The organism is Novosphingobium sp. (assembly GCF_025351285.1).
GTDB lineage: Bacteria > Pseudomonadota > Alphaproteobacteria > Sphingomonadales > Sphingomonadaceae > Novosphingobium.
The window spans coordinates 56,839-103,678 of the sequence record NZ_JANXWG010000105.1 but is presented as its reverse complement, the minus strand read 5'-3'; the positions used below and the strand labels follow the sequence as shown (position 1 = coordinate 103,678).

Genomic DNA, 46,840 nt, shown 5'->3' with positions numbered 1-46,840 from the left:
TCTACGGCGAGAAGCGCGTGACCGCGGCGCAGTTGGCCGCGCGCGCCGGTAAATTGCGCGATGGCGCCATCGCGACGCTCGATATCGCAAAGGGCGATGTCGCGGCGATAGTCGCGCGCAATTGCAGCGAATTCGTCGAGGTCGTCGCCGGCCTGCCCGATGCCGGCGCGGCGATTGCGACGATCAATCCGCGGCTTGCGCCCGGCGAAGTGCGCCAGACGCTCGACGATTGCGGCGCGCGCTTGGTGTTCGTCGATACCCCCTCGCGCGCATTGGTCGAGGAGGCGCTCGGTCCGGATATCGCGCACTACCGGCTCGTCGAGTTTGGCGCCGACTACGAAGCGCTGCTCGCCGACGCGCCGGCACCGCCCGTGCGTCCGCGCATCGACGAATGGGACGCCTGGACGATCCCCTACACCTCGGGCACCACCGGCCAGCCCAAGGGCGTGATCCTCTCGCACCGTTCACGGATGCTCGTGGGGCTGATTTGCGCAGCCGAGTTCGGCTGTTTCGGACCCGACGACCGCTTTCTGGCGATGACCCCGATGAACCACGGGGGCGGGCTGGGCTTTCCCACCGGGATCCTGGCTGCGGGGGGATCGATCGAGATCCTCGACAAGTTCGATGCCGAGACCGTGCTCGAACGGCTCAAGTTCGGCGGAATCACCGGGCTGTTCATGGTGCCCACGCACTTCCAGATGATCTTCGCGCTGCCGCCCGAAGTGCTCGACCGTTACAGCCGCCCGCCGATCCGCTCGATCCTCGCCAATGCCGCGCCGCTGCCGCAGGCGTTGAAGGAGAAGATCATCCCCTACTTCGGTGAAACCGTGCTGCATGAGCTTTACGCCGCGACCGAAACCGGGCTGGTCTGCAATCTCCGCCCCGCCGACCAATTGCGCAAGCAGCGCTGCGTGGGCACGCCGTTCCCGCATTGCGAAGCGCAAGTGCGCCGCGAGGACGGTTCGATCTGCGATCCGGACGAAGTGGGCGAGCTGTGGGCGCGATCGCCGCTGCTGTTCAACGGCTACTGGAACCGGCCCGACGAGGACGCGCGCGCCATCCGCGATGGCTGGGTCTCGGTCGGCGATATGGCCCAGCGCGACAACGAGGGTTTCCTCTATATCGTCGATCGCAAAAAGGACATGGTCATCTCGGGCGGGGTCAACATCTACCCTCGCGAGATCGAGGAAGTGCTGTTCACCCACCCGGCGGTGGCCGACGTGGCGGTGATCGGCTTGCCCGACGACGTGTGGGGCGAGCGATTGCACGCGGTGCTCGTGCTGCGCGAAGGGCACCACCTGACCGCGTCCGAGCTAGCCGGCTTCTGCCGTGACCGCATCGCCAGCTACAAGATCCCGCGCAGCCTGGGGCTGGTCGACGTGCTGCCGCGCAACGCCAATGGCAAAGTGCTGAAGACCGAACTGCGCGCCCGCCCCGCTGTGCCGATGGCCGAAATCAGCGGCTGATGCCCGACACCGCTCCAACCGGCGCCGAGCGCTCCGACGCCTACGCCTGGTACGTCGTCGGGGTTCTGATGCTGGCCTATACGCTGTCCTACGTCGACCGGACGATCCTGTCGCTGATGGTCGCGCCGATCCGCGCATCGTTGCACATCAGCGACGTCCAGTTGAGCCTGCTCCACGGCCTCGCTTTTGCGCTGTTCTACACGTTTCTCGGCATTCCGATCGGGCGGCTGGTCGATCGCCGGCGGAGGACGTCGATCGTCGCCGTCGGTGTCGCAACATGGAGCGTGATGACCGCGCTGTGCGGTGCCGCGCAATCGTTCGGCCAGATGTTCGCGGCGCGGGTGGGCGTGGGCGTGGGCGAAGCGGCGCTGTCGCCGGCGGCGTTCTCGATGCTGGGTGACTGGTTCACCGGCAAGCGGCTGACGCGCGCACTCAGCCTCTACTCGGCCGCGATCTACCTTGGCGGCGGGATCGCGACGATGGCCGGCGGGGCGCTGATCGACGCCGTCGGCCATGTCGAGACGCGCTACACCGGCGTGATCGAGCCATGGCGGATGGTGTTCATGCTGGTCGGGCTGCCGGGGCTGTTCGTCGGCTTGCTGGTTGCCACCCTGCGTGAACCCGAGCGGCGTGGCGCCGTTACGCAAGAGGTGCCGAGCTTCCCCGAAGTGATCGCCTATCTGCGTGCTCGCGCGCGGGCCTACGGCTTGCTGATCGGTGGCCTGGCGCTAGCAAGCACGATGTGGAACGGCGTCTCGGCCTGGATTCCGGCCCATTTTGCCCGCAATTACGGGTGGACGTCCGGCGCTATCGGCTTGCGCTACGGGGCGGCGGTATTCGTATTCAGCAGCGCCGGAATCCTCTTCGGCGGTTGGCTGGCGGGCCGGATGCGCGACCGTGGCCGGGGCGACTCGAATATTCGCGTAGGGGTAATCTCGTCGCTGGCGGCACTGCCTTTCGGCGTGGTCGCGACCCTGATGCCGACCGGCTGGAGCTGCCTCGGCGTACTTGGTTTCTACCTTTTCGCCGGTGCGATGCCTTACGGCGCAGCGGCAGCGGCATTCCAGGAGATCACCCCAAACCGCATGCGTGGGCAGGTTTCGGCGATTTATCTTTTCGCGCTCAATCTGGCCGGCATAGGCTTGGGTCCGACGATCGTCGCGTTGCTGACGCAGCATGTGTTCGGTGGCGACGCATCGGTCCGCTATGCAATCGCCACCGTGGTCGCGGTGGCTGCGCCGCTGTCCGCGATCATGCTGGCCGCAGCGTGCAAACCTTACGCCGCGGAACTGGCGAGCCAACGCGCGGCAAGCGCGACGGCGTAATCGGCCGGGTCGGCAACGACCACGAAGGGCGCATCGGGCCGACTCGCGGCGAGCGCGGCATCGTAAGCCGAGAGCGGTCGGCCGCGATCCTGCAACAGCAGCAGCGGAGGCCCGATTTCTTGCAGCGCCGCTGCCGCATCGTGTGCCAGCGCGGCATGGATCAGGTGGTGATAGCTGGTCCGCGCGCGCATCACGTCCATCGTCCAGCGGTGCAGCGGCCTTGCGGAAAAGTCGGCATCGATCCGGCGCAGCGTGTTCTGCCGGCGGTCGAACCATGGCCAATAGACCTGCCAGTCGCGCAGCATCAGCCAGGTGCGGTACCAGTGTGCCCCATCGGGCTCGATGCCGATTTCAGGCGCGATCCGCGCCACGAGCTCGGCCCGTTCGGCAACATCGGGCCACGCCAGCCCGCATAGCGCGAGCGCATCGACCCGGTTCGGCGCACGACGCGCCAATTCGACCGCGATCGAACTGCCGAACCCGATGCCCAGCACGCGTGCCGATCCGAGATCCAAAGTGTCGAGCAAAGCCAGCAGGTCGGCAACGTAGTCGTGGACGGTGGGTTGGGTGGCGAACCGATCGGACTCGCCGCAACCGGGCAAGTCTGGCGCGATGGCGAAATTCGCCTTGCCCAGTTCCTCGATCAGCGGCGCGATCTGTTCGGAAGAACCCGGTGCGTCGTGCAGCACCAGCAACGGCGGGGCATTGCGTTGGCCTGCCCAGCGCAAGTGGAGATTACCGGCGGTGCCGCGCACGAATTGGCGCGCCAGCCCGGCGCTCGATCCGATCACCGGCGTAGTTAAGGGAGCCGGTCCGGCTGCACCGTAGCGCGCGAAGCTGTCCGCGATCAGTTCGCGCTTGCGTTCGTAGGAAGAAGCGATCGGCTCGATCGACTGGCTCGGCTTCAGCGCGGGCAGGCGTTCGAGGTGCGGGTAAAGCATGTCGGTCTCGGTCGCGGTATAGACTGTGGGCAGGGTCAGCGCGCTCGCCGCGACCACGGCCTTCTCGCCATAGTAACTCGCCGCCCGGTAGGCCGGGGTGTAGTGGTCTGCCGCCTCGAAATACATCGAGACCCACAGATGCGTGCTGTGCGGCGGGCCGAGATCGTAAGGGTTGAGGTGCGCCGGAACGCGCACGCTCCACGGAAACCAGATCGATTGATCGCGAAACCGGGTCCATGTCGCCGAATACTGGCTGCCCAAATCATCGAGCGGCAGCGATCGGAAATAGTCACCGAAGAACCGCTGGCATTCGTCGTCGGTGAACACCGGCACGCCGTCGAGCACCAGCCCGGTCGCCCTAGCCGGATGTCGCACGCCGAATTCCAGCGCGATCGCAGCGCCGGTGTGCGTGCCGAAAATCGGGCAGGCCGGCATCCCCAGCGCTTCGAGTGTCTCGGCCAGCGCATCGGCCAGATCGGCGACTTCGAGCACGGTCCCCGGCAGCGGATCGGATAAGCCGAAGCCAGGGGTGTCGAATGCAAACACCGTGAACTGGCGGCACAATCGCTCGATTTCTTTTTCGAGCAGCCACACATTCGCCGGGGAGGAATGGATCAGCACCACCGGCGGTCCGTCGCCCGAACGCAGGAAGTGAACCTGCCTGCCGGGCAGATGGAGAAAGTGCCGTGTGATCATGGCTGGTTCACTTGCTCCAGCAATGTCATGACTTCATGCGCGGTGACCACTTGGGCATATTTCGCCTGGAGATCGAACAGGTTGGCATTGTGCGGCCCATCGGCGCGGTCGCCACAACCGTCGCTCACCACGAAGGGTGCGAAACCGTGTTGCAATGCGTCGAGCGCCGAGGCGCGCACGCAGCCCGAGGTGGAAAAGCCGGTGATCACCACGGTATCGCGCTCCATCGCGGTCAGCGTAGCGGCCAGCGAGGTGCCGAAAAACGCCGAGGCGTATTGCTTGGTTACCACCACGTCGTTCGTTTGGTGCCCCAGGTCGGGGTGAAAATCGCCTAGCGGATTGCCATCGAGGTAAGCCGCCAGCGCCGGAACCTTGCGATAGAACAGCCCCCCGTCCAGCCCGCCTGCCTGGTAAGAAACCCGCGTGAAAATCACCGGCACTTGCGCCGCACGCGCTGCCGTCACCAGCGCGACATTTGTGGCAAGCACCGCTTCCCCCGCCGCGTAAAGCGGCGATGCCGGATCGAGGTAGGCCATGCACACATCAACGATCAGCAGCGCCGGGCGTCGGCCGAAGGGCAAGTGCCCGCCGAACCCGGCGCGCGCATAGTCCTCGTTCAGCACGGTTTGGTTCACTCGGCGGCCTCGGCGAAAGGCGCGACGGTGCGGTGCCAGACCGGTTGTTGCGGGGCGGGAAGGCCGGTTTCAGCGATAGAGTTGCGACGCAGCGTTTCGATTGTGGGGCCGTAGTTGAACGCGCCGGTGGCAGGGGCTGGTTCGGCGGCGAGTTTCGCGCGCAGCGCATCGGTAGCGCTCGCGTCCACGGCGCCATCGGCGATCACCACGCCATAAGCGCGCGCGCCGGCCAACGACACCAGCCCTTGCTGCACTTCCTTCGCCACCAGCGCGGGATCACGCGCCAGCGGATCGCCCCAGCCGCCGCCGCCCCAGGTGATGAAGTCGAGTTCGTCACCGGCTTCGACCGCGATATCCTCCTGCTTGTTGCCGACGACGCGTTCGGTGCCATCGGCCTTGCGCAGGATCTTGCGCGCGCGGGCGCCGGGCTGGCCGCCGTTGACGCCCCAGGGATGCGTGAACCAGCGATCGTCGTGGATCGCGATCTGGCCGGGTTCGAGGAAGCAATACGTCATCAGGATGCCGTTGCCACCGCGATGGAGGCCGGCGCCGCCGCTGTCGGGCACGGTTTCATAGCGTTCGATCCGCAGCGGGAAGTAGCGTTCGAGGAACTCGTTGGGTACGTTGGTGAAATTGGGCCACAGCGAGTGACCGTCGGGCCCGTCGCCCAGCGGCCGGCCGGGAATGCCGCCGAAGCCGATCTGGAACAACTGGAAGTAGGCGCCTTGCGCATCGGTGCCCGAATAGAACAAGTGTGGCGATGACGAGAAGCCCGCCGCGCACAGGAACTCGGGCGTCTTCTGGCCGAGCAACCCGCCCAGGATGTCGAACAGCCGGCCCAGCGCGTGGGTGCGCCCCGACAGCGCGGCGGGGAACTTGGGCTTGAGCAGCGAGCCTTCGGGGATGCGCACGTCGATCAGGTCGTAATAGCCGTCGTTAAACAGGATCTGCGGATCGAACACCATGATCATGTAGATGCCGAAGAACATCCGCATCATGTTTTCGTTGAGCAGGAAATTGATCGAGCCCGACGATTGCGGATCGGTGCCGGCGAAATCGAGCACCACTTTTCCGTTCTCGCGCCACATCGTGCACTTGATCTTGTAGGGACCGTAGCCCAGCCCGTCATCGCAGATGTAGTCCTCGAAGCTGACCGGCGCCTCGCCGATCGCGGTGTCGATCAGGCTCTTCATCGCGCGGTGGTTGCGTTCGAGCAGATCCTCGCAAGCCGACACGAACACGTCGTCACCGAAGCGCTCGGCCATCTCGACCACGCGCCGCGCCGCCACCCGGCACGCGGCGATCAGCGCGTTGAGATCGGCCTTGCACCATTCGGGCGTGCGCGTCTGGTGCATGATCAGCTTGATCAGGTCTTCGTTGTAGACGCCCTGCTTCCAGATCTTGACCGGCGGGATGCGCACGCCTTCCTGGAAGATCGACGTCGCGTCGATCGGCATCGATCCCGCCACTTTGCCGCCGATGTCGGACATGTGCCCGAACATCGAAGTGTAGGCGATCAACCGTCCCTGTTTGAACACCGGCAGCAGCACCAGCCAGTCGTTCGAGTGGCTGATCGCGCCGCCAACCGAATAGGGATCGGACAGGAAGATCATGTCGCCTTCTTCGAGCGTGCCCGAATAGCCGTCGAGGAACGGCCCGATGTAGCTGCCGAACTGCCCGACGATCATGCGCCCCAGGTGATCGGCGATTAGCGGAAACGCGTCGCCCTGTTCGCGGATGCCGGGCGACATCGCGGTGCGCACCAGCGTGGTGTCCATCTCGATCCGCGCATTGCGCAGCGCGTTCTCGATGATGTCGAGCGTGACCGGGTCGATGCTGACCTTGTTGAACGGGGTCGGGTTGGTCTGGATGATCTGGGTCTGCATCACTTGCTCTCCGCAGGCGTGATCAGGATGTTGCCGAAGGCGTCGACGGTGCCGATGTGGCGGGTTTCGATCAGCGTGGTGGAATCCATCTCGACCACGATCGCCGGCCCCGGAATCACGTCGCCCGCCTCCAGCAGCGCGCGATCATAGATCACCGCAGCCTGCGCAGCCCCGTCCATCCACAGGCTGTGATCGCGCAGTTTCGCCTGCGCCGGATCGCCATCGCCTTGCGCCAACCGGTGCGCCGGCAGTTCAAGAGCGCGACCGACCGCCACCGCGCGCAAATTGACCAGTTCGTGCTCGGTATCCATGTTGAACGTGAACAGGCGCAAGTGTTCGGCGTCGAAGCGATCGGTCAGCACGGCCAGCCCATCACGCTCGATATCGGCGAGCGCCACGCGCATCGGCACCTCGAACGCCTGCCCCGAATAGCGTACGTCGACCTCGAACTCGGTTTCGATCTCGGCCGCCGCGATCCCGTCGGCCACGAGTTCGGCGCGGACTTGCGCGTCCATCTCGGCAAACATCGCCAGCACCGCAGCGGCGCCGGTTTCGCTCAGCCGCTTCGACAGCGATCGCGCCGCCTCGGTGCGCATCCGCGTCGTCGCATCGCCCAGCGCGCACAACACGCCGGGTGAGACCGGTGATACCGCCGGAAAACTGCCCATCAGCCGCGCCACCGCGTTGACATGGAGCGGGCCTGCGCCGCCGAAGCCCATCAGCGCAAAATCGCGCGGATCGTAGCCTTGCTGGACCGAGATCATCCGCAGCGCGCCGAACATGTTCTCGTTCACGATGTCGATGATCCCGCGCGCGGCTTCCATCAGCCCGATGCCCAGGCCATCGGCGATCGTCTGGACTGCGGCTTCGGCGGCCGGCCGGTCGAGCTTGAAGGTGCCGCCGAGCAGGTTCTCGGGCAAGTAGCCGAGCACGACATTGGCGTCGGTCACGGTCGGCAGTGTGCCGCCCTTGCCGTAAGCCGCCGGTCCGGGCACCGCGCCCGCCGACTGCGGACCGACGCGCAACGCCTGGGTCAGTTCGGGCACGTATGCGATCGATCCGCCGCCCGCGCCCACCGTCTTCACGTCGAGCGAACTTGCACGCACCGACAAGTGGCCCACTTCGGTTGTCCGCACGCGGCGCGGTTCGCCATGCTCGATCAGCGCGACATCGGTCGAGGTGCCGCCGACGTCGAGCGTGAGGATGTTCTTGAGGCCGGCGTTCTTCGCCACCCACAGCGCGCCGGTCACGCCGCCCGCCGGGCCCGACATCAGCAGCGAAACCGGGTGCTCCTCCGATTTCTGCGACGACATCAGCCCGCCATCGGATCGCAGCAGCGATAAGTTGCCGCGCATCTCGACCTGCTCAAGCCGGCCACGCAAGTTGCGCACATAGCGCCCCACCAGCGGCCGCACCGCTGCATTGGCGACGGTGGTCAGCGTGCGTTCGTATTCCTGCATCTCGGGCAGCACGACGTGGCTCATCGACAGCGGCACATCGGGCAGCACTTCGGCGGCGATTGCAGCCACCCGGCGTTCGTGATCGCCGTTGAGATAGGCGTTGATCAGCGAGATGGTCAGCGCCTCGATGCCCTGGCCCTTCAGCTTCTCAAGCGCGGCGCGGATCTCGGCGTCGTCGACGGGCCGGACTTCGTGCCCTCGCGCGTCCATCCGGCCCTTGATCTCGACCGTGTCTTCCAGCCGCGCCAGCGGCTCGGGCTTGGGCCACACGATCCAGCCCGCAAGGCCACCGGGCACGAAGCTGCGCGCGATCTGCATGATCTGGCGGTAACCCTCGGTGGTCACCAGCCCGACCCGCGCGCCCTTGCCTTCGAGCATCGCGTTGGTCGCAACCGTGGTGCCGTGGAGGAAGTAGTCAATCTCGTCGGGCCGCACGTCGGCGGTCCCACACAGCGCGGTCACGCCATTGAGAATGCCTTCGGAACTGTCATGCGGTGTCGATGGCGTCTTGTGCCGCCAGAACGCCCCGCTCGCATCGTCGAACAACAGCAGATCGGTGAACGTGCCCCCCACGTCCACACCCAGACGATAGCCCATGCGTTATTCCTTGACCGCGCCGATGAAGCTGATGGGGGGCAATTGGCCCTTGAGGTAAACCGGATCGCGTGTGCCGCGGAACACCGCCTCGCGCGCAAAGCCGCCGTCGACGAACGCCTGTTCGAAATCGAGCGCCTTGAACCCGGCCGAAAACGGTTCGTTGGCGTTGACCCCGAACCAGCTCGTCATCAGGTTCTCGAACGGATCGTGCGACGCGACCAGGCCGCCGTCGTGGACGGTCACACCGCCGGGTGCGAGCAACCGGTGCGCTTCGGCGAACAGCCCGCGGATTACCGGTTGCGGGCATTCGTGCGTGACCAGCATCGAGACCACGATGTCGAAGAAGCCGTCCTCGAAATCGGTCGCGCTGGCGTCCTGCTGGCTGAAGTGGATCGGGTAGCCCATCGCTTCGGCGCGGCCGTGCGCATAGCGGACTTGCGGCGCGCCGACGTCGATGCCGTAGACTTCGGCATCGGGATAGGCGTCCTTCCACGGCAGCGTGGTGAAGCCGGGGCCGCAGCCCATGTCGAGGATGCGGCGTGGCTTGAGATCGGGAAAGCGCTCCTTGACGAAGGCGGCGTGCGCCACCCCCAGCCCGTCGTTGCGCGGACCCAGACCACCAAACGAGAACACATGGACACCGCGGTCGTAAAGCGCGCCAGCGAACACGTCGTCCTCGCCCAGTTCGGTGTGGAAATTGCCCGGCATCACGTGAATGTCGACCGCATCGATGTAACGCGGCACCTGGAAAGCGGGATCGATGGTCAGCGTCCCGAGTTCGCCCAGCTTGGGCTTGGCAGCAGCATTGAGCGTATCGAGTTGCCGCTCGATGCTCTCGCCCACGGTGTCCCATAGCAATTCCTGCGCGGCGCGGCCGATCACGTTGGAGCCACGATAATAAAAGCTGCGTTCCATCAGCTTCGACACTTCGCGCTGGTCGGCGGGCGGCTGGCCGTGCCTGGCCACATGGCGCGGCAGCAGCTCTTCCTGGTAAACCCGCCGCGTGCCGGGGAACAGTTCGGTCGTGAACATCTTGCGCAAGCTGGACACGAAATCCTGCCGGGCGCTCTCATCATGCGTGGCTTCGGGAAGAAGCGCGTGCCGTTCCTGGATCATGCGAATATCCTATACCTGGGCCGACAGGCCGACGGATTCGATGGCCTTGACGATGATCGCTTCGTCGACGTCGGGAAGCCCTCCCGAAACCGCTGCTGCACCGACGATCGCACCGCCAGAATCGCGCACGATCACCCCGCCGCCGAGCGGCACGAACCGCCCGCCGGTCGCCGCCGCGATCGCCGCGACCGCGCAAGGGTCGGTGAAAATCTTGCTCAGTGCCAGCGAACTGCGGTTGAAGCCGAGCGCGGTGCGAGCCTTACCGATGGCGGTGTCCACACCGAACAGCCCCTGCCCGTCGGCGCGCATGGCCAACCGCACTTCGCCGCCCGGATCGGTGACGACGACAGTCATGTTGACGACGCCTTGCGCTGCGCCCTCGGCAAAGGCGACCTGTGCCAATTGCAGCGCGGTGGCGAGCGGAATGGTCATGCCGACTCTCCGTCGGGCGCAGTTTCCTCGGTCACCACGCGCAACACGCGCTTGAGCATCGCGTGGCGGCCCTCCTCGCGCCGCGCCAGTCGTTCGGGTGACAGCACCGCCGCTTCGATCGCCTCGCCGGTCGCAACCATGCCCGCGTCCGCCAGCAGCTCGTGCGTGTCGAGCCGGTCGCGCAGCGCGGACACTTCGGCCATCAGCGCCACGAACATGATCGCCAGCCGGTCGATGTCCTGCGGTGCCAGATAGCGCGGACGGGCCTGGCCGCGCGCGACACGGCGGCGTGGTTGGCGAACTGAAGAAGCATCCGTGGTCGAGGTTGTTGCCATGCGATGACCCTATTGTGCGGACCGTGCGGCGCAATCGACGCGCGCCGGCCAACCGGTATCCGGGGGGCTATCGAGCGGTTCGACCGGGCATGACCCGCACCCAGCTCGACAAGGCATTGGGATCACCCGTGCCGCTGTAAAGCGCGGTGGCGGGGTAAGGAAAATGCGGCCGGTCGAACCGTACTTTCGTCGGATCGAGCGGCCACACCGGGGCCGTGGTCGGCGGGCTGCCCCAATCGAAGTTGTGCCCGATCAGCACATCGGGCGCGGTGTCGTTTTCGACCCAGTTTTCCAGCGCGCTGAGGAAATCGATGTTGTCGGCACCGTCGCCATCGGCCGAACAGTGCCGCATGCCGGGCACCATATAGAACTTGAAGAAGCGGTCGGTCGCTTGCTGCCCGCCCATCGTGCGGGTCATCGTATCGACGTAATCGACGGTGCCCATCGGCACGATCGAGGTATCGCTCCACCCCTGGAAACCGATGAACTTCCCGCCGGCGTTACGGAACAGCCGCAAGTCGGGATTGTCGGCGCGGTACAGCGCCTCGTTGATCTGCAACCGCGCCGGATCGCGGTCGAAGTCGAGATCGGCCAGCGTCCAGTCGGGACCGGGGCCGGGGTTGAAGCCGACATAGCGGAACACGTTGGCGATGAACTTGCGGTACTGCGCGGGTCGCCCGGGACCATCGATGTAGTCACCGATCCAGTTGATCTCGGATCCGGGCATGACCCCGCCCTGGAAGCCGATCGCGCGGCCCTTGCTGTCGTGCGGCCCGGCGTAGAACTTGCGCGCGGCATCGACTTGCTCGGCAGAAAGGCATCTGCCACGCGCGTCGTCTGATACCCGACATTGCAGCTTGGCGGGATCGAAACGGCACTGGCGGGCATCACCGATCAGCCCATCCTTCAACCCGTCGTTCTTGTCGCATAAAGCGAGCACGGCGCGGTGCAGCAGCCCGGCTTCGGGCACACCAAGGATCTCGCTGCCATCGGCGCGCAAGTTCGCCTTCACCGTCCAGGCCAGTTGCACCGCCGATCCGGTTTCGTTGAGCGGGGGCGATCCGCCGACGATCCCCGCAAAGTCGCCCGGGTAGAATTCGGCTTCGTGGTACGCCTGCCGCCCGCCGGTCGAGCAGCCCCAGTAATAGCTGAGCTTTGCCGCCTTGCCATAGAACGCCGCGACCACCGCCTTGCCCGCGATCGATGCGACATGCGTGCTGCGAAAGCCGAAATCGCCTTGCAATTGCAGGTTGTTCCACGCCCAGCGCCAGTCGCCGACCGAGCCGGTGTGGCCCATGTCCGATCCCAGGCAGGCATAGCCGCGCCGCAGCGGATCGTCGCACCAGAACAGCTTGGTCGTGCCGCAACCGCCGCCGCAGCCGCCTTGCAGGTATTTTCCGTTCCAGCCGTGCGTGGGCATCACGATCTTGAAGCCGATGGTGGGCGTGACGAACCCGTCGACCTGGCAGACTTCGCGGCTGTCGGCGCCGTACTTGATCACCGCGGTGGCGATGATCCCGGTCGGCGCATCGAGCAGCTTGCCGAAATCGGTCGTACGCAAGCCGGCGCAGGCGGACTGATAATCGAACGCCGGAGCCGGAGCGGCGGCCAGCGCCGGTCCTGCAAACGAGATGGCGATCAGCAGCCAGAAAATGCGCAGAATGTTCATGTCACCGCTCCTGCTGGCAATTCACCGTCGCGCACCAATGGCAATGTGGCTTTCAGCTTGGCTTCGCTGAGGTTGTAGAACAGCAACGCGATCACCCCGAGCGTGCTGATGATTGCGGGCACGAAGCCCATGATCTGGTAGATCGCGCGGATTGCCGAAGCGGGCTGGTGGGCCACGCTGCCGTGCGCCGCAACGTATCCGGCGCCGCTGAGGATCGCGCCCACCGCCGCCACGCCGATCGCGCCCGACAGCTTCTCGACGGTGGTATAGAACCCGGCGAAGATGCCCTCGCGGCGCAACCCGGTGCGGCGATAATCGTATTCCATCGTATCGGGCAGCAGCGACTGGCCCATCAGGATCGCCCCGCCCCCAGCCACGCCGATGACCGCGGCGCGCAGATAGATCAGCATCGCCGGTTCGGCTGGCCCGGCCGCCAGCCAGCTCAGGTACGCCGGGATCGAGAGCAGCAGCGCGATGATATAGACATTGCGCTTTTCGCCCAGCTTGCGCAGCAGCCACAGCCAGCCCGGCTGCGAGATGATCAGCGCCAGCGAGGATACCAGGAAGAACTGCCCGAGATAGCCGTCCGACAGACCAAGCACGTGCGCGAAGAAGAACGCGTAAACCGACTGCACGCCCAGCGCCATCAGGGTCAGGAACTTGACCAGGATCAGCACCATGAACGGACGGTTAGACAGCACCGAACTGATACGCTCACCCAACGGCGCCTGCACCACGTCGCGCGCGCGCTCGGTGGCGGGGGCGTTGCGGGTCAGCCTGAAGCAGGTCCACGCCGATCCCAGGATGATCGGAACGAACACCAGCGCCATGATGCGATAGGCGCCCGCCCCGCCGCCGAACGCGCCGAGCAACATCGGCCCGAACACCGAGGCCACGATCTGCGACGCGCCGACCGCATAGACGCGGAAGCTCATCAGGTTGGATCGTTCGAGATAATTCGACGTCATCTCGGCGGGCATCGCCATGTAGGGGATGTTGAAGACCGTGTAGGCCACCGCATAGAACAGCAGCAGGAACCCGACGTACCACACGCGCGTGGCAACCGCGCCGAAATCGGGCACCGCGAACAGGCCGACCACCGCGATCGCCAGCATCGCCCCGCCCAGCACGAGGTATGGCCGCCGCCGACCCCAACGGCTGCGCGTGCGATCGCTGACCACGCCCATCGTCGGGTCGGCAAAGGCGTCGAAGATCTTGGAAAAGGCGATCAGCGACGCGGCAACCCCCGCGCTGATCCCTACGAAATCGGTCATGTACCTCAGCAGAACCACGTTGGTCGCGGTCAGCACCGTGACCGGGCCCAGCGTGCCGATCCCCCAGCCCATCCGCACCGACAGCGGCAGGCTCGGTGCAATGCTGGTCGCCGAAATCGGGTCGCTGGCTGTGGTCATTGTGCAAACCTTGCTGTCGGAAGGTCAAATGGCAAGGACCGCCGGGCGGGGCCCGGGCACGAACAATGGGGCAATATGCCTGTGCGCCCTGGCCCGAAATGTGTGAGGCCGGCGCCCCCCGCGCCGGCCTCCTGCGTGATCGCCCGATTGGTCAGAACTTGGCCCCGACGGTTACGCCGAACTGGCGCCCCACCGGCAGGTAACCATCAAGATCGCCACCGAAATCGCTCAACCGGGCGTTGACCGAGACGATTTCGGGCGTGTGGTCGTTGGTCAGGTTGTTGACGTAGGCGGAGATCGAAAAGGTCGAATTGGACACGCCGGCGCGCACGTTCATGATCGTTCGTGGCCCGTAGTAACTGATGTTGTTGTTGAACCCGAACTGCTTGGCTTCCCAGCGCGCATTGGCCGTGGCGTTCCACTTCCAGTCGCCGGAAATCTGGCCGTCCATGTCGATCCCGCCCGACACCGTCCAGTTGGTTTCACGCGGCAGCGAAAGGCCCGACAACGACAATGCTGCCTTGTTGAAGTTGCTGTTGTTGAACTGCGAGTTGGCGGGCAAAATCACCACCCGGCTGGCGCATTGCGGGATATTCGGGGTGATCACGCCGGTCGTCACATTGGCACTGGCGCAAGCACCGGCCGCGCCGAAATCGAAGGCATCCTTGCCAAAGCGGGGGTTGGAATAGCCGATGCCCGCATTGACCCGCACGCCGGTTGCCACCTTGGCGGCCAGTTCAACCTCGAAACCATCGGTGTGCACGCTGCCGAAGTTTTTCGTCACCAGCCCCGGATTGGTCGGCACCGATGAAGGGCCGGAAATCTGAATGCCCTTGGTGTTGATGTGGTACGCCGCGACGTTGAATTGCAGCCGATTGTTGAACAGGCTGTTCTTCATGCCGATTTCGTACGTGGTGTTCCTTTCGGGGTCGAACTTGAGATCGGGCTGCGAACCGTCGGCTGCTGCCACCGCGCGCTGGTTGAAACCGCCCGCCTTGGTGCCGCTGGCGATGCTGGCATAGAGATTGGTGGTCGGCGTCGCCTGATATTTCAACGTACCGCGATAGTTGCTGAAGTTGAACGCGCCCGAAACGGGCGCGACGACGTTGTTGACCGAGTTGGGGTAGAGATACGGTGTCGGCAGCGGCCCGTTGCAGCTGGCCGTCTGTACGGTCAACGTGTTGGGGCAGCCCGTGTTGCGGATGACCAACTGGTCCTTTTCCTGGTGCGTATAGCGATATTCGCCCGACGCGGTCAGACCCTGGAACAGATCGTAATCAGCGCCGACAAAGCCCGAATACTGCTTGTCATGCGACAGCGTCTGGCCAACGATCTTGGCCCCGTTCAACTGGCCGTTCGACGTCAGCGAATTGGCCGCGAAGCCGGGCAGCAGCGTCTGGCCTGCGGGCAGGTTGGTGCCGTCGACCGTGACCAGCGTGGTGCTGAAGGTCTTGCCGCTGAAATAGAAGCCACCGACCTGGACGCGGAACGGCTTGCTGGCGTCCGACTGCAACCGCAGTTCTTCGCTGAAGTCCTTGTTGTTGGTGTTCGACCCGAACAGTTCGGGCAGCAAGGCCACGCCCGGTCCGGGGGTAAGGATGAACGGGATGCCGTTGCTGCGGCCGATGAAGTCGGTCAGCCGCTGCTGGTCGACTTTGACATAGCCGGTGATCGAGGACAGCTTGGCGAAGCCGAAGTCATAGCTCATGTTCAGGCGCGCCAGGTTGACCTTGCGATCGTTGCCGGCCTGGCCTGCCGCCGGGTTGATCACCGGCACTTCGACGGGATGGGCATCGGGATCGAAATGGCCGCAGAATTGCGAAAAGCCAAGGCCGCTCGGGTCCTGCACGCTGGGCGGGTTGGTCCGCGTACCGCAGTTGTTGACATTGTATGCGATCGCCGAGCCGCCGAAGGTATCCTTGCCGTAGTAGTAGCTGCCGGTCAGGGTGAATGCCGGCGACGGCTTGAAATAGACCGTTCCTTGGATGTCGCGCTTCTTGAATCCGCCGGCACGCGTGCCGTTGGTCTGGTCCTTGTAGCTGCCGCTGAAATGTTCGTATCCGGCGGCCACGCTGACCGCGAGCACGTCCTTGATCAGCGGATAGCTGATCGCGCCTGAAACGCTGTATTGTCCGTCATTTCCGCCGAATGCAGTGATGTTGCCATGCGGATCGGTCAGCGAAGGCTTCTTGGAGACATAGTTGATCGCGCCGGCAAAGGCGTTGCGCCCATAGAGCGAACTGACCGGGCCCTTGACCACTTCGACACGCTCCAGATCGATCAGCCCCACGTTGATCGCGGTGTTGTTCGAAATGTAGACGCCATCGATGAACACCGCGACGTTAGGATCGCCCGCTCCGCCGTTGAGGTTGGTCTGGCCGCGGATCACCGGGTTGACGCCGAACTCCGAACCGCCGCTGGTGATCGAAAGGCCGGGCGTGAGATACGCGACGTCGCGCAAGTTGCGGACGTTGGCATTTTCCAGAGTCTGCGCACTGAACGATGTGATCGCCAGCGGCACGTCCTGAAGCTTTTCCTCACGGTTGCGCGCGGTGACGACAATCACCGACGGATCGATGGCGTCGGCAGCCTGAGGTGCCGGCACGGTATCCTGCGCCATCGCAGTGTGCGACGCCCCGAGCAGCAAGGTCGCAATGACGGCGCATGCGCCGGTGCGGGTTCCGCGATTTGAATGACTGAAACGCATCATGGCCAGTTCCCCCCTTCGGGTTGGTTTCCGCTTCGTTTCCGCTAGGTGCGGTGCGAGGCGTGTTGTGATTGTTGTCGCGTCGGCAGCGCCGGATCGCCGTCCGGGCCGCTGTTCGGCCCGGTTGGAGACTGGCACGTTACCCCGCTGTGCCAATTGCCTGCGCCCTCATAGCGGTCTCACTTTTTGTCATAGCTGGAACGAGCTTCGGGGCTGGAACGAACTTCGGGGCCGGAACGAACTTCGGGGCCGGAACGAAACTCGGGCAGCGGCTGCACGTTGAACTGCAAGTCGAGCGCGATGTAGCCGCACGGCCCCGATCGACCGCCGCGCGCTTTGGTCACGCCCACATCATCGGCGATGAACAGGCTGCCCGGCTTGAGTTCGATCGTTCCGCCATCGGGCATGATCATTTGCGACGAGCCGGCCAGGATGATGAAGATCTCGCGATAGGGCGCGGCGTGCGGCGGAATGGTCATATTGGGCGACCCGTTGACCAGCACCACGCGATCGGGCTGGCCCAGCGCGAACTGGGTCAGTTTCACCGATCCGCCGAAATAGCTCCCGCGCTTGCCCGGCAGCGCCACCCGCTCGACCCGCGACACGCCATCGGGCCCGCGCAGCGCGTGCCAGGCCTCGACGATGTCGGGATCGCTGGCGCCAAGTTGGAACGATCGGGCCCGGCATTGCGCGCGGCTCTCGCTAACGGCGCGCGCGTGCTCCGGGCCGAAGGCTGCGGCGTTCGGGCCGGGCGGCAGTGCGTTCGCGCCCGGGATCGAGGCCATGGCGAACGCCACGGCCAACAGGGTCGTCGCCATAATCTTGTTCCTTCCACCTTCAACGCTCGCTCGACCATGCGATTGAGCCGCTTCGCCCGATGGTGGCGCAAACGGCATGTCGCGCGATAACCGGAATGCGGTTCCTTGAGTGACTGCGCTCGATCGGCAAGCGGTCCCGCCTTTTCGTCATACCTCGCGGGAAATCATTGCGCAGACATTCGCGCACCAGCAATCGTAAGCCGCAAGCAAGGCCGCAAACCGGCGGGCGGGATCGAGATGAAGCCATGAACACGTTGATCGCGATCGAGAATCGTGCACAAATCTGCCGCGTCACGTGCGGCTGGAAACTGCCGCACCTGCCGCTCGAAGCGGTTCTGCGCTATTGGCGCGATGTCCACAGCCCCTCGATCGCGCGCCGGCCGGGCATCTGGGAATACCGCCATTTCCAGCTTGAGCCGCTCGGTCCGTCGCTGCTCGATGCGCTCGCCGGCATCGACACCGCCTGTCCCGCACACGCGCAACTGATGTGGATTTCGGACGTTCGCTACCACGACGACGATGCCCTGGCCGCGTTCAGCGCCAGCCCGTCGCCCACGGTGCGTGCCAGCATGTTGGCCGACATCGATCTGATCGTCGACCAGAGCACGACTTATCGCGTGATCGGCGACAACGGCCACACGTTTGCGGATCGCACGCTACCCAGCCCGCCACAGGGCCCGCCGCCTGCGCCTACGTTCGCGATCTTTGTCCGCCGCCGCAGCGACGAGCCCGGGTTCCGCAGCTTCCTGAACGCGCTGTGCGAGCGCTGGGCTGACGGGCACGAGGTACAGCGCCTCCGGCTGAGCCTGTTCGAGACCCCCGATATGGCGGCCGAGCAGGCTTCCGGCTACCCGGTCAAGACCCATCCCGTCGATCGCCAGTACCAGGCATGGATCGACCTGACGCTTGCCAGCGGCGCCAGCCTTGCCGGTCTGTTCGCCGAAATCCCGGATCTCGCCGACCATTGCGCGGCGATCCATGCGTTCCCGGTCCGAGCGGTCTATACCTCGAACCGTGGCGGCAAGCCCACGCTGGTCGGTTTGCGCGGCTACCCGGCCTACGAAGCGCTGGTCGGGATTTCCGGGTACAACCAGACCGATCCCGACTTGCTCGAATGGATGTACGGCGAAGTGGCGCGCGGCGTGCGGCTGGAGCCGGTCGCCTCGTGACCGATAGCGTTGCCTTGACCGTATCCGAACGCTTGGTCGACTTTGCGCGACAACAGGCGGCAACCGGGCTGTCCGACGAAATCTTGCAAGAAACCAAGCGGCTGGTGATCAACCAGCTCAAGGCCTCGGTCGGCGCGACCGGGCACCCGGCGATCCGCTTGCTGCACGACTGGGCGCTGGCCGACGGGCCGACCGAACGCGGCACGCATATCCATTGGTTCGGCACCCGCACCACTCCTGCGCAAGCCGCCATCGTCAACGGTGCGCTTTATGAAGTGCTCGACTTTCACGACACTTACATCCCGTGCTTCATGCACGCGGTTTCGGCGGTGCTGCCGGCTGCCTTTGCCATTGCCGAGGCGCGCAAGGCGACCGGACGGGATTTCCTGACCGCACTGGCGCTCGGCATCGAGTGCGAGCTCGCGGTTGCGACAATCCTGATGCCAAGCGGCTATTATCGTGGCGGCGTTCCTGCTGGGCTGACCGGCGGGGTCGGCGCAGCGATCGCCTGCTCGCTGCTCGCCCGGCTCGACGCCGAACCGATGCGCAACGCGGTGGGCGTGGCCATGTGCACAGCGTTCGGCCTTTATGCCTCGGTCGGCAGCATGACGCTGTCGTATATCACCGGCGCCACCGCGCGCTCGGGCCTGGTCGCGTTCGAGCTGGCCGAGCGCGGATTTACGGCGCCCGCCACCGCCTTCGAAGGCGACCGCGGCATGTTCCAGGCGCTGTGCGATGAAGATCGCGCCAAGATCGAGCCGATACTTGCCACGCTCGGCGAAAACTGGCGGCTGTTCGGCCAGACCTACAAGGTGGTGCCGACCGAGACGATCACGCATGGCCCGGTCGAATGCGTGCTGGCCGTACGATCGCGCGCTGGCGGACGCGAACTCGACCGGCTGGTGTTCAAGGTCAACCCGCTGGTCCAATCGATCGCCGACGAGCGGCGCGATCGCTTCGGCCTGCCATCGAGCGAGAGCGAGGCAACCTTCGACTTACGCTTCTGCGCCGCCGCCGCCTGGGTCAAAGGCCGGTTCACCATCGCTGAAACCGCGCCGGCCAGCTTCACCGATCCCGAAATTTTGCGCCTGCGCGAGCGGGTCGACCTCATCGCCGACAAGACGCGCGCCACGTTCGAAGGCTGCTCGCTACTGGCCACGTTCACCGATGGCACCACCGAAGCGCACAACGTCGATCATTTCCTCGGCACTCCCGGCGCTCGGGTGCCCGATGACATGCTGTCGGCGCTATTCCGCCAATACGCCGAAGACGTGCTGCCCTCGGGCCGCGCGCAAGCCGTGCTCGACGCCGCCTGGTCGCTCGACACCGCACCGGCGCTCGATCCGCTGATTTCGTTGCTGAAAACCGCTTAGGAGCCCAAGATGACCCTGGTGAAACTGCCCGGCGGCGAGACGCTCTGGTACAAGACGACCGGCCCTGCCAGCAGTGGGGGCAAACCGCTGCTCCACCTCCACGGATCGGCCTTCGGGCACCGCAATTTCGGCCGAATGACACCATTGATGGCCGAGCATTTCGAGACGATCGATCTTGATTTGCCCGGCTATGGCGAAAGCACCGGAACCGCACGCCCCGGTGGGATGGACGGTTTTGCCGAGATCATTTACGAATTCATCCGCGCCACGGGGTACGACAAGGTCAACCTCCACGGCACTTCGTTCGGCGCGATGATCGGCTTGACGCTGGCCGCGCGCCATCCCGAAGTGATCGACCGACTGGTGCTGAGCTGCTTCCTCGCGCGCTACGATCTGGCCGCACGGATGATGCGCAAGACCTGGAAACGCGCGGCATTGGACAGCGGAATGACCGCGGTTACCGACCTCACCTCGGTGGCCGGCTTCGCGCGCGAATTTTACGAACGGGCCGACGCAAATGCCCAGTTCGAGGACATGTACGTCGCGTTCGACGCGACCGCGCCCGAAGCCTTTGTTGCGGGCACCGAGACGATCGAACGCACCGACCTCGAACCGCTGCTGCCGCTGGTAACCGGGCCGACGCTGCTGCTGGCGGGTGCCGAGGACAACATGACGCCGTTCAATCCGGCGCCCAGCGGTTGCGGATTTTCGACCATCGCCAAGGTCCTGCCCGATTGCCGGATGGAAGTCCTGCCCGGCTGCGGGCACTATCTGGTGCTTGAACAGCCCGAGCTTGCGACAGAGAGAATCGTGCCATTTATCAACGGGTAATTGGGGGACGAGGTAGCGGCCCCATCGCGCTTTCCCATGCAGCCGCGACGCTCAACAGCGTTCCCTCATCACGTAATCGGCCTGCGAACTGGACCGACAGCGGCAGGCCCATGGCTGACAACCCCGCCATCATCGCCAATGCCGGATGCCCGGTCACGCTGAACGGCGCGCGCGCGTTGAGCATGTAGCTGCGCGCGATCTCGGCGGGATCGTCGATCCGGCACGACGGCTCCATGCTGTTGGCGCAGAGCAGCACGTCGACAGCCGCGAACACCGCCTCGACCGCGGCAAAAACCTCTGACCGGCGCCGCTGCGCGGTCAGGTAATCTTCGGCCGTTGTGAACGCGCCGGGCAGCAGCGCAGCGCGGGTCGTTGCCGCAAAATCCATCGGCCGAGCGCGCAAGTTCGCGGCATGGAGCGCGAAGCCCTCGGCCTGAAGGATGACGCGATTGATCGTCGCGAACAGGTCGAGCGGGGGCAGTTCGACCGGTACGACTTGCGCACCAGCCGCTTCGAGCGCGCTGGCAACCCGATCGAGCGCCGCGGCGGTTTCGGGCTCCGCGATCATGTCGCGATTATGGAAATGGCGCACAAAGCCGATCCGCAGCCCTTTGATCGCACGGTGCAACGCGGTTGCATGGCCCCCCATCGCGCAATGCAAAAGCCTTGCATCGGCTACGCTGCGCGTCAGTACGCCGACATGATCGAGGCTCCACGCCAGCGGGAACACGCCCGCCCTGGACAGCGCCCCCAGCGTCGGTTTGAGCCCGACCACGCCGCACGCCCCCGCCGGATTGCGAACCGATCCTGCGGTGTCGGTGCCGACTGCGCCCGAGACCAGCCCGGCCGCGACTGCTGCACCCGCGCCCGACGATGATCCGCCGGGGTGGTGATCGAAGTTCCACGGATTGCGCGCGGGCGGATAGGGCAGATCGAATGATGGCCCGCCGATCGCGAATTCGTGCGTCGCCAGCTTGCCGACGATCACCGCGCCGCCCGCGCGCAAGGCGGCGACGACTGCGGCATCCTTTGTGGCCGGGCCGCCCGGCATCAGGCGCGAATGGCAGTTGGTCGGCAGTCCGGCGACATCGATCACGTCCTTGATGCCGATCGGCACGCCGTCGAGCGGGCCGCGCGGCTTGCCTGCCGCGAACCTTGCGCCTGCCTCCCTGGCAGCGCGGCGCGCACCCTCACGGTCCAGCCGGATAAACGCGCAAAGCTGCGGGTCGATCGAGTCAATCCGCGCCAGCCGGTGTTCGAGGTGCTCTGTCGGCGTAAACCGCCCCTCGCGGAATGCGCTGGCAAGTTGGCCGATCCCCAGCCAGGCATGATCCTCGCTCATCGCGCCGGGTCCAGCACGAACGGCTCGATCGCGGGATCGGTGCAGACGCCAAGGATCGCGCGTTGCCGGATGACCAGCGCAAACGCTGCGGCTACCGCATCGGGGCAGTGTTCGAGCGCAACGGCAAGGCCTTGCGCCAGCGCGGGCTCGTAAAATCGATCGTCGTCCATCGCCGTGTCATCGGCCACAGCGCCCCACGGTTCAAGCGTCGCAGGCTTGCTGGTTGCTCATGGCGCGTTGCCATGTCGGCAATGGCGATTGCCGCGCGCCCCGCGTAGCGCACAGTGCGAAAGGGACGCCCATGCTCGATGACGAAACCGATTTCGCCGAGATCCGCGAGGCCGTCGCGCGGCTTTGCACCGATTTCCCCGGATCGTACTGGCAGGAGAAGGACCGGGCACGCGCCTACCCGACCGAATTTGTCGATGCCCTGACCCGCGCCGGCTGGCTGTCGGTGCTGGTGCCCGAACAGTACGGCGGGTCAGGCCTCGGGTTGGGCGCAGCAACCGCGATCCTCGAGGAAATCCACCGTTCGGGTTGCAACGGCGGCGCCTGCCATGCGCAGATGTACGTGATGGGCACGCTGCTCAAGCATGGCAGCGAAGACCAGAAAGCCCGCTACCTGCCCGCCGTTGCCAGCGGCGCGTTGCGGCTTCAGGCGTTCGGCGTGACCGAACCGACCAGCGGCACCGACACCACCCGCGTCCGCACTTTCGCGCGGCGTGATGGCGACAGCTACGTGGTTTCGGGCCAGAAAATCTGGATCAGCCGCGCCGAACATTCGGACCTGCTGGTGCTGCTGGTGCGCACCACCCCGCGCGAGGACTGCGCGAAACCGTCCGAGGGCATGAGCGTGCTGCTGGTCGACATGCGCGACGCGGTCGGCAACGGCCTGACCATTCGCCCGATCCGCACAATGCTGAACCACGCGACGACCGAGCTGTTCTTCGACGATCTGGTGGTCCCGGCGGAAAATCTGATCGGCGAAGAGGGCAAGGGCTTTCGCTATATCCTGGATGGCATGAACGCCGAACGCATCCTGATCGCCAGCGAATGTATCGGCGACGGGCGCTTCTTCATCGATCGCGCCAGCGCCTATGCGCGCGATCGATCGGTGTTCGGCCGCCCGATCGGGGCAAACCAGGGCGTGCAGTTTCCGATCGCGCGGGCGCACGTGCAGTTGACCGCGGCGGCGGGCATGGTCGACAAGGCGGCGCGGTTGTTCGATCGCGGGCAGGCTTGCGGGACCGAAGCCAACATGGCCAAGATGCTTGCATCCGAAGCCAGTTGGCAAGCCGCCGACATGTGCGTGCAAACGCATGGCGGGTTCGGCTTCGCGGAGGAATACGACATCGAGCGCAAGTTCCGCGAGACGCGGCTTTACCAGGTCGCCCCGATCTCGACCAACCTGATCCTGAGCCACGTCGCGACACACGCGCTCGGCTTGCCCAAGAGCTTCTGATGGGCGCGTTAGCCAAAGCTCTTGAAGGATTGCTGGTGGTATCGCTCGAACAGGCGGTGGCCGCGCCGCTGGCATCGCTCAAGCTGGCGCAGGCGGGTGCGCGAGTGATCAAGATCGAGCGCGCCGAAGGCGATTTCGCGCGCGGCTATGACGCCGTGGTGCATGGCGAAAGCGCCTATTTCGTCTGGCTCAATCGCGGCAAGCAATCGGTGGCGCTCGACATCAAGCAACCTGCCGATGCCGCGCTGCTGGCCGCGATGATCGCGCGCGCCGACGTGTTCATCCAGAATCTCGCGCCCGATGCGGCCAGGCGCGCGGGGTTCGGATCGGCCGAATTGCGCGCGCGGCACCCTCGCCTGATCACGTGCGATATCTCGGGCTATGGCGAACGCGGGCCGGGCCGCGACATGAAGGTCTACGATTTCCTGATCCAGTGCGAGACCGGGCTCGCCTCGATCACCGGCGGGATCGATGCACCGGGCCGGGTCGGGGTGTCGGTGGCCGATATCGCCTGCGGCATGAATGCGCACGCGGCGATCCTCGAGGCGCTGCTGGCGCGCGCGCGAACTGGCGAAGGCGCGGGGCTGGCGGTGTCGCTGTTCGACGGGATCGCCGACTGGATGGCAGTGCCGCTGCTGCACCACGATTACGCTGGACGCGCGCCGCAACGCGCGGGCCTGCACCACGCCACGATCGCACCTTACGGCGCCTATCCCGTCGCGGGAGGCCGCCAAATCGTCTTGGCCATCCAGAACGAGCGCGAGTGGCAGCGGTTCTGCGCCGATGTGCTGGGCGAGCCGGGCCTGGCCGCCGATCCTCGCTTTTCCGATAACAGCGCGCGGGTACGCAATCGCGGCGCACTTGATGCCGCGATCCATGCCGCGCTGGGCTCGCTCGATGAGGCGCAGGCCAGCACACTTTTGACCAAGGCCGGAATTGCCTGGGCGCATTTCAACCACGTCGCCGACTTGTCCGCCCATCCGCAATTGCGCCGCGTCTTGGTCGAGACCCCAAGCGGCGTGGTGAGCATGCCTGCCGCGCCGGTTGAACGCCACGGGCTCGTTCTGGAGGAAGGCGCGGTGCCGTCCATCGACCAGCACGGCGATGCTATCCGTGCGGAATTCGGGCGCTGAACGACCCGAAGCGACTGGCGAATACCCGGACTTCGGACATTCGCGGGTTACTGGTTGCCTCAGCGCGGCCGCAATCCGAGGGCTGGCCGATGGCCCGGACCCTCTATGACAAGCTGTGGGACGCACATGTCGTTTCCCAATTCGATGATGGCGGCGCGCTGATCTACATCGATCGGCAGTTGCTGCACGAAGTCAGCAGCCCGCAAGCCTTCGCCGCGCTGCGCGAAAACGGCCATGCCTTGCGCCGCGTCGACGCGCACCTGGCGGTGGCCGACCACGCGGTGCCGACCTTGGGCCGCGCGACCGACATCGCCGATCCGCAAGCGCGGGCGCAAGTGGCGCTGCTGGCGGCCAATTGCGCCGAATTCGGCATTCGCAACATCACGCTCGACGATCAGCGGCAGGGGATCGTCCACGTCATCGGGCCCGAACAGGGGTTCACGCTGCCCGGCATCACGCTGGTCTGCGGCGATAGCCACACCGCCACCCATGGCGCGTTCGGGGCGCTCGCTTTCGGGATCGGCACCAGCGAGATCGCCTGCGTGCTGGCCACCCAGACGCTGCGCCAGACGAGGGCGAAAACGCTGCGGATCACGCTGGACGGCACGCCGGGCGCGGGGATCACATCGAAGGACATGATCCTGTCGATCATCGGATCGATCGGCGCGGCGGGCGCGGCCGGTTACGCGATCGAATTTGCCGGGCCGGCGGTGCGCGCGATGTCGATGGAAGCGCGGATGACGCTATCCAACATGACGATCGAGGCTGGCGCGCGGATCGGCCTGATCGCACCCGACGACACCACATTTGCTTATCTCAAAGGGCGGCCGCTGGCGCCGGCGGGAGCCGCGTGGGATGCGGCCAAAACATGGTGGCGCAGGCTGCCGAGCGACGAGGATGCGGTATTCGACCGCGAGATCACCGTCGACACCGCCGAAATCGCACCGCAAGTCAGTTGGGGAACCAGCCCCGATCAGGTCATGCCGGTCACCGGCACCATCCCGCAACCCGCGAGCGAAAGCGAGGCAAAGGCGATCGCCTACATGGGGCTGGAACCCGGAAGCGCGCTGGCGGGCCTGCCGATCGACCACGTGTTCATCGGATCGTGCACCAACGGCCGGATCGAGGACTTGCGAGCGGCGGCCGGGCTGATCGGAGGCGGCTCGGTCGCTGCCGGGGTTCGGGCGCTGGTGGTTCCCGGCTCGGGACTGGTCAAGCGTCAGGCCGAAGCGGAGGGTTTGCACAAAATCTTCCTGCGCGCCGGCTTCGAATGGCGCGATGCCGGATGCTCGCTGTGCGTGGCGATGAACGACGATCGGCTGCCAGCCGGTGCGCGCTGCGCATCGACCTCGAACCGCAACTTCGAAGGCCGGCAGGGGATCGGCGCGCGCACCCACCTTATGAGCCCGGTGATGGCCGCCGCTGCCGCGCTGACCGGCCGGATCACCGACGTGCGAGGCCTGTTGTGACCCCGTTCCGCTCCGTCCGCTCGGTCGCGGTGCCGATGCCCGATGCCAACATCGACACCGACATCATCCTGCCCGCGCGCTTCCTGCTCCAGACCGAGAAGGTGGGGCTGGGCCGACATGCGTTCTACGAGCGCCGCTTCGATCCGGCCGGCAAGGCCATCGGCGGGTTTCCGTTCAACGATCCGCGCTTTGCCGGCGCCGCGATCCTGGTGGCGGGCGACAATTTCGGGTGCGGATCGAGCCGCGAACAGGCCGTCTGGGCGCTGATCGACCTGGGTCTGGCTTGCGTGATCGCGCCCGGCTTCGGCGAGATCTTTGCGGCCAACTGCGCGCGCAACGGCGTGCTGGCAGTAACTTTGCCCAAGGCCGAAGTGGCATCGCTGCTGGCCGACGCCGAGGCAGGCCGGGTGCTCGCCGTCGATCTCGACAGCCAGATCGTGACCGACGGGCGCGGGCGCGAACTGGCCTTCGCGTTTCCCCCGCACAGCCGCGCCGCGCTGCTCAACGGGTGGGACGAACCGACGATGATCCTGGCGACGCAAGGTGATGCGATCGCCGCGTTCGAGGCGAGAAGCCGCGCCGATCAACCCTGGCTGTGGAGCAAAACGAATGGCTGACCAGATGCTGCGCAGCAAACTTGCCGACGGGAAATTCTTCGTCGTGCCCGGCATTCACGACATGATTTCGGCGGTGATCGCCAACAAGGTCGGCTTCGACGTGGTCTATGGCACCGGCTATTGGCTGACCGCATCGGCCTATGGCTTGCCCGACGCCGGAATCGCGACTTACACGCAGATGGTCGACCGCATGGCGACGCTGGTGCGGACGTCGAACGCCACTGTCATCGCCGATGCCGACACCGGCTATGGCGGGCTGCTCAACGTGCACCACACCGTGCGCGGCTACGAGGACGCGGGCGTTGCCGCGATCCAGCTCGAAGACCAGGAATTCCCCAAAAAGTGCGGCCACACACCGTACAAGCGGCTGATCCCGGCCAGCGACATGGCCGAGAAGATCCGCGTCGCCTGCGATGCGCGGCGCAATCCGGATACGGTAATCATCGCGCGCACCGATGCCCGGCAGAGCGAAGGGCTCGACGGCGCGCTGGAACGGGCACGGCTGTATGGCGAGGCCGGCGCCGACGTGCTGTTCGTCGAGGCGCTGACCAGCACCGACGAGATGCGCCAGGCCTGCGCCGCGCTCGACCAGCCGATGATGGCCAACATGGCCAACGGCGGGCTGACTCCGATGTGCAGCGCGAGCGAGCTGGCCCGGATCGGCTACGCGTTCGCGATCTATCCTTCGCTCACCAGCCTGATCTCCGCCGCGTCGATCGAACAGGCGTTGGTCCGGCTCAAACGCGACGGCGATGGCGAACCCGCCGACATGCCGATGTTCAATTTCAAGGAGTTCTGCTCGCTGATCGGCTTTGAAGACGTGTGGGACTTCGAACGCAAGTGGGGCGCGACCGGCGATGTGCAGTCACGGAATCACGCCGACAAGTAGGCATCGAGCGTCTCGTGAAAATGGCGAATGCGGCTTTCCTGATAGCGCGCCAGCGTTACGCCCGGCTTGCGTGAGGCACGCAAGCCCTTTTGGATGCGCATGAGGTTGTCGGTGTCCTGATCGGCCACCATCGCGGCCGAACCAAGCTCGGGCGCATCCGACCAGTTCTGGTCGGGGCCGAGCATCGTCATTTTTGCCGGCGCCGGGTGCGATCCGTCGGGCGCTTTGGAAAACAGGAACATGATCTCCATGATCGAGCTTTCGGGATCGTCGCCATTGGGGCGGAAGCGATAAGTGATCGGCAGGGCCTGGCCGCCCCACGGCACCATGTTGGGGAATAGCGTATATTCGATCAGGTCGAGCGATTCACTGTCTGAAAGCGCGGACATATCGCGCCCGATGCTGCGCGAAATCTTCTCTCGCGCGCGCTCAGCCAGCTTGCCGCGCGCGGTTTCGCCCTCACCCACCACAATCGGCCTGCCCGCGAAGAACGGCACGTCGCGGCGCATTTCCTCGATCGTGCGTTCGGCAGGAATGCCCTTCAGCGACGGTGACGGTACGCCCTGAACGCTTATCATGCGGCTGACGTGGCGCACCTCGGGCCACACATCGTACTGCGTGTTGGTATCGCCGTAATAGCCCATCACTTGCGGGTGCGCGATGCTGACATGGTACGCCTCGACGAAGGCTTCCATCGCCAGCTTCCAGTTGCACGGCATGATCTTGGCGACATGCGCCGCAACATAGCGGTCCTCCAGGTTGAACGACGCGAAGTGTTCGGGCAGGTTTTCGAGATAGCTTTCGAGCGGTTCGCAATCGGGATCGAAATTGACGAACACGAAGCCGCCCCAGATCCCCACTTTGGCTTCGGGCAGGCGCATCGCGTCCTTGTTTACATGCGGGAAATCCCATTGTCCGGGGATGATCGACAGCGTACCATCGAGCTTCCAGGTCCAGCCGTGGAACGGGCAGCGCAACTGGTTGACGCAGCCTCCTTCCGTGCGCAGCATCGTGCCGCGGTGCAGGCACGAATTGACGTAAGCGCGCACTTCGTCGGGCGCGGTGCGGATGACGATGAGCGAATCGTGAACGATGTCATACACGACGTGATCGCCGACGTTGGGGATGTGCTCGACGCGTGCGGCGAGTTGCCAGCATTTGCGCCAGACCTTTTCGACCTCCCGATCGTGCCAGTCCTTTGAAAAGTAGCGTTCGGCCGAGACATCGGCCGAGCTTTGGCCCTGCGCCGGGGATTCTGCACGCAGGACATCCGGTGCCGGATTGATGTCACCGGCGAACACCTCTTGAACCGAAGGTCCGGGGCGGCGGGCCGTAATGTCCATGCGTCTCTCCATTTGCGGCTCTGATGGCGTGCTGCTAGCGGAGATGCCGATGGATCAACTTGCGCACAAGCACCTTATGACGCTGGCACTCGACGTGGACTTCGCGTCGATGCTGGTCATCGGCAGAACCCCGGCCGGGCTGCGCCGCATCGCGCCGGTCACGGGCGGCCACTTTTCGGGCGAGCGGCTTGCGGGCACGGTGCTGCCGGGCGCCGATTGGGTGATCAACCGCCCCGATGGAGTGATGGTCATCGATGTGCGACTGGCCCTGAAAACGCACGACGGTGCCTTGATCTATGCATCGTACCAGGGCCGTTTCCTGGCTGGCCCCGACGCAATGGCACGGTTCGCCAAGGGCGCTTTGCTCGAACGACACGATTATTCGCTGGCCATCGCAGCCAGGTTCGAATGCGGCGATGATCGCTACGCATGGCTGAACAACGTTATCGCGGTCGGCACCGGCGAACAGACCCCGTCCGGGCCCATCTACAAAATCTTCGAAATCGGATAACCGGCCGACTACGGCAGGTTCGCGGTGGAAAACTGAAACCGGGTTTTCCGGGCGCAGTGTTCTTGTCGAGGCAAGCCTGGGGGTCCAAACCCGATCTGACGGTTGACGATCAGCTTGTCGCCCTTCGGGACCTGGCCGTCCTTGATGACGGGCGGCGCGATCAAGGGGCGATGTGGCGGTCGTTCAGCCGGATCGGGCCGGACAGAAGTGGCGCGTCCGCTGCTTCGCTTACTTCGATCCGGTAGCGTCCCGACTTGATTGTCCAGCCCCCTGCGTGCACGTCGTAACCGGCCAAAATCCTTGGCTCGGCAGTGATCCGAACCCGCTGGCTGGCACCGGGAGCGAGATCGACTCGTGCCCACCCGATCAACCGCCTGACCCCGCCGATTACCGCATAGACTTGCGGTGTCGCGATGCCGGCCCGCTGTCCCGAATTTGTCACCACGAAGCTTGCAACGACATTGCGACCGCCTTGCAACGTCAGTGTACCGAACGTGAAGCGGGTGTAGTTGAGCCCGTGCCCGAACGCGAACAGCGGGTGTGCCCGAGTGCGATCGTACCACCGATAGCCCATGTCGGCGCCTTCGGGGTAAGCCGCGTCGAATGGCGGCTGATCCTTGAACAAGTCGTAAATATCCTGCCCGTCCTGCCCTTTGACCAGTGTGCTTCCGGGCAGCCTCGGGTTCGGGGTCTGCGCCAGATTGCGCGGGAAGGTGATCGGCAGGCGGCCCGAGGGGTTGACCGCCCCGGTCAGCAGCCGCGCGATCGCCAGCCCGCCGCGCTGGCCCGGATACCACGCCGCCAGCACCGCGCCCGCCTTGTCGAGCCAGGGCATCGTGACCGGCCCGCCGGTTTCGAGCACCACCACGTTGCGCGGATTGGCCGAGGCAACCGCCTCGATCAGCGCGTCCTGCCGATCGGGCAGCGCCAAATCGGATACGTCCGCGCCTTCGGCGGTGGATTGTTCGGCGAAGACGATCGCGATGTCGGCGGAGTGGGCGGCGGCGGCGGCGCGTGCGGGATCGGTGCCGTCGTCGTACGTCACGGTGGCAGCGGGCAGAAGCTGGCGCAGCGCCGCAAGCGGGGCCGAGGGCGAGTAAAGACGGCGATGGTAGATCGGCTCGCCCGGCATCGCCAACGCCAGCGCCGCGCCGCCGACCGGGTTGACCTGCGACGATCCCCCGCCCTGCAGCACGCCCTTGTCGGCATGGCCGCCGACGACGAGGATGCGCTGCGAGCTCGCGGCGACGGGCAGCAGGTTCTCGCGATTCCTGAGCAGGACGATGCCTTGCTCGGCGATCGCCTGCGCCACGTCGCCGCCCTTGCTGTAGTCGATTTCGGCCTTCGCTTTCACCGGATCGGTGGTCACGCCGAGCGCGTTCATCGTGCGCAGGATGCGCAGCACCGCACGGTCGACATCGGTCACCGACAAGCGCCCATCGGCCAGCGCGTCGCGCAGTTTCTGGCCGAAGTATTGCGGGTCCATGGCAGAGGTGCCCGATTCCTGGTCGAGCCCGGCGCGCAGCGAAGCCGTGCTGTGGACCGCGCCCCAGTCGGACATGACCCAGCCGCGCCAGCCCCAATCACCGCGCAGCACGCGGTTGAGCAGGAACTGGTTCTCGCACGCGTAAACGCCGTTCACGCGGTTGTAGGCGCACATCACCGAGCCCGGTCTGCCGATCTCGATGCCGATCTCGAACGCCAGCAGATCGCTTTCGCGCATCGCCGCTTCGCCAAGATTGCTCGACACCACGGTCCGCCCGGTTTCCTGCGCGTTGAGTGCATAGTGCTTGATCGTCGAGACGATGCCGTTCGATTGCACGCCACGGATGGCGTGGCCGCCCAGCGTGCCGGCGAGCAGCGGATCTTCGCCAAGGTATTCGAAGTTGCGACCGTTGCGCGGTTCGCGCACCAGGTTCATGCCGCCGGCGAGCAGCACGTTGAAGCCCTTGGCTTTGGCTTCGGCGCCCATTGCCGCACCCGCACGCTCGATCAGGCCCGCGTCCCAGGTCGAGGCCATTGCCGCGCCCGAGGGAAACGCGGTCGCAACATCGCCGGCGCGCATCACCGCGCCCAGGTTGGCAACGCCCAGGCTGGCGTCGCTTTCGGCGAGGTAGGGTATGCCCAGCCTGGGGATGCCCGGCACGTAGCCGGCCCCGAGCGTGAGCGTGGCCGGGCGCTGCTCGGGCGGACAACAGGAACGGCATCCGCCCGAGCAGCAGCGTCAGCTTCTCGTCCAGCGTCATGCGCTTAAGCATGGCCGCAGCCCACGCGTCGGCCGTCGCTTCGCAGCCGGCGCAAGCGGGCGGCGCGGCTTGCGCAGTCGTCGCCAGCAGCGCCGCTATGGCGGCCAGCAAGATCGATCGGGCTTGGTTCATCGGTTGTTCTGGCTTCGCGTTGGTTCGGCTTTCAATCGGCCGCAGATTCGGCCCCAGTTTCCGGCCCAGATTCGGGCGCACCCGCTTCGCTGATCGCACCGGGATCGTGTGCGAGCAAGTCGCCGGGCTGGCATTCGAGGACGCGGCAGATTGCTTCCAGCGTCGAAAAGCGGATCGCCTTGGCCTTGCCGGTCTTGAGGATCGACAAGTTGGCAAGCGTGGTATCGACCCGCTCGGCCAGTTCGGTCAGGGTCATGCGCCGCTGGTACAGCAAGTCATCGAGCTTGACGACGATCGCCGTGAAAAATGGCTGATCGCGGTGTCTCGGTGAAAGCCGTGCAGTGCGCTGCCAGTCAATCACGCCTGATCACACAGCGGAACCCGATGTGGCAGGTCGATGTATCGACCGGCTGCGCATAGCGCGCCGACGGTCGATAACGCTGGCAATAGTCTGCTGCGCACAAGTGCGAACCGCCCTTGAGCACTTTGCGCGGCACGCGGATCGGGTCTTTCCTGACGATGCTGCCTCCGCGCGTTCCACCACGCGGGTTGGCGGGAATGCAGCACGATCCGCCGTGCTTTTTCTCCGCCCTGGGCTGGGCGAACCAGTCGTCGGTCCATTCCCACACGTTGCCGATCATGTCGAACAGGCCGAAGCCGTTGGCCGGAAAGCTGCCGACCGGCGACGTGCGCAGCCAGCCGTCGGCGAGGCTGTTGGCGTGGGGAAACGCGCCATGCCAGTAGTTTGCCAGCATTGCGCCGTGCGGGGCCAGTTCGTCACCCCAGGCATAGTCCGCGCCGTCTAGCCCACCCCTCGCGGCGAATTCGAATTCGGCCTCGGTCGGCAAGCGCTTGCCCGCCCACTCCGCATAGGCCAGCGCATCGGCATGGGCGACGTGGACCACCGGATGATCCCCGAGTTCCGCGATCGAGCTGCCCGGCCCCAGCGGCGCGTGCCAGTTGGCGCCGATGCGAAAGTCCCACCAGTAGACCGAAGCAGGGTCGACGGGCCCGTCGGTCGGTTCGAACACCAGCGATCCGGGTTGCGCCAGTTCGGGCAGAAGGCCGGGATAGTCGCGCGGATCGGGCGCAATCTCGGCAACAAACAGGAGCAATTTGCGGCGAAAGCGCAAGACAGCGCCGACCAACATTGCGAATTTAACCACGGCCGAGTGTGATTCGCGATGCGGAGCAATTAGACTCAAGCGACGCTCGCCGACAGCACCCAGTAGCCATTCTCGCCATGCGCAAGCCGCTGTCGCCAACCGGAAGTGACCAACTGATTTCGCCGAATTCCCACAGGGCCGCCACAAATTTTATGTAACCGAGGAGTAACCTTTTGAGAAAATTCGACCGAAGCTTGTGTGGAAAAAGCGCCAATTTATCCATATAAAACAATGGTGAGCCCTGCTGGGTTCGAACCAGCGACCTACTGATTAAAAGTCAGTTGCTCTACCGACTGAGCTAAGGGCCCCTGCGTCCTTGATCGGCGCCTCGGGAGCGGCGCGTGCGATCACCTAGTGGCGGGGCGGCGGCGGGTCAAGCGTGCGGCGAGATGCCCGATCGTGAGGCCGGTGAGTGGGTCGCGCCAGGTTCGCGCCACTTGTCGCGCGGGCATGACCACGAAATCGCGTTGGCGAAACGCCGGGTGGGGGATAGCCAAGGTGCGCGAGTGCCACGTGCCGCCGCTCCACAGCACGATGTCGAGATCGAGCACGCGCGCCGACCAGCGCTGGCCCCGCGCGCGACGACCGAAATCCTGTTCGATCGCCTTGAGCGCGGCGAGGCAGGCCGGCGGGTCCAATCGGGCTTCAACGATCGCGACGGTATTGGCATAGCGGCGCAGCGAAGGGCCGATCGGCGCGCTGATCATGACCGGCGCCGCGCTGACCACATGCAGGCCATGGCTTCCCAGCGCGCATAAGGCTGCTCCGATGACATTGCGCGGCTTTCCAAACCTGGCGTGCCTGCGGTTTGAGCCCAGCGCGACCAGGTAGTTCTGCGGCGGGCGCTCACCTCCGGCGGCGGGCATGCGTTAGAGGTCTTGCGCCAGCCGCGCGTAAAGCTCGGGCCGGCGGTCGCGGAAAAAGCCCATGCCGGCACGATGCGCACGCGCCGCGCCAAGATCGAGTGTGGCCAGCAGCACGCCGGTTTCGGCCGCGCCGTATTCGGCCAGGAAATCGCCCCACTGGTCGGTGATGAAGCTGTGGCCGTAGAAGGCCTGGCCATTTTCCTCCGATCCGATGCGGTTGGCGGCGATCACCGGAAGGCAGTTCGAGGCGGCATGGCCCAGCATCGCGCGACGCCAGATGCGGCTGGTGTCGAACCCTGAATCATACGGTTCAGAGCCGATCGCGGTCGGATAGAACAACGCTTCGGCGCCCATCAGCGCCATCGCGCGCGCGCATTCCGGGTACCACTGGTCCCAGCACACGCCCACGCCGATGGTGGTGCCGAAGACGTTCCACACGCGGAAACCGGTGTTGCCCGGGCGGAAATAGTACTTTTCCTCGTAGCCGGGCCCGTCGGGGATGTGGCTCTTGCGGTAGGTGCCCATCACTTCGCCGTCGGGCCCGATCATCGCCAGCGTGTTGTAGTAATGCTGCCCGTCGCGCTCGAAGAAGCTGGTCGGGATGGCCACGCTGTGCGCCTTCGCCAGCTTCTGCATCTCGCGGACCGAGGCGCTTTCATCCAGCGTTTGCGCCAGCGCAAAGCGGGCTTCGTCCTCGGTCACGCAAAAGTACGGCCCGGCAAACAGTTCGGGTGGCAGGATCACTTGCGCGCCGGCTTTCGCGGCCTGTTCGACCAATGCGGCCACCGCCGCGATATTCTCGGATTCGTGCGGTGATCCGAGCGGGAGTTGCAGTGCAGCGACGGTCAAGGTGGTCATTTCGGCCATCTAGCGAAATCACGTCGCAATTCCTATCTCCCTCGCCAGACAGTTGGAAAAGGCGACAAGATGGCTGAAGCAATTTTCGCAGGCGGGTGCTTCTGGTGCACCGAGGCGGTGTTCCGCATGGTCGACGGCGTGAGCCAGGTCGAAAGCGGTTATATCGGCGGCAGCGTGCCCAACCCGACGTACAAGGCGGTGTGTTCGGGCAGCACAGGCCATGCAGAGGCAATCCGGGTCACTTTCGACCCCGCTGTGGTCAGCTTGCACGATCTGCTCGACATGCACTTCGCAACGCATGATGCGACGCAGCTCAACCGCCAGGGCAACGATGTGGGCACGCAGTACCGCTCGGCGATCTTCCCGCTGGATGACACTCAACGCGCCGAAGCCGAAGCCGCGATCGCGCGCGCGCAGGCCGATTCGACCAAGCCGATCGTCACCACCATCGAAGGCCCGGCAACGTGGTATCCGGCCGAGGATTACCACAAGGAATACTGGGATGGCGAAGGCCAGCGCAATTCCTACTGCATGGCAGTGATCCCGCCCAAGCTGGCCAAATTACGCAAGGGCTATGCGGCGCGGGTCAAGGCCTGACGCCAGGCAAGGCTTCGGCAAGACCTGCGCGCTAACGTCCCGGAAACACCGCCGGAATCACCGCCGGGAGGACAGCTTGGACGACTTGCCCGATCGAAATCGCCCCGCCCGCCGGTTGTTCGCTGCCATGGGTGCGGCGCTGATTGCCTACGCTGCGCTGATCGCGTGGACCGGCCGCATCACCGTGTCATCGAAGCATGGTCCGCCGCATACTTACACCGGGCCCGAAGCGCTGCCCTGGGCGGCATTGACCGCGTGCTTCGGCCTCGCCTTGTTCGGGCCGCTATTCGCCCGATCGAGCCTGATCGCAAGTTGGATGACCTTGTGGATCGTCGCGGGCATCGCGGTGGTGCTGGTGCCCGCCTACTGGCCCTGATCGCGCTATGGAACGGCCCGCCAGCGCGCCACGAAAAAGCCGTCGAGCCCGCCCGCCTCGGCCAGCATGCCCGGATCGGTGCGCAGCCAGCCTTCGGCAGTGGGCTGCAATCCGGCCGGAAGTTCGTCCGCGCCGATCGGGTCGGGTTGCAGCGATGCCATTTCCGCCGCCTGCGCCTCGCCCTCTTCGGGTTCGAGCGAGCACACCGCGTAAACCAGCCGCCCGCCCGGTGAAAGCCATTGCGCCGCCCGGTCCAGCAACGCCTTTTGCAGCGCACCGGTCTCGTCCAGCCGCACCAACCGGTGCAGCACATCGGGGTGGCGGCGGCAGGTGCCCGTTGCGCTGCACGGCGCGTCGAGCAGGATCGCGTCGAAGCGCATGTCCGGCTCCCACGTCAGCGCATCGGCCAGCACAACGTCTGCTTCCAGCCCGGTGCGCTGGAGATTGGCGCGCAAGCGCTCCAGCCGCTTGATAGATTTGTCGAGAGCGGTGACCTTCCAGCCCGCCGCCGCAAGCTGCATCGTCTTGCCACCGGGCGCGGCACACAAGTCTAGCGCCGTCCGCCCCTCACCCGCGCCCAGCAGCTTCGCCGGCATCGTAGCGGCCAGGTCCTGCACCCACCACGCACCTTCGGCAAAGCCCGGCAATCCTTCGATCCGGCCGGCGCGAGCCACGCGAACATGGCCCGGCGCCAGCGACACACCACCCAGCTTTTCGGCCCAGGCAGCGGTTTCCGCGGAATCGCGCAAGACCAGATCGAGCGGCGGCGGTGCGGCCAAGGCCCGGGCAATCGCATCGACCCGATCGGGCCAGGCCTCGCCCCAGCGCAGCGCCACCGATTCGGGCAAAGTCGGACATTCGGGCAGGCGCGCTGCATCCTTCAACACTGCCGAGAACACGCCGTGTGCCAGCCGGCGCGGACCGCCGGTCAGCAGCGGCAGGCAGGTTGCCACCACCACGTGGCCGGGCATGTCGAGCCGCAGCGCCTGCACCAGCATCAGCCGCAGCACGCCGCGCGCCTTGGCGTCATCACCCAGCGGCAGCTTGGTCTGCGCATCGATCAGCATGTCGAGATCGGCCATCCAGCGCAGCGCTTCGGCAGCAATCGCCAAGGCCAGCGCGCGATCATCGCCGCGCGTCAGCCCCTGGCAGGCGGTGGGTGCAGCCTGGTCGAGCGCCTCGCCGCGGCGCAACACCGCATCCATCAACCGCAATGCCGCGCGGCGCGCGGGCATTCCCGGGACGTCTTCCGGCGTGAGTTTGGCTGGCGATGCGCTGTATCTTGAGGGCTGGTCCATCGGCGGCCTATCGGCGGTCATGCCCTAAATGGCAATTGCGCAACGCAGGAAGCCGCCCCATCTTGTGCCGATGAGCAAGACCGACCCAACGACCCGCGCCACGCAGCGCCCGGCAGAGTTCCAGCGCCCTTCGCACTGGACCACCACCCCCGCCCCTGAACCGCGCGCAATCGAACCGAGCGAAGACCCGGATGGGCTCAGTCCCACGCGCTTCGGAGACTGGGAACGCAACGGGATCGCCATCGATTTCTGATGGTGTTACATGGCTTTAACGCTGATTGATCGTGCGCAATTCGGGATGATGCCGCTCGATATGGCGGCGGATGATCTTCAGGTTGATACTGTTCGACCGGAACAGGAAGTCGAGCGCATCGCCCAGCAGCGGCACCGCACCCAGCGCGAAGTCGAATGCGACATTGGCGCTCATCCGCATCAGCTTCCACTTCGGCACGCCCAGCAGCCGCGCTTCGAAAACGATCCAGGCGCCCATAGCCGCAGTGATCGCATCGCCCGCAACCGGCAACAGGCCGATGATCGCATCGAGCCCGACCCTGCGGTTGGTACCCGGAATAACGAACGCGCCTTCAAGCAGGCGCTCCATCCATTCGATGCGCTGCAGGATGTCGGCCGGGCCGGTGCCCAGGCCTGGCACATCCAGCGGCATGCGCCCAGGTCGAACGGGAAGCGGTCGGATCGGAACGGGCCGCGTGGGAGTGGGTGTCATGCCCCTTACTTGGGGAGCGTCGCCAGCGGCGGCAAGGGGTGCCAGCCGAGCGGGTTGGGCGCGAACCCCGTCACCGAATTGCGCACCAGCGACCAGCGCAGCGGCCGCGCGATCGGGATGAAGCTGTTGGTTGCGGTGATTTCGGCTTCGGCTTCGGCCAGCAACGCTGCACGTTGCTGCGGATCGCGGGTGCGCCGCGCTTCTGCCACGCGCGCATCGCCGGCCGGGCTGCAGACGATTTTCACCACTTCGCAACCCAACTGGTTGAGGAACCAGCTTGCGCTGGCATAAGTCGCCACCCGATCGACCAGCCGGATTTCGGCGGGTGCGTTGGCGCTCACCGGGTGAATGCCGATGCCGATGGCGCCCCAATCCGAGCGCAACCGATCAAGCACGCGTTGCGAGCCGGTGCCTCCCGGCGTCGCCACGCGCAGCACTGCCAGCGCGTGGCCGCCGTTCTTCCAGATGGCAACCCGCGCGGCCGCTGCGGCGCGCCGCTGCGCAAAGTTGAGCGACTGCCAGCGTTCACCGATCGTGCCGAGATCACCCTGAACCTGAGGCGAGACCAGCCGCGAGGTCGCCGCCCACCCGCCGATGTTGAATGCACCAAGCAAGGTCTCGCGATCGATCGCCATCGCCAATGCCTCGCGATTGGCCGGATCACCCAGAAACCCTTCGTCGGTTTCGAATCGCAGGCCATAAAGCCCCATCACCGGATCGAGTTGCACATTGCCGCGCGTCAGCCCGCCCGCGCCGGCCAGCGGCAGGCTGTCGACGGTTCCGCCCAGCACCGCATCGACAAAGCCATCGTTGAACCGCGCAACGGCGTGACTGGCATCGGCCAGCGTGATCGACAGCTTGCGCGTCCGGCTGGCGAAATCGGGATCGATCGGCAACCCGCGCCGTTCGGGCGGCAGCAGGTCGAGCGTCACTTGCCGCGCGGCGCCTTTCGCGGTCATCGGTCCGCTACCCCGCCCGTTATAGACCAGCCCCAGTTCGGGCTGCGCGAGCAGCGCCAGCAGATCGGGCATCGGCGCCGCCAGGTCGATTTCGATCACCCGACCAGCCATCACGCGAACTTCGGTGATGGCCGCCAGGTCCGCACCCAGTGCCGAGCCACGCAAACCCGCCAGCGTCCGTCGCAGCAGCACCGCTGCTGTGTCGGCGGTGATCGGCCGGCCATCGGGCCAGTTGCCGTCACGCAGCCGGAAGATATAGTTTTCGCCATCATCGGTGACGACCCAGCGATCGGCCAGCGCGGCCACGACCCGGCCTTCGGCATCGAACCCGACCAGCCCTTCGGTGGTGGCAGCGCGAAGCATCGGGCCGGCCTGAGCAAGCGACGGCTGGCCTGCGTAAGGCCGCGATGACGCCAGTTGCGCGGCCAACCCGTCGCCGATCAGCGCAATCGGCAGCGCACCACCATCGGCACGGCCGCATCCGGCAAGCGCAAGCGTGCCGATGCATGCAAGAACCGCCGTGGGCGCAAGCTGGAAAAGCCGGGGCATCGACAGGCAGACTAGTGCGGCTTGCGGCGCGGGTCACGCCCGCAACCGCATCGCCCTGCGGAAAAGATCACGATGGGATGCCGGCGGCAACAAATACGAACAATCAGGCGGCGGTCGCCGTTGGCGCGGTCAGACCTTGCGCATCGGTCCCGCGGTATATGTGGCCACAGCGGGCTTGACGAAGCGCGGCGTGCCTTCGCCGGCAACCAACGGGCTGCGCGCCAGTTTGGGATCGATTTCGCTTAGAAATGCCACGCCGAAACGGTTGTCCTGCACCCACGCCACCACGCCTTCGACCCAGCCGAGATTGCGCAAGGCCACTTCGATCGCTTGGCCGCGCGTTACGCGCATATCACCTTCAGCCATCAAGCCCCCGGCCGAAAGGTTGCGGATCTTGGCGCGATATTCATCCGCCTCACCCACCCGGCGCACATCGGCGAGGAGGAAAAAGCTGTCGCGTCCGTCGTGGCGATGGTCTGCGTCAGTCACCTTCGTGGTTCGTCCTACTTGTCGCGAACGCCGGTCGAGCGGTCGTACTGCCGAGCGGCGCAACATGCGCCGTGCCAGCGATTCGGCATTTGCCCGCACCATTGCGACCAATTGCAGACCCGCTGATTCGCACGTGTTCTCTGCCCGTTTCCTAAAGCGGAACGGCAAACAAATGCTTAAACCGGAAAAGCTGGACGCGGCGGGTGCAAAACGAAATTCGCCTCTTTCGGCGAATGTCCAAAAAGACGCTCAGATGTCGCGGGAAATCTTTTCGCGGCGTTCATGCGCTTCTTGCGCTTCGACCGTCATCGTCGCGATCGGCCGCGCAATCAGCCGGCCGAGCCCGATCGGTTCACCGGTTACTTCGCAGAAGCCATAGTCACCTTCATCGATCCGGCGCATTGCCGAATCGATCTTGGCGATCAGCTTGCGCTGCCGATCGCGGGTGCGCAATTCAATGCTCCAGTCGGTCTCGCTCGACGCACGATCGTTGAGATCGGGTTCGCGCAAGGGGCCGTCCTGCAACGATTGCAATGTGCCAGCCGAAGCCGACAGGATCGACTTTTTCCATTCGAGCAGCAGCCGCCGGAAATAATCGAGTTGAGCCTCGCCCATGTAGGGCTCGTCGTCAGCCGGCACGTATTCGCCCGGCAGCGACCGTCGCGCTTTTGCCAGGATATCGATCTCATCGCCCAGTACCGAAGCCACACGGCTCCTCCCTAATCCAACCTTAGCGATACAAAACTCGTGCTGGCGACCGATCCTGTCGATCGCTCGCCCCGCCCTGCCGGTTATCCCGTCGGGTCACGGCATTGGCGCGGCCTATAAGTGGACCCACGGATCGGCACAAGCCATTCCTCGGTCCGCGGTTCGGCCAAAATTTTCTTCGCTTTCGCTCGATTTACCACCCCAGACTCAAGCGCAGCCGAACGTTGCGGTTTGAAGACACGCATCGCGCCCGTGAGGCGTTAACCATTTGTTGACCTTGATTGGAGAGGTTGCAGCAACGGCAAGGCGCATCGGCACCTTGCGGGGGACCCCACCGGCAGTGGTGGGCACTGTCAAAATCGCCACCGCAAGCGGTGGACAACTGGGGGTTGAGTAACATGGGTGATGCGTGGATCAGACTGGTTGGCGAAACGGGCGTTCGCGCCAATGCCACCTTTGCGGACGTCGATGCGGCCGGCATGACCGGTGACGATCTCGTCGTCGCGGCCTGCCTTGGCGCTGCCGCGCAAGGCGATACCAGCGCGCTGTTCGACCTGGGCGTGGTCTATTCGACCGGCAGCCACGGCGTGCCGAGCGACCTGGTCGAAGCGCACAAGTGGTTCAACCTGGCCGCAGTCGGCGGACACGAGGAAGCCGGATTCTGCCGCGCCGACATCTCGGATGAAATGACCGCGCGCGAAATCGCCGAAGCCCAACGCCGAGCGCGCGAATGGATCGCCGCCTCGCGCCGGGCTGCTTGAAAACTCTCTAAATCTTTTTGAACGGCGTGCGTTCACCCAGCCACATCTGGTCCTGAGCCACGCCCGCGCGTTCGCGTTCGAGGAAATCGGACACCGCGCTGCGGAAACCGGGGTTGGCGATGTAGTGCGCTGACCACGTTTGAACGGGTTCATAGCCGCGCGCCAGCTTGTGCTGGCCTTGCGCCCCCGCTTCGACGCGTTGCAGCCCCAATGCAATCGCGGCGTCGATCGCCTGGTAATAGCACAGCTCGAAGTGCAGGAACGGCTTGTCGACGATCGAGCCCCAATAGCGCCCGTACAGCGCATCGCCGCCGATGAAGTTGAGCGCGCCGGCAATCGCCTGGCGCCCATTTGATCCGGCCGCGAACGCCAGCACCAGCAGGATCTTGCCTGCCATCCGCTCGCCCAGCAGCGTGAACGCGCTGCGGGTCAGGTATGGCGTTCCCCATTTGCGCGCGCCGGTGTCCTGGTAGAACTGCCAGAACGCGTCCCAGTGTTCGGGCAGGATCGCATCGCCGGTCAGCGCACGGATCTCCACCCCTTCCTGCGCGGCGGCGCGCTCCTTGCGCAAGTCCTTGCGTTTGCGCGATGAAAGTGCTGCCAGAAACGCCTCGAAGCTATCATAGCCGCGGTTGACCCAGTGGAATTGCAAATCACTGCGCGGCAACCAGCCGGCCTTTTCGAACAGCGGCAATTGCGCCGGTTCGATAAAGGTCGCGTGCGCCGACGACAGTTCGTTCTGCTGACACATCGCCTCGGCCGCAGCGATCAATGGCGCGGCAAGGTCATCGCGCCCGCCCAGCAGCAACCGCGGTCCGGTGGCCGGCGTGAACGGCGCCGCGATCTGGAGCTTGGGGTAATACTGCCCGCCCGCGCGATGCCAGGCATCGGCCCAGGCGTGATCGAACACATATTCGCCCTGGCTGTGCGCCTTGAGATAAGCCGGCAGCGCGGCGATCGGGCGACCATCGGGGCCGTCGCCACCTGAACTGTCGATCGTGATCGGAACCGGGGTCCAGCCGCTCCTGCCGCCGACGCTGCCCGATTCTTCGAGCAATGTCAGAAAGGTGTGGCTCATGAACGGGTTGCTGGTCCCGGCCAGGGCATCCCAATCGGCTGCGGCAATCGCACCAACGCTATCGTGAATCCGCGCGCTAAAGCTCACGCGATCCCCTCACCTTCGGCAATCGGGGCATCGGCGTATCTTTCCGCGCGCTGGCGCAGGCGATCATCGCGCACCGTCCACGTCAGCAGCGGCAGCCCGCGCTTGCGCTGCTTGGCCGCCAGCTTGCTCGGCAGATCGCGCACGTCCCACGCGACAAATTCGGGCCGCGCCACCCACAACGTCATCCGCGTGCGCAAGGCGCGCAAGAACCGAGACTTGTCCCGCTCGCTCACCACCAGCCCATGCACGACGTGGTGCGAATGCGTGGCGAACCAGCGCGACACACGCGGATCGAAGCTCATCACCGCCACTGGCCCGCGATAGCCTTCGAGCACGCGCCGCACCGCAAGGCATAGCGGCGCCACGCGCAAGCCCTTGCGCGACTTGACCTCGATCAGCAGCGGCACGCGCCCGCCGACTTGCTGGAGCAGGCGCTGCAGGGTCGGGATGCCGTCGCTGGTGCCGCTCAACACGATCCGGCCCAATTGCGCAGCGCTGTGATCGATCACATCGCCGCTTTCGCCGGTCAATCGATCGAGTTCGAAATCGTGGAACACCACCGCCTGCCCGTCGCTGGTGCGCTGGACATCGCATTCGATGCCAAGGCCTTCCGCGATCGCGCGCGCAAACGCAGCGGGCGAGTTTTCAGGAACGCCGTCTGCACCATGCAGCCCGCGATGCGCATAATCCGCCTCGCGCAGCCACGCCACGCGTCCGGCCTCGGGCGGCCGGATCAGCCAGGCATCAAGTAGCGCGTAGAGCAAATATAGCATCGACTTCCACCGCCGCGCCGAGCGGGAGCACCGGCACGCCCACCGCGCTGCGCGCGTGCTTGCCCGCTTCGCCGAACGCCGCCACCATCAGTTCCGAGGCGCCGTTGGCGACTTTCGGCTGGTCGGTGAAATCGGCGGTCGAGGCGATGAAGGCGCCCAGCTTGACCACGCGTTCAACCCGATCGAGCGATCCGCCGAGCGCCGCCTTGACTTGCGCCAGCAGCATCAGCGCGCAAGCCTGCGCCGCCGCCTGGCCTTGCTCCAGCGAGACGTCCTTGCCCAGGGTGCCGCGCACCAGGTGCCCGTCGACAAACGGCAATTGGCCCGACACATGAAGCAAGCCACCCACCTCGACCGTCGGGACATAAGCCGCGACGGGTGCGGCCGCCTGCGGCAGAGTCAGGCCGAGTTCGGCCAGTTTCGCGGTTACGGCGTCGGTGATTTCGGGGGTCATCGCTTGGTCTCCTCGCTTGCGTCAATCGGGGCGCCGATGGTGTCGAGCAGCCACGGCAGCGCGTGTTCCCAGGTATCGATCCGCGCATGGGCGTGGCCGGCCAGATGCGCGCAGGAAATGTGCGGCGCCAGCAGCGGTTCGCCGCACAAATGCAGCCGCATGACCTCGGGGGTCAGTTGCCCGACCGAATCGTGGTGCTGCGGCAGATCGTCGATGAACACCGCGCGCGACGGCTGATATTCGTCGAGAATGGCTTTCAGCGCTGGACCCTTGGGCCCCTGGTTGGTGAACACGCGCAACGGCAGCCCGACATCGCGCAATTGCTGCGCCCGCGCTTCCTGGCGATGGTCGTTCAGATTGGTCAGGACCACCACGTCGGCGTGCTCGCCCAGCCGCGTCATGCTCTCGACCGCTCCCACGATCGGCTTCTGCCGATACATCTCGCTATCGAAGAAGCCGTTGAGAAGCTGCCAGATTTCCTTGGGTTCGACTTGCCCGCGCGCATCCCGATAGGTCAGTGCATTGCCCCAATCGCTGTTCTTCATCGAGAAATCGATACCGTGGACTTCGCCCAACCAATCGCGGAACGGTGCAACCATGTGCAGCAGCACCTCATCGCAATCGGTGATGACCAGCGGGCGGCTCACGACAAATGCTCCCGCGCGGTGGCGAACGATTGCGGCGCGACGTCGAGCGCGTCGGCCGCGTCGACGAGGTCATGCTCGTTGCCCAACAGGAAATCGAGCACCGCCCCAAGGATCGCAGGATTGCCAAGGCCCGAGCGCAGATCGTCGGGCGTGATCCCGGTCAAGGCCAGCAAACGATCAGCCCGCGAGGAATCGCCGAGTATCCAGCCGAGCGCGGAGAGCGCCAGCGCCTGCGGATCTGGGGAAGCCGGCTTCATCACATTTGCACCTGAGGCAGAGATTGGGAGGCAGAGATTGCCGGTTCCTTGATTGTCAGCGCCGTTCCGGGCCAATAGAGCACGGCATGCAGAGCAACACGCCCTGCTGGAAACGCGATGGCAAAAAGAATTCTGGTTGTCGAGGACAACGACCTCAACCGCAAATTGTTCTGCGATTTGCTCAGCGCCAACGGCTTCGCGGTCGAACCGGTGGCCGATGGGCGTGAAGCGATCGAACGCGCGCGCAATTTCGTGCCCAACCTGGTCATCATGGACATCCAGATGCCCAACATCTCGGGGCTGGAACTGATCGAGGCGATGAAGGCCGACAAGGACCTGCGTGCCATTCCCGTGCTGGCAGTGACGGCCTATGCCGGAAAAGGCGACGAGGAGCGCATCCGCGATGCCGGAGCGGAAGGTTACCTGGCCAAGCCGGTATCGATCGCGCCGTTCATGGTGGCGGTGCGCAAGCTGATTTGAGGCGAGCGATGGCGTTGCACCTGCATTGCAGGATCAGTGCGCGATGCTCAGATAGTAGACGCGTTCTGCCATGAAGGTCAGCACCGTGGCGCAAAGGCCGATCATGAAGATGCGATAGGCAAAGCCCAGGTAGCGGTACTTCTTGCGCTGCATGACCTGCCCGTTCTGGTAGATATCGTGCAGCATCGTGCGGAACACGGTCTCGTCAGAGTGCAGTTCGGACAGGATGGAATCGGTCCATTCGGCTTCGTCCATATAAGCGAAATATCCGAAGAACAGCTTGTTGGGATTGGCGCCCGCGGGGTTGCTCTTGCCCGGCCCGCTGATCGAGGGCAGCACCGCAAACACCGCGCAAAGCGCTGACAAGAAAGCGAAAAATGCCAGCACACCAAGCGGTAGCGGCAACGAACCGTTCTTCGCCTGGCCGACCGAGATCGTGAACACCAGGAAAGTGGCACCCATCAGGATCGACGCCTTGGCATCGGCCATCTGGCTCAGCGTCAGGTTGATCTGCTGTGAAGTGCGGACAAGATGGATCGCGTGGTTGGAAAACCCGGTCGGCGATGGCATCGATGGCGTTGCCAATGGACGCGCGGATGGTTCAACAACGGCGATCGGATCGGGCTGGTCTGCCACGTTTTCCCCCAGGGATGAATTGGTTGCAGCGCCCGATCGTTGTTGTCGCCCGAATGACACGAAACCGTAACACTTGACAAGCCGCTCGCACAGCCGCTTTTCGGCCGCATTTGTTCGGCAGTGGCGATCGATCAGCAGCCCCTGCCCTTGCAACACGGCACCGTGCGAATAAAGCAGCAGGCTGCGCTCAGGAGAATTTGACCAATGGATCGCGCCGCAACCGCCGCTCGCATCGCCGAAGTGATCGAACCCTTCAATAAGAAGGCCGTAACAATCGACGATTCCACGTCTTTCGCCGGCGATCTCGAATGGGACAGCCTGACGGTGATGGACTTTGTCGCCGCGATCGAGGACGAATTCGACATCATCATCACAATGAACCAGCAGGCCGAAATCGAGACTTACGGCCAGTTGATCGACTCTGTCGTCAACCTGCAGGGCTGAAGGAAAACCGATGAGCGAAGGTATCGACGAAGTAGACCGTCCGGTCATGCCGACAGGCGAAAAAGGCGATCTTTTCAGCAAGTTCGATGGGCTGATCGAACAGCGCCGTGCACTGCTCTCGGCCGGCATGGAAGACCCGTTCGGGCTGGTCATGCAGCGCGTGCTGTCGCCCACCGTGGCGGTATGCAACGGGCGCGAAACCATCCTGCTCGGCACCTACAACTATATGGGCATGACCTTCGACCCCGACGTCATCGCGGCGGGCAAGGAGGCGCTCGACGATTTCGGCGCTGGCACCACCGGAAGCCGGGTGTTGAACGGCACTTATGCCGGTCACAAGGCGGTCGAACAGGCGCTCAAGGACTTCTACGCCATGGACCATGCCATGGTGTTTGCCACCGGCTACCAGGCCAACCTGGGCATAATCAGCACGATCGCCGGCAAGGGCGATTACATCGTGCTCGACATCGATAGCCACGCCTCGATCTGGGACGGGTGCAAGCTGGGCGATGCCGAAGTCGTGCCGTTCCGTCACAACGACATCGAGGCGATGGAAAAGCGCCTCAAGCGCATCCCCGAAGGGGCGGGCAAGCTGGTGATCCTGGAAGGCGTCTATTCGAT

Annotated in this window: 48 protein-coding genes and 1 tRNA gene (1 of these 49 cut by a window edge); 18 read left to right on the top strand and 31 right to left on the bottom strand. The window is 65.2% G+C overall.

Annotation, left to right across the window (positions count from 1 at the left end):
* Both Q0R16_RS13550 and Q0R16_RS13545 read left to right on the top strand, forming a co-directional pair.
* A partial coding sequence (locus Q0R16_RS13550; RefSeq protein ID WP_295636964.1) for an AMP-binding protein occupies positions 1–1,466 on the top strand: 1,466 nt, incomplete at its 5' end.
* Positions 1,466–2,791, top strand: a complete 1,326-nt coding sequence (locus tag Q0R16_RS13545; RefSeq protein WP_295636961.1) for an MFS transporter — start codon at positions 1,466–1,468, stop codon at positions 2,789–2,791. The genes Q0R16_RS13550 and Q0R16_RS13545, both read left to right, overlap by 1 nt.
* Here the strand turns inward: Q0R16_RS13545 and Q0R16_RS13540 are convergent.
* From Q0R16_RS13540 to Q0R16_RS13490, 11 genes are all read right to left on the bottom strand, one after another.
* On the bottom strand, positions 2,743–4,428 hold the full coding sequence (locus Q0R16_RS13540; protein ID WP_295636958.1) for an alpha/beta fold hydrolase: 1,686 nt from the start codon (positions 4,426–4,428) through the stop codon (positions 2,743–2,745). The two genes, Q0R16_RS13545 and Q0R16_RS13540, sit on opposite strands and share 49 nt — an antisense overlap.
* Complete coding sequence (locus Q0R16_RS13535; RefSeq protein ID WP_295636955.1) at positions 4,425–5,063, bottom strand: isochorismatase family protein; 639 nt, start codon at positions 5,061–5,063, stop codon at positions 4,425–4,427. The genes Q0R16_RS13540 and Q0R16_RS13535 overlap by 4 nt, the downstream gene beginning before the upstream one ends.
* Positions 5,060–6,949: a hydantoinase B/oxoprolinase family protein gene (locus Q0R16_RS13530; RefSeq protein ID WP_295636953.1), complete on the bottom strand. Its 1,890-nt coding sequence runs from the start codon at positions 6,947–6,949 to the stop codon at positions 5,060–5,062. Before Q0R16_RS13530 ends, Q0R16_RS13535 begins: the two co-directional genes overlap by 4 nt.
* A complete protein-coding gene (locus tag Q0R16_RS13525) occupies positions 6,949–9,006 on the bottom strand; it encodes a hydantoinase/oxoprolinase family protein (RefSeq protein WP_295636950.1) in 2,058 nt (685 codons plus the stop codon). The genes Q0R16_RS13530 and Q0R16_RS13525 overlap by 1 nt, the downstream gene beginning before the upstream one ends.
* A 3-nt stretch (positions 9,007–9,009) precedes the next feature.
* Positions 9,010–10,122, bottom strand: coding sequence for a class I SAM-dependent methyltransferase (locus tag Q0R16_RS13520; protein ID WP_295636948.1), 1,113 nt, complete (start codon positions 10,120–10,122; stop codon positions 9,010–9,012).
* A gap of 9 nt (positions 10,123–10,131) precedes the next feature.
* Positions 10,132–10,554: a heme-binding protein gene (locus Q0R16_RS13515; protein ID WP_295636946.1), complete on the bottom strand. Its 423-nt coding sequence runs from the start codon at positions 10,552–10,554 to the stop codon at positions 10,132–10,134.
* Positions 10,551–10,889, bottom strand: coding sequence for a hypothetical protein (locus Q0R16_RS13510; protein WP_295636943.1), 339 nt, complete (start codon positions 10,887–10,889; stop codon positions 10,551–10,553). The genes Q0R16_RS13515 and Q0R16_RS13510 overlap by 4 nt, the downstream gene beginning before the upstream one ends.
* A gap of 67 nt (positions 10,890–10,956) precedes the next feature.
* Positions 10,957–12,558: a tannase/feruloyl esterase family alpha/beta hydrolase gene (locus Q0R16_RS13505; protein ID WP_295636940.1), complete on the bottom strand. Its 1,602-nt coding sequence runs from the start codon at positions 12,556–12,558 to the stop codon at positions 10,957–10,959.
* Positions 12,555–13,970 carry an MFS transporter gene (locus Q0R16_RS13500; RefSeq protein ID WP_295636936.1) on the bottom strand — a complete coding sequence of 472 codons (1,416 nt, stop codon included), beginning with the start codon at positions 13,968–13,970 and terminating at the stop codon, positions 12,555–12,557. Before Q0R16_RS13500 ends, Q0R16_RS13505 begins: the two co-directional genes overlap by 4 nt.
* Positions 13,971–14,121: 151 nt before the next feature.
* Positions 14,122–16,590, bottom strand: coding sequence for a TonB-dependent receptor (locus Q0R16_RS13495; protein ID WP_295636933.1), 2,469 nt, complete (start codon positions 16,588–16,590; stop codon positions 14,122–14,124).
* A 266-nt stretch (positions 16,591–16,856) separates the two neighbouring features.
* Positions 16,857–17,495, bottom strand: coding sequence for a hypothetical protein (locus Q0R16_RS13490; RefSeq protein WP_295636930.1), 639 nt, complete (start codon positions 17,493–17,495; stop codon positions 16,857–16,859).
* 245 nt (positions 17,496–17,740) lie between these two features.
* On the opposite strand from Q0R16_RS13490, the gene Q0R16_RS13485 reads away from it, so the two are divergent.
* The 3 genes from Q0R16_RS13485 to Q0R16_RS13475 are packed head-to-tail and all read left to right on the top strand — an operon-like array spanning position 17,741 to position 20,868.
* Positions 17,741–18,664, top strand: a complete 924-nt coding sequence (locus tag Q0R16_RS13485; RefSeq protein WP_295636928.1) for a hypothetical protein — start codon at positions 17,741–17,743, stop codon at positions 18,662–18,664.
* Positions 18,661–20,037: an MmgE/PrpD family protein gene (locus Q0R16_RS13480; RefSeq protein ID WP_295636925.1), complete on the top strand. Its 1,377-nt coding sequence runs from the start codon at positions 18,661–18,663 to the stop codon at positions 20,035–20,037. Before Q0R16_RS13485 ends, Q0R16_RS13480 begins: the two co-directional genes overlap by 4 nt.
* A 9-nt stretch (positions 20,038–20,046) precedes the next feature.
* Positions 20,047–20,868 (top strand): alpha/beta hydrolase, encoded by an 822-nt coding sequence (locus Q0R16_RS13475; protein ID WP_295636923.1) that lies wholly within the window; start codon positions 20,047–20,049, stop codon positions 20,866–20,868.
* Here Q0R16_RS13475 and Q0R16_RS13470 read toward each other — a convergent pair.
* Both Q0R16_RS13470 and Q0R16_RS13465 read right to left on the bottom strand, forming a co-directional pair.
* Positions 20,858–22,210 (bottom strand): amidase, encoded by a 1,353-nt coding sequence (locus Q0R16_RS13470; protein WP_295636921.1) that lies wholly within the window; start codon positions 22,208–22,210, stop codon positions 20,858–20,860. The genes Q0R16_RS13475 and Q0R16_RS13470 overlap by 11 nt on opposite strands.
* Complete coding sequence (locus Q0R16_RS13465) at positions 22,207–22,398, bottom strand: hypothetical protein (RefSeq protein ID WP_295636918.1); 192 nt, start codon at positions 22,396–22,398, stop codon at positions 22,207–22,209. Before Q0R16_RS13465 ends, Q0R16_RS13470 begins: the two co-directional genes overlap by 4 nt.
* Before the next feature lie 113 nt (positions 22,399–22,511).
* Here Q0R16_RS13465 and Q0R16_RS13460 point away from each other — a divergent pair, with 113 nt between their 5' ends.
* From Q0R16_RS13460 to Q0R16_RS13440, 5 genes are all read left to right on the top strand, one after another.
* Positions 22,512–23,672, top strand: coding sequence for an acyl-CoA dehydrogenase family protein (locus Q0R16_RS13460; protein WP_295636915.1), 1,161 nt, complete (start codon positions 22,512–22,514; stop codon positions 23,670–23,672).
* Positions 23,672–24,805: a CaiB/BaiF CoA-transferase family protein gene (locus Q0R16_RS13455; RefSeq protein WP_295636912.1), complete on the top strand. Its 1,134-nt coding sequence runs from the start codon at positions 23,672–23,674 to the stop codon at positions 24,803–24,805. Before Q0R16_RS13460 ends, Q0R16_RS13455 begins: the two co-directional genes overlap by 1 nt.
* A gap of 89 nt (positions 24,806–24,894) precedes the next feature.
* The gene (gene leuC / locus Q0R16_RS13450; protein WP_295636909.1) at positions 24,895–26,274 is read left to right on the top strand and encodes a 3-isopropylmalate dehydratase large subunit; all 1,380 of its coding nucleotides are present in this window, start codon (positions 24,895–24,897) and stop codon (positions 26,272–26,274) included.
* Positions 26,271–26,891: a 3-isopropylmalate dehydratase small subunit gene (gene leuD / locus Q0R16_RS13445; protein ID WP_295636906.1), complete on the top strand. Its 621-nt coding sequence runs from the start codon at positions 26,271–26,273 to the stop codon at positions 26,889–26,891. The genes leuC and leuD overlap by 4 nt, the downstream gene beginning before the upstream one ends.
* Positions 26,884–27,780 (top strand): isocitrate lyase/PEP mutase family protein, encoded by an 897-nt coding sequence (locus Q0R16_RS13440; RefSeq protein ID WP_295636903.1) that lies wholly within the window; start codon positions 26,884–26,886, stop codon positions 27,778–27,780. The genes leuD and Q0R16_RS13440 overlap by 8 nt, the downstream gene beginning before the upstream one ends.
* Here Q0R16_RS13440 and Q0R16_RS13435 read toward each other — a convergent pair.
* Positions 27,765–29,123: an aromatic ring-hydroxylating dioxygenase subunit alpha gene (locus Q0R16_RS13435; protein ID WP_295636900.1), complete on the bottom strand. Its 1,359-nt coding sequence runs from the start codon at positions 29,121–29,123 to the stop codon at positions 27,765–27,767. The two genes, Q0R16_RS13440 and Q0R16_RS13435, sit on opposite strands and share 16 nt — an antisense overlap.
* A 76-nt stretch (positions 29,124–29,199) precedes the next feature.
* Here Q0R16_RS13435 and Q0R16_RS13430 point away from each other — a divergent pair, with 76 nt between their 5' ends.
* Positions 29,200–29,634: a DUF3237 domain-containing protein gene (locus Q0R16_RS13430; RefSeq protein WP_295636897.1), complete on the top strand. Its 435-nt coding sequence runs from the start codon at positions 29,200–29,202 to the stop codon at positions 29,632–29,634.
* Between the two features lie 160 nt (positions 29,635–29,794).
* Here the strand turns inward: Q0R16_RS13430 and Q0R16_RS13425 are convergent, their stop codons facing one another.
* From Q0R16_RS13425 to aguB, 6 genes are all read right to left on the bottom strand, one after another.
* Positions 29,795–31,780: a beta-glucosidase gene (locus Q0R16_RS13425; protein WP_295636894.1), complete on the bottom strand. Its 1,986-nt coding sequence runs from the start codon at positions 31,778–31,780 to the stop codon at positions 29,795–29,797.
* 263 nt (positions 31,781–32,043) lie between these two features.
* On the bottom strand, positions 32,044–32,307 hold the full coding sequence (locus Q0R16_RS13420; protein ID WP_295636992.1) for a helix-turn-helix transcriptional regulator: 264 nt from the start codon (positions 32,305–32,307) through the stop codon (positions 32,044–32,046).
* A 58-nt stretch (positions 32,308–32,365) separates the two neighbouring features.
* Positions 32,366–33,127 (bottom strand): SUMF1/EgtB/PvdO family nonheme iron enzyme, encoded by a 762-nt coding sequence (locus tag Q0R16_RS13415; protein ID WP_295636891.1) that lies wholly within the window; start codon positions 33,125–33,127, stop codon positions 32,366–32,368.
* 283 nt (positions 33,128–33,410) lie between these two features.
* Positions 33,411–33,486: transfer RNA gene (locus tag Q0R16_RS13410), tRNA-Lys, on the bottom strand.
* 39 nt (positions 33,487–33,525) lie between these two features.
* On the bottom strand, positions 33,526–34,044 hold the full coding sequence (gene folK / locus Q0R16_RS13405) for a 2-amino-4-hydroxy-6-hydroxymethyldihydropteridine diphosphokinase (RefSeq protein ID WP_295636889.1): 519 nt from the start codon (positions 34,042–34,044) through the stop codon (positions 33,526–33,528).
* 3 nt (positions 34,045–34,047) lie between these two features.
* A complete protein-coding gene (aguB, locus tag Q0R16_RS13400; protein ID WP_295636989.1) occupies positions 34,048–34,902 on the bottom strand; it encodes an N-carbamoylputrescine amidase in 855 nt (284 codons plus the stop codon).
* Positions 34,903–34,971: 69 nt separating this feature from the next.
* Here aguB and msrA point away from each other — a divergent pair, with 69 nt between their 5' ends.
* Positions 34,972–35,499 carry a peptide-methionine (S)-S-oxide reductase MsrA gene (msrA, locus tag Q0R16_RS13395; RefSeq protein WP_295636886.1) on the top strand — a complete coding sequence of 176 codons (528 nt, stop codon included), beginning with the start codon at positions 34,972–34,974 and terminating at the stop codon, positions 35,497–35,499.
* Positions 35,500–35,575: 76 nt separating this feature from the next.
* Positions 35,576–35,875, top strand: a complete 300-nt coding sequence (locus tag Q0R16_RS13390; RefSeq protein ID WP_295636884.1) for a hypothetical protein — start codon at positions 35,576–35,578, stop codon at positions 35,873–35,875.
* Between the two features lie 5 nt (positions 35,876–35,880).
* On the opposite strand, the gene Q0R16_RS13385 is transcribed toward Q0R16_RS13390, so the two are convergent.
* Positions 35,881–37,110 (bottom strand): RsmB/NOP family class I SAM-dependent RNA methyltransferase, encoded by a 1,230-nt coding sequence (locus Q0R16_RS13385; RefSeq protein WP_295636881.1) that lies wholly within the window; start codon positions 37,108–37,110, stop codon positions 35,881–35,883.
* Between the two features lie 133 nt (positions 37,111–37,243).
* Here Q0R16_RS13385 and Q0R16_RS13380 point away from each other — a divergent pair, with 133 nt between their 5' ends.
* Positions 37,244–37,426 (top strand): DUF1674 domain-containing protein, encoded by a 183-nt coding sequence (locus Q0R16_RS13380; protein WP_295636879.1) that lies wholly within the window; start codon positions 37,244–37,246, stop codon positions 37,424–37,426.
* Positions 37,427–37,441: 15 nt separating this feature from the next.
* Here the strand turns inward: Q0R16_RS13380 and Q0R16_RS13375 are convergent, their stop codons facing one another.
* The 4 genes from Q0R16_RS13375 to dksA form a co-directional block, all read right to left on the bottom strand.
* Entirely contained in the window at positions 37,442–37,897 is a 456-nt protein-coding gene (locus Q0R16_RS13375; RefSeq protein WP_366857680.1) for a DUF4112 domain-containing protein, read from the bottom strand.
* A gap of 5 nt (positions 37,898–37,902) precedes the next feature.
* On the bottom strand, positions 37,903–39,405 hold the full coding sequence (locus Q0R16_RS13370) for an ABC transporter substrate-binding protein (RefSeq protein ID WP_295636876.1): 1,503 nt from the start codon (positions 39,403–39,405) through the stop codon (positions 37,903–37,905).
* A gap of 129 nt (positions 39,406–39,534) precedes the next feature.
* Entirely contained in the window at positions 39,535–39,894 is a 360-nt protein-coding gene (locus tag Q0R16_RS13365; protein ID WP_295636873.1) for a PilZ domain-containing protein, read from the bottom strand.
* A 249-nt stretch (positions 39,895–40,143) separates the two neighbouring features.
* On the bottom strand, positions 40,144–40,602 hold the full coding sequence (gene dksA, locus Q0R16_RS13360; RefSeq protein WP_295636870.1) for an RNA polymerase-binding protein DksA: 459 nt from the start codon (positions 40,600–40,602) through the stop codon (positions 40,144–40,146).
* A gap of 479 nt (positions 40,603–41,081) precedes the next feature.
* Between dksA and Q0R16_RS13355 the strand changes: the two genes are divergently transcribed.
* A complete protein-coding gene (locus Q0R16_RS13355) occupies positions 41,082–41,363 on the top strand; it encodes a hypothetical protein (protein WP_295636984.1) in 282 nt (93 codons plus the stop codon).
* A 7-nt stretch (positions 41,364–41,370) separates the two neighbouring features.
* Here Q0R16_RS13355 and Q0R16_RS13350 read toward each other — a convergent pair whose 3' ends face one another.
* The 5 genes from Q0R16_RS13350 to Q0R16_RS13330 are packed head-to-tail and all read right to left on the bottom strand — an operon-like array spanning position 41,371 to position 44,659.
* Complete coding sequence (locus Q0R16_RS13350) at positions 41,371–42,528, bottom strand: GNAT family N-acetyltransferase (protein WP_295636867.1); 1,158 nt, start codon at positions 42,526–42,528, stop codon at positions 41,371–41,373.
* Positions 42,525–43,301 carry a glycerophosphodiester phosphodiesterase family protein gene (locus Q0R16_RS13345; RefSeq protein ID WP_295636863.1) on the bottom strand — a complete coding sequence of 259 codons (777 nt, stop codon included), beginning with the start codon at positions 43,299–43,301 and terminating at the stop codon, positions 42,525–42,527. The genes Q0R16_RS13350 and Q0R16_RS13345 overlap by 4 nt, the downstream gene beginning before the upstream one ends.
* On the bottom strand, positions 43,273–43,755 hold the full coding sequence (locus Q0R16_RS13340; protein ID WP_295636860.1) for a RidA family protein: 483 nt from the start codon (positions 43,753–43,755) through the stop codon (positions 43,273–43,275). Before Q0R16_RS13340 ends, Q0R16_RS13345 begins: the two co-directional genes overlap by 29 nt.
* Positions 43,752–44,402, bottom strand: a complete 651-nt coding sequence (locus tag Q0R16_RS13335) for an HAD family hydrolase (RefSeq protein ID WP_295636858.1) — start codon at positions 44,400–44,402, stop codon at positions 43,752–43,754. Before Q0R16_RS13335 ends, Q0R16_RS13340 begins: the two co-directional genes overlap by 4 nt.
* A complete protein-coding gene (locus Q0R16_RS13330; protein ID WP_295636856.1) occupies positions 44,399–44,659 on the bottom strand; it encodes a DUF3572 domain-containing protein in 261 nt (86 codons plus the stop codon). Before Q0R16_RS13330 ends, Q0R16_RS13335 begins: the two co-directional genes overlap by 4 nt.
* A 117-nt stretch (positions 44,660–44,776) precedes the next feature.
* On the opposite strand from Q0R16_RS13330, the gene Q0R16_RS13325 reads away from it, so the two are divergent.
* On the top strand, positions 44,777–45,139 hold the full coding sequence (locus Q0R16_RS13325) for a response regulator (protein ID WP_295636852.1): 363 nt from the start codon (positions 44,777–44,779) through the stop codon (positions 45,137–45,139).
* Between the two features lie 33 nt (positions 45,140–45,172).
* On the opposite strand, the gene Q0R16_RS13320 is transcribed toward Q0R16_RS13325, so the two are convergent.
* Positions 45,173–45,709 carry a Pycsar system effector family protein gene (locus tag Q0R16_RS13320; protein WP_295636849.1) on the bottom strand — a complete coding sequence of 179 codons (537 nt, stop codon included), beginning with the start codon at positions 45,707–45,709 and terminating at the stop codon, positions 45,173–45,175.
* A 270-nt stretch (positions 45,710–45,979) separates the two neighbouring features.
* Here Q0R16_RS13320 and Q0R16_RS13315 point away from each other — a divergent pair, with 270 nt between their 5' ends.
* Positions 45,980–46,219: an acyl carrier protein gene (locus Q0R16_RS13315; protein WP_295636847.1), complete on the top strand. Its 240-nt coding sequence runs from the start codon at positions 45,980–45,982 to the stop codon at positions 46,217–46,219.
* A gap of 10 nt (positions 46,220–46,229) precedes the next feature.
* Positions 46,230–46,840, top strand: partial view of an aminotransferase class I/II-fold pyridoxal phosphate-dependent enzyme gene (locus Q0R16_RS13310; protein WP_295636844.1) — the beginning only. Its footprint extends 640 nt past the window's final position; 611 of the gene's 1,251 nt are visible here — the first part of the coding sequence; its start codon is at positions 46,230–46,232; the stop codon falls past the right edge of the window.

Coding starts and splice junctions, on each gene's coding strand:
- msrA (WP_295636886.1), top strand. CDS start 34,972: ATGGCTGAAGCAATTTTCGCAGGCGGGTGCTTCTGGTGCACCGAGGCG.
- Q0R16_RS13485 (WP_295636928.1), top strand. CDS start 17,741: ATGAACACGTTGATCGCGATCGAGAATCGTGCACAAATCTGCCGCGTC.
- Q0R16_RS13515 (WP_295636946.1), bottom strand. CDS start 10,554: ATGACCATTCCGCTCGCCACCGCGCTGCAATTGGCACAGGTCGCCTTT.
- folK (WP_295636889.1), bottom strand. CDS start 34,044: ATGCCCGCCGCCGGAGGTGAGCGCCCGCCGCAGAACTACCTGGTCGCG.
- Q0R16_RS13340 (WP_295636860.1), bottom strand. CDS start 43,755: ATGACCCCCGAAATCACCGACGCCGTAACCGCGAAACTGGCCGAACTC.
- leuC (WP_295636909.1), top strand. CDS start 24,895: ATGGCCCGGACCCTCTATGACAAGCTGTGGGACGCACATGTCGTTTCC.
- Q0R16_RS13475 (WP_295636923.1), top strand. CDS start 20,047: ATGACCCTGGTGAAACTGCCCGGCGGCGAGACGCTCTGGTACAAGACG.
- Q0R16_RS13490 (WP_295636930.1), bottom strand. CDS start 17,495: ATGGCGACGACCCTGTTGGCCGTGGCGTTCGCCATGGCCTCGATCCCG.
- Q0R16_RS13325 (WP_295636852.1), top strand. CDS start 44,777: ATGGCAAAAAGAATTCTGGTTGTCGAGGACAACGACCTCAACCGCAAA.
- Q0R16_RS13330 (WP_295636856.1), bottom strand. CDS start 44,659: ATGAAGCCGGCTTCCCCAGATCCGCAGGCGCTGGCGCTCTCCGCGCTC.
- Q0R16_RS13435 (WP_295636900.1), bottom strand. CDS start 29,123: ATGGACATTACGGCCCGCCGCCCCGGACCTTCGGTTCAAGAGGTGTTC.
- Q0R16_RS13320 (WP_295636849.1), bottom strand. CDS start 45,709: ATGCCATCGCCGACCGGGTTTTCCAACCACGCGATCCATCTTGTCCGC.
- Q0R16_RS13525 (WP_295636950.1), bottom strand. CDS start 9,006: ATGGGCTATCGTCTGGGTGTGGACGTGGGGGGCACGTTCACCGATCTG.
- Q0R16_RS13380 (WP_295636879.1), top strand. CDS start 37,244: ATGAGCAAGACCGACCCAACGACCCGCGCCACGCAGCGCCCGGCAGAG.
- Q0R16_RS13470 (WP_295636921.1), bottom strand. CDS start 22,210: ATGAGCGAGGATCATGCCTGGCTGGGGATCGGCCAACTTGCCAGCGCA.
- Q0R16_RS13315 (WP_295636847.1), top strand. CDS start 45,980: ATGGATCGCGCCGCAACCGCCGCTCGCATCGCCGAAGTGATCGAACCC.
- Q0R16_RS13370 (WP_295636876.1), bottom strand. CDS start 39,405: ATGCCCCGGCTTTTCCAGCTTGCGCCCACGGCGGTTCTTGCATGCATC.
- Q0R16_RS13505 (WP_295636940.1), bottom strand. CDS start 12,558: ATGAACATTCTGCGCATTTTCTGGCTGCTGATCGCCATCTCGTTTGCA.
- Q0R16_RS13460 (WP_295636915.1), top strand. CDS start 22,512: ATGCTCGATGACGAAACCGATTTCGCCGAGATCCGCGAGGCCGTCGCG.
- Q0R16_RS13545 (WP_295636961.1), top strand. CDS start 1,466: ATGCCCGACACCGCTCCAACCGGCGCCGAGCGCTCCGACGCCTACGCC.
- Q0R16_RS13345 (WP_295636863.1), bottom strand. CDS start 43,301: ATGCTATATTTGCTCTACGCGCTACTTGATGCCTGGCTGATCCGGCCG.
- Q0R16_RS13540 (WP_295636958.1), bottom strand. CDS start 4,428: ATGATCACACGGCACTTTCTCCATCTGCCCGGCAGGCAGGTTCACTTC.
- Q0R16_RS13355 (WP_295636984.1), top strand. CDS start 41,082: ATGACCGGTGACGATCTCGTCGTCGCGGCCTGCCTTGGCGCTGCCGCG.
- Q0R16_RS13455 (WP_295636912.1), top strand. CDS start 23,672: ATGGGCGCGTTAGCCAAAGCTCTTGAAGGATTGCTGGTGGTATCGCTC.
- Q0R16_RS13385 (WP_295636881.1), bottom strand. CDS start 37,110: ATGCCCGCGCGCCGCGCGGCATTGCGGTTGATGGATGCGGTGTTGCGC.
- Q0R16_RS13500 (WP_295636936.1), bottom strand. CDS start 13,970: ATGACCACAGCCAGCGACCCGATTTCGGCGACCAGCATTGCACCGAGC.
- Q0R16_RS13520 (WP_295636948.1), bottom strand. CDS start 10,122: ATGATCCAGGAACGGCACGCGCTTCTTCCCGAAGCCACGCATGATGAG.
- Q0R16_RS13510 (WP_295636943.1), bottom strand. CDS start 10,889: ATGGCAACAACCTCGACCACGGATGCTTCTTCAGTTCGCCAACCACGC.
- Q0R16_RS13430 (WP_295636897.1), top strand. CDS start 29,200: ATGACGCTGGCACTCGACGTGGACTTCGCGTCGATGCTGGTCATCGGC.
- Q0R16_RS13375 (WP_366857680.1), bottom strand. CDS start 37,897: ATGACACCCACTCCCACGCGGCCCGTTCCGATCCGACCGCTTCCCGTT.
- Q0R16_RS13530 (WP_295636953.1), bottom strand. CDS start 6,949: ATGCAGACCCAGATCATCCAGACCAACCCGACCCCGTTCAACAAGGTC.
- aguB (WP_295636989.1), bottom strand. CDS start 34,902: ATGACCACCTTGACCGTCGCTGCACTGCAACTCCCGCTCGGATCACCG.
- Q0R16_RS13440 (WP_295636903.1), top strand. CDS start 26,884: ATGGCTGACCAGATGCTGCGCAGCAAACTTGCCGACGGGAAATTCTTC.
- Q0R16_RS13495 (WP_295636933.1), bottom strand. CDS start 16,590: ATGGCGCAGGATACCGTGCCGGCACCTCAGGCTGCCGACGCCATCGAT.